A 57,671-nucleotide genomic window follows, 5' to 3' on the forward strand; every position below is an offset into this window, starting at 1 on the left:
CTGGATTAACTACTAAAGAAGGCGTTTATGCTGGTGGAGATGCAGTTACAGGTGCAGCAACAGTAATACTTGCTATGGGAGCTGGAAAGAAAGCTGCTCAAGCTATAGATGAATATTTAACTAAATAATTGTATATATTAACCTAAAATGTATCAATGAAAGTTGATATTATAGTATAAAGCTCATGGACAGAATTGTAATAGGAAACTTGACTCATATACATTTGTCCAGTAAGTTTGAGAAACAAAATATGAAATTTTGACTCTCACTTAAGAACTCTAAAAATAAAGATTAGTCCAATTAATGCATGTTCCCAATCAAAGATTGTTGACAAGCAATTAATTGTAAGACTAAAAGGAAACTCGACTCATGTACATTCACTGAGTAAGTTCAAGCAACAAAATATAAAATTTTGACTTTTACTTAAGAGTTCTAAAAAGCAAATTCCAATGCCAGTTCGCCCTTATACTAAAATATCAACACTATTTTAAAATGTAGCTTAATAAAAAGGACTATCTTAAAAAATATTTATATATTTAAGATAGTTCTTTAATTATTTTTAAAAATTATAATAAAGTCTAATCTATAAATAACTTATATTAAAATGTAATTTAGAAAAGTATATATAATAGTTAGTTTATTTTTTTATATTTAAGTGTTATATTATATAAGTTCTAATAAAGTTTATTCATTAATATAAATCTTAAAATATTTATAAAGGGTATGATTTATAAGTATAGTTAAGAACTTTAGTTAGAAGATATATTAAAAGAACTTCTATAAGATTAAAAATATTGTAAACTAAAATTTAAATAATTATTTTATTATATAATATGATTAGGAGCAGAAATGAAAGATATTACACTAGACCAAATAAAAGATTTAGAAATATTTAAAGATATATCTAAAAACTCTTTAGAGCAACTTGTAGAAATAGGGGAAGTAAAAAAATACAACTCAGGAAGCCACATTTTTAGAGATAAAGAAGATGTAAAAACATTATATATTGTGCTAAGCGGAAATGTATCATTATATAAATTAAATGGATGTGGTCATAAACGAGTAATATTTATATTAGGAAGAGGTAAGATGATTAATGATGTAATTATACATGAGTTACCTGCCTCTATAAATTGTGAGGTATTTGAAGAGGCGTATATTCTTAGTTATAGTAAAGATGATTTTCTAGCTATTATGGAAAAAGACTTTATACTGTCTAAAAACATAATATGTTCTTTATCAATGAAAGTTAGAAGAATGTATAGGCAACTTAAAAATTCAACTGGTGTAATAAAAATGGAAAAAAGGTTGGCAGCAAAGCTATGGAAATTAAGTAAGGATTATGGCCAAGAGTGTGATAAAGGAATACTTATTAATATAAATATAACCATTACGTATCTTTCAGAATTATTAGGATCCAAAAGAGAGACTATATCTAGAGCTTTAAAGATACTTTCTAATAAAAAATTAATAGAATATAAAGATAAAAAAATTTTGGTAATTGATCAAGATAAATTATCGAAATTTTTTAAAGCACTGTGACTTTTATCACGGTGCTTTTATTTTTAATTAATTATACTTTAGTTAAATACTAATTCAATATATAAACGAAGGGAGAATTTATATTTGTTTTGTGAAGAATTTAACAGTGTGGTGAGTGCTGGAAAAGCAAAGATGAATCTATTGAAAACGAATAAATGTGGATATTTCATAAGCTCAATGCTTGCAGGTCTTTATGTTGGAATGGGGATTATGCTTATATTTACTATTGGAGGATTACTAAATAGTGCGGGCTCAGTAGCGACTAAGATAGTTATGGGAATATCATTTGGAGTAGCATTAAGTTTGGTTGTTATGGCTGGTTCAGAACTTTTTACTGGAAATAATTTTGTTATGACTGCGGCTTCTTTAAGTGGAGAAGTAAAGTGGAGTGATACATTTAAAATATGGGTAGTTTGTTTTATTGGAAATTTACTTGGTTCAATAATTGCAGGAACTATGTTTTATTTTACTGGACTTGCAATAGGACCAGTAGGAACTTTTATTGCAAATACGTCAGCAGTAAAGATGAGTGTGCCATTCTTACCATTATTGATGCGTGCTATATTTTGTAATATATTAGTTTGTTTAGCTGTATGGTGCAGTTTTCGTTGTAAAAATGAAGTAGCTAAACTAATAATGATTTTTTGGTGTTTATTTTTATTTATAACAGCTGGATTTGAACACAGTGTAGCAAATATGACACTTTTAACAATAGGGTTACTATCACCAGGAACAGCAGATGTTAGCATAATGGGATATATATATAATATTGGAGTAGTAACACTTGGAAATATTATTGGTGGGGCATTATTTGTAGCCTTTCCATACTATATAATTTCAAAAAGAAAGTAAAGGAGTAGTAATATGGGATATAAATTAAATAAAAAAAGTATAAACGATATATTTGAAAGTTTATCAAAAGAATATCTAATCTATGCACCTAAATTATTTTTGGGAGAAGGAAATTTTTCAGATACTGATAGAATTCGCTATGGTGAAATAAAAAATATAGACGAGATTATCTTTAATCAAAAAGCACAATATTCTGCTAAAGAAGTATTACTACCAATTTCTCAAACACTGTTCTTTTTTACAGAAGATTCTATAAAAGAACCTAATCCACCTAAAAAAGGAGCAATTATATTTTTAAGAAGTTGTGATTTACATGCTATAAAACGTATGGATGATATTTATTTAAAAAATGGACAAGAAGATTATTATTATAAAAAATTAAGAGAAAATGTAAAGTTTATTTTAATGGGATGTGAAAATTCATTTGAAAATTGTTTTTGTGTAAGCATGGGAACAAATGAAACAAATGAATATGATGCTTATTTAAAAGTGATGGATGATTATGTATATGTAGATGTACAAGAAGAAGAACTTAAAAAATTATTTAAACAAGATAAAGAGATAGAAATTAAGCCAGATTTTGTAACACAAAATAATGTAAATGTGTCTATACCAGAAAATCTTTCTTTAGATATTATGAAGTCTAAAATGTGGGAAGAGTATAGTTCACGTTGTATTGCATGTGGTAGATGTAATTTTGCTTGTCCTACTTGTACTTGTTTTACAATGCAAGATATTTTCTATACTGACAATGGTAAAGCTGGTGAAAGACGTAGAGTATGGGCATCTTGCCAAGTAGATGGATTTACTGATATGGCTGGTGGACATAGTTTTAGACTAGATAAAGGACAACGTATGAGATTTAAGGTAATGCACAAAGTTTATGATTATAAGAAAAAATGGGGATATCACATGTGTGTTGGATGTGGTAGATGTGATGATATTTGCCCAGAATATATATCTTTTTCAAATTGTATAAATAAATTGAAAGATGGTATGGAAGAGGTGTTAACAAATGAGTAAAAACGAATATATTCCTTTTTTATCACAAATAAAAGAAGTAATTAAACATACAGATATTGAATATACTTTCAGAATGGAATTTAAAGGTGATGTAAAACCAGGTCAATTTTTTGAGGTATCATTACCTAAGTTTGGTGAAGCACCTATTTCAGTAAGCGGTATTGGTGAAGACACTGTTGATTTAACAATAAGAAGAGTTGGTAAAGTTACTAATGAAATATTTAATAACTATGTTGGTGATAAGCTATATTTAAGAGGTCCTTATGGAAATGGATTTGATATTAATAATTATAAAGGAAAAGAATTAATAGTAGTTGCAGGTGGAACAGGACTTTCACCAGTAAAAGGAGTAGTTGATTATTTTTCAAACAATATAGAAGATGCAAAAAATTTCACATTAATAGCAGGTTTTAAATCTCCTAGTGATGTTTTATTTAAAAGTGATATTGAAGCTTGGAATAAAAATATTAACCTTATTTTAACTGTTGATAATGCTCCAGAAGGATATGAAGGTAATGTAGGTATGGTTACTAAATACATTCCCAATCTTCCAATTAAAGATATTAAAAATGCAGTAGTTATTGTAGTAGGTCCTCCTATTATGATGAAATTTACAGTGGCAGAATTTTTAAAGCTTGGAATAGAAGAAAATAATATTTGGATATCACAAGAACGAAAAATGTGTTGTGGAATTGGTAAATGTGGTCATTGCAAAATAGATGATACATACATTTGCTTAGACGGACCAGTTTTTAACTATTCAAAAGGAAAATCTTTAATAGATTAGGAAGGAGTTAATTATGGATTTAAATACAAAAAAAATTAAAAAGAATGCATTTAGAGTCACAAAAGTAAGAGGATTAACTGCTTCTAGAATCAGAGTTCCAGGTGGACATATGCAAGCAGAACTTTTAGGTAAGATTCAAGAGATTGCACAAAAATATGGTAATGGTACTATTCATATAACAACACGCCAAGGATTCGAGGTACCTGGAATAAAATATGAAGATATGGATAAGGTAAATAAGTTATTACAACCTATAATTGAAGAATTAGATATAAATCAAGAAGTACCAGGTAAAGGATATACAGCTGCTGGAACAAGAAATGTAGCTGCTTGTATCGGAAATCAGGTTTGTCCTTTTGCAAATTACAATACAACTAATTTCGCAAAAAAAATTGATAAAGCTATATTCCCAAATGATTTACATTTTAAAGTGGCGTTAACAGGATGTCCTAATGATTGTATAAAAGCAAGAACTCATGACTTTGGGATAATAGGTATGACAGAACCACAATATGATATAGATAGATGTGTAAGTTGTGGAGCATGTGTAAAAGCTTGCAAGAAAAAATCTGTAGATGCCCTTAAATTTGTTAATTATAAGGTTGTTAGAAATGAAGATAAGTGTATTGGTTGTGGAGAATGTGTTATAAATTGTCCTACTGGTGCATGGACTAGAAGTAAAGAGAAATATTATAAATTAGTTATTATGGGTAGAACAGGAAAGAGAAATCCACGTTTAGCAGAAGATTTTTTAATTTGGGCAGATGAAGAGAGTATAATTAAGATAATTTTAAATACTTATAAATTTGTAGAGAAATATATTGCTAAAGATGCACCAGGAGGAAAGGAACATATAGGATATATTATTGATAGAGTAGGATTTTCAGAATATAAAAAATGGGCTCTAGAAGGAATAGAATTTCCTGAAAAAACAATAATTAAACAATGTGTTTATTGGGGCGGACTACACTTTTAATTAAATAAGACACATGAAATAAAATAATAGATCAACGATATGCCTAAATCAAAAAGCTCTATTACTTTTGTGGTAATAGAGCTTTTTGCAATTTCATATTTTAATGAAATTCAACAAATTTTAAATTATACTATTTTTATGAAGAATGCTATCTTTTACAAAAGTGATCTTGAACATTATTTAAAGCTTCACCAAATCTTTGATAGTGAACTACTTCTCTTTCTCTTAAAAATTTTAGTATATCTTTTATATCTTGTTCATCGGTTAATTGAATTAAATGTTCATAAGTTGCTCTTGCTTTTTGTTCAGCAGCCATATTTTCATGTAAGTCTGCAATGACATCACCTTTAGCTTGTATATAAGTTGCAGTCCATGGGTTTCCAGTAGCATCAGTATAAAATGTTGCTTTTCCATGATCAACATAATGCCCACCAAGTCCAGCTTCTTTTAATTCGTCTAAACTTGCATTTTCCATAAGTTGATGCGCCATAGTAGCAATTATTTCAACATGAGCCATTTCTTCTGTGCCTATATCTGTAAGTAAAGCTCTAGATTTTCCAGTAGGCATTGTATAACGTTGATTTAAATATCTAAGAGCAGCACCTAACTCTCCATCAGGGCCTCCATATTGAGATATAAGAAATTTAGCCATCTGAAGATCTTTACATTTAAGATTTACTGGATATTCGAGTGTTTTTACATAATACCACATAAATTTAAATCCTCCTAATCATAATTTTCCCAAGGCCAAGGTTTTTCAACCCAAGCTTTTGAATCTTCTTTAAAAGAAGTACCAAAGTTGGTAAGTGGGCCATAATTTTTTTCATATTCATTAATTAGACAAATTAGTTTATAAGATAAAGTTTCATAATCTTTTTTTGCATCTTTATCCTCAGGAAAATTATCTAGAAATAAATTTAAGTCTATAGCGGCAAATTGATAAATTCTTATATTATCTAATAACTCTTTTTCAGACATAATATATCACCTCTAACATTTATTTTTTTTCTTTTCATCATAAGGTTGATAAAGGGATTTGAAAATTGTTCCTTTATCAAAGGCTTCTTTGCATGAAAATAAATTCTCATATTTTTGAGGTAATATATATGCGCGAGCATATTCCTTTTGTTTATACATACAGTTATCATCTCTGTACATAAAAAAATTCATCCCTTCAATTTGATTACTCAATAAGTATAATATGCAATCTTAAAGAAGATTGTGATAATTCATGTAAAAATATGCGTTTTAATATTTTTGATTAAAATTCACGTTTTTGAGTTGATAATATAATTGCTTATTTTAATATGAAAATTAACTTTAACATAAGAATAATAGTTTAAATAAATTCTTATAAATAAAAATAGTTATTAATATTTAAAATAATACTATAGATTATAAATTAAAGTTTTTCTTAAGATAAGTCTATTTAATTTACCAGTTTATATTACTATGGTAAAATTGTGTAAAGTAGATTTATATTTAATAAAAAGGAGGATGAGATGAAAAAAAGAATATTATCGATATTAAGTATTTTGGTTTGTTTAATTACCTTACTTCCCACTAAATACTCAACAGTTATGGCATCAGAAACGTCTCAAGAAAGTTTAAATAAGAATAGCGAGATAAGATTACAAGATGATTTTTATAAAGCAATTAATCAAGAGTGGATTAAAGATTCTAAACTTAAAAATGGGGAAAATGAAAAAAGTGAATTTATAAATCTTAAAAATAAAGTTAAAAGTGAAATGAATACTATATTTGATGAATTATTAATCAATCAAAATAAGTATAGTGAAAATAGTGAAGAAAAAAAAGTTATTAATTTATATAATAATTTTATTAATATGGAATCAAGAAACAAACAAGGTACTGAACCAATAAAAAAATATATAGATCAAATAAAAGATGCAAAAAATTTAGATGAACTTACAAGATTATTTTCTAATCCAGAAATAAATATATTTAATAATTTAATTCAATTTAATGTAGAACCAGATAATAAAGATGGAAAAACTAATGTGCTATACATATATTCAACTCCACTTTTTTTAGGAGACTCAGCTCAATATAAAAACCCATCAGAAGAATTTAATAAAAATAAAATCATAATGGGAAAATATTTAAATAATGTTTTAAAGTTAAGCGGTTATAATGCTGAAGAGGCAAAAGAGAAGGTTAATAATTTATTTAAATTTGAAGAAATGTTAGCACCGTCTATGTTAAGTATACAAGAATTTTTTAAACAATATAGTACAAATCAAAGTATAGGTGAAATTTGTAGTGCTAAAGAAGTAGCTCAAAAGGCACCTAACTTAAATCTTTCATATATAATGAATGAATTAGGATATAATAAAGCTGATAAAGTTATTTTGCTTGAACCTAAATGGTTAGATAAGTTAAATGAATTATACACAGAAGGAAATTTACAGATTATAAAAGATTATACTGAAGTATGCTTAATTTCATCTGCATCTCAATATTTAAGTAAAGATTTTAAAGATGCATATTCAGAGTTTGAAAAAGAGTTATATTCATTAAAAGAAGAAAAAACTTTAGAGCAAGAGGGAAGAGAATATGTAGAAAAAAATTTTGGTATGTTGTTTAGCAAATTATATGTTAAAAGATATTTTACAAAGCAAGCTCAAAAAGATATAGAAGAAATTACTAGTGAAATAATAGAAACTTATAAAAAAAGAATTAACTCACTTGATTGGATGAATGATTCAACTAAACAAAGTGCTATAAGAAAGTTAGATTGTTTAAAAGTAAATATAGGATATTCAGGTGAATGGAAAGATTATTCAAAATTAGACTTGAAATCATATAATGAAGGAAGTTCACTTTTTGATAATACAGTAAATTTAGAACTTTTTTCATATAAAGAAAAATTAAATAAACTTAATAAATCAGTTACAGAAGAAAAATTACCTTTTGATTTGGGTAAACCACAAGATGTTAATGCATATTATGAGGCAAATACCAATCAAATTATTATTCCAGCAGCAATATTACAACCGCCATTTTATGATGCTAATGCAAGTAAAGAAGTAAACTTAGGTGCAATAGGTATGATTATTGGACATGAAATTACGCATGCTTTTGATAATACAGGAGCTAAGTTTGATGAAAATGGTAACATTAATAATTGGTGGAATGATGAAGATTATAAAGAGTTTACAGAAAAAATACAAAAAATAATAAATTTTTATGGAGAAATTGAAGTATTTCCAGGGAAAAAAATTGATGGAAAGTTAACAGCAGGTGAAAATATTGCAGATATAGGATCAATGACTTGCATGTTAGATATATTAGATACAATGAAAAATCCAAATTATGATGCTTTTTTTAGAAGTTTTGCTACTACATGGCGTAATATAGCTACTAAAGAATACAAAGAACTTTTATTAAAAACTGATAGTCATTCACCTAATAATATTAGAGTTAATACTGTTCTACAACAATTTGAAAAATTTTATGAAACTTATAACATTACAGAAAAAGATGATATGTATATTAAATTAGAAGATAGATTAGCAATTTGGTAATAAATTATTAAAAGATTTTTAAGAGTAGTTATTTAAATAATAGCTACCTTAAAAATCTTTTTTATTCTTTTAAAAATTCTGAGTTTCAAATATATGTTTCCAATATCGTTTAGGCATCATTCTCATTTGCAGCCTAGAATTTTCTCTTTCTTTTATATTTGTAGATTTAAAATAAGCATTCCAAAGAGTAGAATAATCATCATTAAGAAGTTTAAGTTTTTCATAATCATCAATATTCATACTAATTATTTCATATGAAACAGAATTATAAACTAAGGCTTTTTCTCTAGATATGTCATGAATAATAAAATATTCATTAGGAAATCTTTTTTTAAAATGTTCACCTATAAGTTCTAATATATCATTATCGGGTTCAATTGAAGAATAAAGAAATTTATCTTCAATAGATTTAAATCTAATAAATCCTTTAAATCTATGACTTTCAGAAGTAACTCTTTTATTTATTGTATCAACAAGTCGTACTTCATCAATATTTAAAAATGAATGTATATTATAACTAAGCTTGAAAGCTATTTTTAAATATTTAAATATAAGCATTTCTTTATTTTCATAGTTACTTAAATAGACAATATAAATTTTTTTCAAACAAAGATTATCTATCTTATTTAAAATAGTATCTCTAACTTTTTTAAATTTATCATTTTCAGTATTAATATTAATAATTTCATCAAATAAAAGAGGTATATTAGAAGAAGTTTTACTATAAATAGATGTTGGTGGAGTTTTACTATAAAAACAATAATAAATGGAAGTTAATAAACCTTCAAAACTACCATCATATAAAAATATTTTCATAATTAAAATTCTCCATTTATAGCTGTAATTTTGTCACTTAATCTAAATATATTATTTTGGTCATTAGGTAAAATAATTCCTGATGGAGTTATTTTTTCATCTAACTTAGATTGATCAAAAAAAGATATTTGATCAGGATGTGGAGTATTTGTTTTAATTATATTTTGTTCTAAAAGTTTATTTTTTATCTTGTTATCATCAAATGAAACCTCTCCATAGTATTTACCATTACATGTAATAAAATATTTTGCTCTTTTTAAAGTTACTCTTAATTTCTTTAAATCATCAAATGTTAATTTCTGAAATCTTCTAACTTTTAATATTTTTTTTACAGAAGTAACACCAATACCAGGTATACGCAATAATTTCTCATAGGAAGCGGTATTAATTTCTATAGGAAAATCATTTAAGTTAGATAATGCCCATGAGGTTTTTGGATCAAAATTTAAATCAAAATTATCATTTTCGTTTTTTAATAATTCATTTGCTCTAAATCCATAATATCTAAGTAACCAATCAGCTTGATAAAGTCTGTGTTCCCTCAGGGTTGGAGGATGAGCTATGTTAGGTAATAATTTATTATCTTTCACCACCGGAACATATGCTGAATAATAAACTCTTTTTAATTTATATTTATCATATAGTGATTGAGATAAACCAATTATTTTAGCATCACTTTCAGGTGTGGCTCCTACAATTAATTGTGTACTTTGTCCACCAGGTACGAATAAAGGAGTACTTTTTATTGTTTTTTTCATTTCTGTATAGTTAATTATAGAATTTTTAATTATTCCCATAGGTTTTAATATGGTATCTTTACTTTTTTGAGGTGCCAAAAGTTTTAGACTATCATTTGATGGAAGCTCAATATTAACACTCATTCTATCTGCATATCTGCCAGCTTCTTCTATTAGGCGTCTATCAGCACCAGGTATTGCTTTTAAGTGAATATATCCATTAAATTTTTCTTCTATTCTAAGTTTTTTTACTGTTTTTAGTAAGAGCTCCATAGTATAATTTGGATTATTTATAATAGCAGAACTTAAAAAAAGTCCTTCTATATAATTACGTTTATAAAAATTAATAGTAAGATTACATACTTCTTCAGGCGTAAAACTAACTCTTAAAAAATCTCTAGATATAGCATTTACGCAATATTTACAATTAAAAACACAATTGTTTGAAAATAAAATCTTTAAAAGCGATATACAGCGACCATCAGGGGTAAAGCTATGACAAATACCACTATTAGAGGCATCACCAATTCCTTTATTGAGATTTTTTCTTTTTGAACCAGAGGAGGAGCAGGAAACATCATATTTTGCAGCTGCTGAAAGAATTTTCAATTTATCCATTAAATCCATTTTAATTACACTTCCTTTTTAATAGGGTAAATAGAATATATGTTCTCATGAGATATATTATACTACGAATATATGTTTGGTTACAATGATTTATAAAAATAAAGCAGATGTATAAGTACTCTAAATATAAAGAAGAATAAAAAGTAAATTAGTTACTAATCATAGTAGTAATTAATATATATATTCTAATTAAGTTATTACATTTATAATCTTTTATAAAATTTTTATAGAAAATTATGTTTTGAATTAATAGTATCTAAATTAGAAGCATATATAGCATAAATTTTCTATATAAGTTCCTCACTATACTAGTAAGTCATAAAATTTATAAGTATTATAAGATTTATATTAATGAACAAACTTTATTGGAACTTATATATTATAAATATGTTATATGTAGATATGTTTTAATTTAAAGATTAGAATGTAAACCAATATTACCTGAAAAAGTAAAGTAGTATATAATTAGGATATAAGTAAAAAGGAGGTAAATTTGTGGATAGTCTTATTTTTGATTTAGATGGAACGTTATGGGATGCAACAGAAGCTTTTTATGTATGTTGGAATGAAGCTTTTTTAAAGTATGATGAAACAAAAACTGGTATGACACTTGAACAAATAAAGAGTGTTATGGGAATGACCATGAATGATATAATGGAAAAGTTTTTTCCAGGTTTAGATGAAAATTGTAGAGAAGATATAATAAAAGAATGTGCTGATATTGAACTTAAATATTTAGTAGAGAATGGTGGAAACCTATATCCTAAACTAGAAGAAACACTTAAAGAATTATCTAAAAAATATAAGTTATTTATAGTTAGTAATTGTGTTGAAGGATATATACAATGTTTTTTAAAAGCGCATAATTTAGAAAAATATTTTTTAGATTTTGAAGATCCAAGTAGAACAGAATTACCTAAAGCGGAAAATATTAAAATAGTAAAGAAAAGGAATGATTTACGTAGTCCAGTATATGTTGGAGATACTAAATGGGATGCAGAAGCTAGTAAGAAAGCAGGAGTACCTTTTGTATATGCAAGCTATGGTTTTGGGAATTTACAGGAATATGATTATGTAATAAATAAATTTGAAGATTTATTGGACTTAAAAAGGTAAAGTAAGTATATGTTTTAAAGTTATGTTTATACTATAAAATATCAGCATTTAGTTAAAAAATAACTAAAAATAAACAAATGTAAGTTAACTATTATTAGGAATGATAATAAAAACAAAAGATTAATATGAGAGAAATTGAATCTTATATTAATAATTTTAGAGAGGAAAAATATAATTTAGAGTTAATAAATTTCTTAATAAGTAGAAAAGATTGGTATTTCTAAATCCTTGAAGTATTTAGAAATAAGAGTTAGGTTGTTTTTAAATTTTATATTTTCAGGACAACCTAACATTTATTTATAATACTAATGTGTAGTATGCTAATGGGCTGTACATAATAATTTTTCTACAAATTTTTATAGAAAGAAATTTAGTGATTATTTTTTTTATTCTTTTTAAAGAATTTTTTACCATATTTATAGATAAATGCAATGATAATTGAATATATCAATATAATACCAACTGTAAGTAACATTGCTTTCATACGATCCATAATTAACACCTCTTTTTATAAGGCACATTCAAAAAAATAATAAATTAGTACGCTCGTCTATTTTGTGTCATACTGACGAAGAATATATAACGCCTCTTTAATCTATTATTTTATTTCATGTAGCTAAGATTAAGTATAAGAATATTTTAACATAATATGTTAATTAATAGAAGAGAAAAAGTAATTGTTTACATAAAATATTTAATATTAAAGAAGATTATCTCGAATAGTTAATAATTATTTTGAGATAATCTTTTTTGTTAGTTTTTATATTAAGATATTAAATTTGAACTTTAATATAGTCTTATATTTACAAATATAGAAACAATAATCAAAACCTCTAAAAAATGATCAAATTAAAAAAATAAAAGGTTTACAATTAAGGAATGAATAAAAAATATAAAAGTTACTGAAAATCATTTGCAACTTCTCAGAAAAGTGATATCATATTAGTATGATAATCATTATCAATAGTTAAGAAAAATCGATTGGACATGCTATAAAAATATACTTTTTATTATGTCTAATTGTTATGAATATTTATTTAATAAACTTAGGGGGGAAGATATATGCCATTAATATTAGCGGATAAGGGTAAAAGTGTATTTATCAAAAAAGTTAGTGGAAATGACGAAACAAGAAGATTTTTAGCTAGTTTAGGTTTTATTGTGGGTGAGGCAATTACTATTATTTCTGAAATCGGAGGTAATGTAATAATAAATGTAAAGAATAGTAGAATTGCATTAGACAAGTCTATGGCAAGCCGAATAATCGTTTAGGAGGATTAAAAAATGAGTACATTGAAGGATATAAAATGCGGACAAACTGTTAATGTTGCCAAAGTTGATGGGGTAGGTGCAGTTAGAAGGCGTATTATGGATATGGGAATAACAAGAGGGTGTGAAATTTTTGTTCGTAAAGTTGCACCACTTGGAGATCCAATTGAAATAACAGTTAGAGGATATGAATTATCCCTTCGTAAATCGGATGCAGAAATGATTGTTGTAAAGTAATATCTAAAAAGTGATTTTTACAAGTAAGATATGTGACTTGATTTTTTATGCTTAAGTTATAAAAACAAGTAAACAAGGAGGAATAAAAATGTCAATTAAAATAGGTCTTGCGGGTAACCCCAATTGTGGTAAGACAACAATGTTTAATGAACTTACAGGTTCAACACAATATGTGGGTAACTGGCCAGGAGTAACAGTTGAAAAAAAAGGTGGAAAATTAAAAGGTCATAAGGATGTTGAAATTATAGATTTACCAGGTATTTATTCTTTATCTCCTTACACACTTGAAGAAGTTGTAAGTCGTGATTTTATGATTAATGATAAACCAGATGCAATTATAAATATAGTTGATGCTTCTAATATTGAAAGAAACTTATATTTAACAACTCAAATTTTGGAATTAGGAATTCCTACAGTTGTAGTATTAAATATGATGGATATAGTCAGAAAAAATGGCGATAAAATTGATGTTAACAAACTATCAAAATTATTAAGATGTCCAGTTGTAGAAGCTTCAGCAGTAAAAGGACAAGGTGTTAAAGAGGCAGCAGAAAAAGCTATTGAAATTGTAAATCAAAAAAATGAATTTATTTTACCTTTCAGTGGAGAGGTTAAACAATCTATAGAATCTATAGAAAAAATTGTTGATGACAATATTTCTTATGAAGGTATGAAAAATAGTTGGATTACAATTAAATTATTTGAAAGAGATAAAAATGTTTTAGAAAAATTAAAAATATCTTCTGTAGTTTTAGATGAAATTGAATCAGTTATAAAAAAATGTGAATCTAAACTTGATGATGATAGTGAAAGTATTATTACTGAAGAACGTTATTCATTTATTGGAGACAATATATCAAAGGTTATAAAGAAAAATCGTAAAAGAAGCGAAACAACATCAGATAAAATTGATAAAATTGTTACAAATCGTTTCTTAGCACTTCCAATTTTCGCTTTTATTATGTGGGGAGTATATTACATAGCAATAAGTACAATTGGAACTGCGATGACAGATTGGGTAAATGACACATTATTTGCAGAGATTATTCAAGGAAATGTTTCGGATTGGTTAGTAAGTGCAAATGTTGCTGATTGGCTACAAGGATTAATTATAGATGGGTTAATTGGTGGAGTAGGAGCAGTACTTGGATTTGTACCTCAAATTATGGTTTTATTCTTCCTATTATCTTTACTTGAAGATTGTGGTTATATGGCTCGTGTAGCTTTTATCATGGATAGAATATTCCGTAAGTTTGGTCTGTCAGGTAAATCATTTATTCCTATGCTTATTAGTTCAGGTTGTGGAGTGCCAGGAATAATGGCAACTCGTACAATGGAAAATGATAGAGATAGAAAAATGACAATTATGCTAACTACATTTATTCCATGTAGTGCTAAGTTACCAATTATTGCATTATTTGCAGGAGCAATTTTTGGAGGAGCATCTTGGGTAGCACCTTCAGTATATTTTTTAGGCATTATAATGATAATTATATGTGGTATTATTTTAAAGAAAACTAAATTATTTGCAGGAGATCCTGCTCCTTTCGTTATGGAACTTCCACAATATCATATTCCAAGTTTAAAAGGTGTGTTAATGCATATGTGGGATAGAGGAAAGGCATTTATTATAAAAGCTGGTACAATTATTTTCGTTGCATGTGGAGTAATATGGTTCTTAAAATCATTTAATTGGTCATTAGAAATGGTTGATACTGGTGAAAGTATATTAGCTAGTATAGGTAGTGTAATAGCACCAATATTTGCACCACTTGGATTTGGAGATTGGCAATCAGCTGTTGCGACAATTACTGGTCTTGTTGCAAAAGAAGGGGTTGTTGCTACATTTGGTGTTTTATTTGGTATTGCTGATGCGACAGAAGAAGATCCAACACTTCTTATGAATGTTGCAAGTATGTTTACTGTAGTTAGTGCATTCTCATTTATAGCATTTAATATGCTTTGCGCTCCTTGCTTTGCAGCAATAGGTGCAATAAAGAGAGAAATGGGTTCATGGAAATGGACTTGGATTACATTAGGTTTCCAAACAGGTACTGCTTATATGGTTGCTCTTTTAATTAATCAAGTTGGTAATGCAATCTTATTGGGTGGTAGTATAGTAGGAGCAATAATTTCTATTTTGATAGTTGTTGGAATTGTAAGTTTTGTTATAATAGTTTCTAAAAATTCTATAAAAACTCAAACAACTCCTAAGTTAAGTTATACAAAATAATTCATATTATATACTCATTCATTAAGTTTTATTTGATGAATGGGTATATAATTAAAAATATTTAATTGAAGGAAGTGATATGTTATGATAGCAACAATTTTAATAAGTGTTATTATATTTGCTTTGATGGCTTTAGTAATAGCAAAACAAGTTAAAAAAGCTAAAAATGGTGAAGGTGGTTGTGGATGTGGATGTTCAGGTTGTCCATCAGCTAGTGCTTGTCACGGCATTAAATTTGCAGAAGAAAATAATAACATTAAATAAATGAAAGGCAAGTATTTACGATTAAGTATAATACTTGCCTTTTCATAAAGATTATATAAATAGATTAAATAATGTGAGAACATTTTATTTTTCCACATTATTATTTTATTATTCATATAAAATAAATAGTTTTATTTACGTTTAAAACTTTCACATTGAGTTTCTGTATACATGTTTGGATTAGAACCATCAACAGTTATAGATGAAAGATCACAAAGTTTATTATAATTATGTTTACATGTTTCAACAGAACAAACAAGACAATCACATTCACTAGAACTGTTAGTATTATTAGTTAAGTCACTATAATGTTTTTTATCTAAGAAAGATCCGCAGCATGTATCACAATCTTTTTGTGCGGATTGCCCACCAATATCAACACGATTAGCATAACAAGTACCAGAACAGTTATGAGAGCAATTAGTTACACCACAATTAATTTTTTGCATAAAAAACACTCCTTTTAATATAAATTTTTAGCTATATAAAAATGGTTTAGAAAATATTTTCTGTTGTTAATATTTAATTTATAAGTTTACTTAAAATATCTATCTAATAGACCTTTAAATGCTCTTCCATGTCTAGCTTCATCTTTACACATTTCATGAACAGTATCATGTATGGCATCTAAATTATCTTTTTTTGCTAATGTTGCTAGTTTCTTTTTACCATCACAAGCACCAAATTCAGCTTCTACTCTTGCTTTAAGATTAGCTTTTGTATCTGGTACAACAACTTCACCTAAAATTTCAGCAAATTTAGCAGCATGTTCAGCTTCTTCAAATGCAATTCTCTTATAAGCTTCAGCAACTTCAGGATATCCTTCTCTATCAGCTTGACGAGACATTGCTAAATACATACCAACTTCAGTACATTCACCAGTAAAATTAGCTCTTAAAGCTTCAATAATTTCAGATGATACATCACTTGCAATTCCAATTCTATGCTCATCTGCCCAAGTCATATCTTCTTTCATTTCAATAAATTTATCACTGCCAACTTTACACACAGGACAAATTTCGGGTGGGGTATCACCTTCATGAATATAACCACATACAGTACAAACAAATTTTTTCATTATAAATCCTCCTAAAAAATCCTTATCAATAAATTAGATAATTTATTTTAAATTAAAAGTTTTTTTATTTAAGTAAATATACTAATAACACACAATTTCAAGTATTCCCTAAATTAAATAAAATTATTTAATTTTAATAAGAGTTTATATTTGTAAATAATAAATATAATGATTAGCTTTTGATGCAAATAATATATGGAATTAATTTTAATTTTTTCTATATATTGAACAGAAAAAGTAGAAATGCTATAATTACCTACATAGGTGTATATACACCTGTAAATAAATTATAAAAGTGGTGTAATTATGTGGGGGACATTAAAAGATAAAATATTAAAATTAAAAAAAGAAAAGAATGCAATTATTCTTGCTCATTATTATCAGCCAAGTGAAATACAAGAAATAGCTGATTTTATAGGAGATTCTTATTATTTAAGTGAAATAGCTAAAAAATGTAAAGAAGATGTTATAGTATTTTGTGGAGTAAATTTTATGGCAGAGAGTGCAAAAATACTATCTCCGAATAAGCATATTTTAATTCCGAATAAAAAAGCAGGATGTTCAATGGCTGATATGGCTAGTAGTAAGTCTTTAATAGATTTAAAAGAAAAGTATCCAAAAGCTTATGTAGTTTGTTATATTAATTCAACTTATAATGTAAAAGCATATTGTGATGTTGTTGTAACATCATCAAGTGCATTAAAAATATTAGATAATGTATCTAATAAACAAATAATATTTTTGCCAGATAAAAATTTAGGAGAATATATATCAGAATTTTTTCCAGATAAAGAATTTATATTATGGGATGGTTTTTGTAAATGTCATAATAAAATAAATAAAAATGATATCTTAAAATTAAAAAAACAACATATTGATGCTGAAATATTAGTTCATCCAGAGTGCAAAAAAGAGGTTAGAATGCTTGGAGATTATATAGGAAGTACAAATGGAATAATAGAATATGCAACAAAAAGTAAATGCAATAAATTTATTATAGTAACAGAAGAAGGCATTTTACATGAATTAAATAAAAGAAATCCTAATAAAAAATTTATTTTCCCAGAAAATAGAATTTATTGTGAAGATATGAAGAAAACAACTCTTGAAAATTTATATGATACTTTATTAAATATGAAAAATGAAATAGTGTTAAATGAGGAGATTAGAAAGAAAGCATTAAAATCTTTAGAAAATATGCATAGGTTAGGGGACTAGTATTATGAATAAGTTTGTAGATGTACTAATAATAGGTTCAGGAATATCAGGATTATATTGTGCATTAAACTTAAGAAAAGATTTGAAGATTTTGATTGTTTGTAAAAGTGAAATAACATGTACTAATACTTATTTAGCTCAAGGGGGAATATCTACAGCCATAGATAAAAATGATATACCTTTATTTATATGTGATACTTTAAAAGCTGGTAAGTATGAAAATGATATAGAAGCAATAAAAATTTTGGCGAATGAATCAATGAATAACATAAGAGAGCTAATATCAATAGGAGTAGAATTTGATAAGGATGGTAATGGAAATTTAAACTTTACTAAAGAGGGAGCACATTCTGTAAATAGAATAGTTCACACAAAAGATAATACTGGTGAAAATGTTGCAAAGGCACTTATAAATAAAGTAATGCAATCTGATAATATAGAAATTTATCAGGATACGTATTTTGTTGATATTATAGAAAATCAAAGAAAATGCATTGGTGCAATATTAATTAAAGAAAACAAACAGATAAATGTATATTCAAAATGTGTAGTACTTGCAACTGGTGGTATAGGGGGATTATTTAGCAATTCAACTAATCAGAGAGTATTAAAAGGTGATGGAATAGCTACTGCAATTAAGCATGATATAGAAATTAAAGATATGAATTATATCCAAATTCATCCGACAGCATTTTATCAAGAATGTGAAGATAAAAGAAGATTATTAATATCTGAATCTTTAAGAGGAGAAGGTGGGAAGTTATTAAATATAAATGGAGAAAGATTTGTAGATGAACTTTTGCCAAGAGATATAGTATCAGAGGCTGTATATAAGGAGATGAAAAAAACAGATTCCCATTATGTAAATTTAGATATAAGTTTTTTAGGAAAAGATTATATAATTAGTAGATTTTCATCAATATATAAAGAATGTTTTAAAAGAGGTGTTGATATTACTAAGGAATATATTAAGGTTTCTCCAGCTCAACACTTTTTAATGGGAGGCATAAAAGTAGATTCTAACTCATTAACATCAATGGAAAATTTGTATGCAGTAGGTGAGACAAGCTGTACAGGTATTCATGGAGCAAATAGATTAGCAAGTAATTCTTTACTTGAGGGGCTTGTATTTTCAAGACGATGTGCAATTAATATAAATAAAAATATAAATTATATAGAGACTGATGTAATTGCAGTAAATAAAATAAGTAAATCTATAGAAGAGCTAAGTGAAGAAAACAGTATTTTAGTTAAAGAAGCAATAAAATTAAATGGGGGAATTTTAGATGATGAATTATTTAATTATAGATAAGATAATTAAAGAGGCATTAAAAGAGGATATACCAAATGAAGATATAACTACTAACTCTATAATAGATGATAAATGTATTGCTACAGTAGAGTTATTATGCAAAGAAGAAGGGATAATTGCAGGTTTAGATGTATTTAAAAGAGTATTTGAACTTTTAGGAGATGTTCAAATTGATTTATATAAATGCGATGGTGATAATGTATCTCCTAAAGATAAAGTGGGATTTTTAAAAGGCAATACTAGAAATATATTAAAGGGAGAAAGAGTTGCATTAAATTTATTACAAAGAATGAGTGGTATAGCTACGTTAACAAATAAATTTATAGAGCAAATAAAACATACAAATGTTAAACTTCTGGATACTAGAAAAACAACTCCAAATTTAAGAATTTTAGAGAAATATTCTGTAAAAATTGGAGGGGGAGGTAATCATAGGTTTAATCTATCAGATGGTATTATGATTAAAGATAACCATATAAGTGCAGCAGGTGGAATAAAACAAGCAGTAGAATTAGCTAGAAAGAATTCTTCCTTTGTCAGAAAAATTGAGGTGGAAACTGAAAATATAGAAATGGTTAAAGAGGCATTGAGTGCACAAGCAGATATAATAATGCTGGATAATATCGATTTGAATTTAGCTAAAGAAGCTGTGAATATTATTAATAAAAGAGCAATAATTGAATTCTCAGGTAATGTAAATATAAATAATATTAAAGAGGTTGCAGAAATAGGAGTAGATTATATATCTGTTGGAGCTTTGACTCATTCAGCAAAAATATTAGATTTTAGTATGAAAAATTTAAAAATAATAAATAGATAAAGTTTAAATAAGCTATTACAAGATAAGTTTTAATCATTTTGTAATAGCTTATTCATTTTAGGGCATATTTCAAAACAATGTGAAAATAGAAAATTAACAAGGTTGTTAGCATTTATTAATAAAGAGAATAATTAATTTTTAGGACGTTTAATACACGTTGTTTAAAGTACTGTAAGAAGAATATTCAAGAAAAAAAGAAATAAAATAAATTATTTTTAAATAAAGTATTGACAATTGTATCAATTAATAATATTATTTAATTGTAAATGATAATCGATCTCAAAAAGAAAAGAGATTGTTGAGGAGGAAATGGGATGAAAATAGTTTATTGGTCAGGAACAGGTAATACAGAAAAAATGGCAAATTTAATTAGTGAAGGTATAGTTGCAGCAGGAAAAGAAGCAACAGTAGTTAATGTATCTAATGCCAATTCAGATATATTTAATGATGAAGATGTAGTGATTTTAGGGTGTTCAGCTATGGGTGATGAGGTACTTGAAGAAGGAGAATTTGAACCTTTTGTAGAGGAATTGTCAAGCAAAGTTTCAGGTAAGAAAGTTGCATTGTTTGGTTCTTATGGATGGGGCGATGGACAATGGATGAGAGATTGGGAAGAAAGAATGATTTCTTATGGATGTCAATCAACAATTGATCCATTAACAGTTCAAAATGAACCAGAAGATGAAGATGAGTGTAGAGACTTTGGAAAGAAGATAGCTGCATTATAAAAAACAATTGAGGTAGGGAATTATTATGAAGTATTTAGATTTTTACAATAAATTAAATTCTATGGAAGATAAAGAATATATAGAAAATTTTATAGTTTATAATGTTTCTCAAGTTATTGCAGGTATAAAACCAGCGTCAACGATAGCATTAAAAAAAGATGGAGATAATCTATATGGAAAATGGATTAAATTTGGTAGAAGTTTTGTAAAAAATATAGGTTTAGAATTTATTGAATTAAGAGATAATGATAAAGCTATAATAGTAATGCTTTATAATAAGGAACTACTTGAAGAATATATATTTAAATCAGAAAATAAGCTGTTTCTAAATAAACTAGGATATGATGAAAAAGAAGATATACATATTTATCTAAAAAAATTAAAAGAAAGATATGATTTGTATCATTGTCCTCATGAACTTGGGTTATTCTTAGGAATACCAATTAAAGATGTTAAAGATTTTATGGAATGTACAAAGAAAAAATGTTTACTTTGTGGTTATTGGAAAGTATATAACGATTGCAACAAAGCTAAAAAAATCTTTTGTCAATATGATAAAGTTAAAGAGCACACACTTAACAACATACTAAATGGAAATAATTCGCATGACCTTGCATTTAGTATCAAAAATTTTTTCTGTTCTCCCTAAGATGTACATTTCATTAAATTTATATATATTAATTTACAAGCAAAAACTGCTGATAACCACATATCAGCAGTTTTTTTCTGTTAAATTATGATGTTGAACGTTATAAGGGATATATTAGAGTTATTGAAAATATTTATCAATAGTGATATATTAAATGGGTTAAGGAGGAGGGGAAAATATGAATTTTAATACTTCAAGCAATAGAACAAAAGGCATAATATTTATAATATTATCAGCTTTTGGTTTTGCAATGATGTCAGCATTTGTTAAACTTGCTGGAGACTTACCGTCTTTTGAAAAAGCCTTTTTTAGAAATTTAGTTTCTACAATAGTTGCATTTACATTGATTTTAAAACATAAAGAAAGTTTTTTTGGAAAAAGAGAAAATCAGAAAACGCTAATATTAAGGTCTTTATTTGGAACTTTAGGAATAGTTCTTAATTACTATACAATAGATATATTAGTTTTATCAGATGCGAATATGTTAAATAAATTAAGTCCATTTTTTGTTATTATTTTTTCAGCATTATTTTTAAAAGAAAGAATAAATATGAGACAAATAATTGCTTTAGGAATTGCATTTTTGGGAGCATTATTTATTATAAAGCCATCTTTTAATCTTGAAATATTACCAGCTTTAGCAGGGGTAGGAGGGGCAATCTTTGCAGCGGCAGCATATACTTGTGTAAGAGAACTAGGTGGAAAAGAAAAACCTGATACAATAGTATTTTATTTTTCTCTATTTTCTACAGTAGTATTATTTCCATTTATGATGTTTTCTTATAAGCCAATGGCATTAATACAATTTCTTTATTTGATATTAGCAGGGGTATTTGCAAGTTTAGGGCAATTCGGAATAACATTAGCTTACAAATATGCAGCAGCAAAAGAAATATCAATTTTTGATTATTCAAACATACTTTTCTCAGCAATAATAAGCTTAGTAATGTTTAATCAACTTCCAGATTATTTAAGCTTTATAGGATATATAGTTATCTTTAGTGCATCATTATATATGTTCGTATATAATAAAAAGTTAGATAAATTAGAAGAAGTTAAGTAAGTTCTGAAACATAAATTTAATTAATAAATCAAAAAAGCTAGTAATTTGATAAATAAGATATCAAATACTAGCTTTTTTGATTAGGATATGTTTTAAAATAGTGTTGATATTATAGTATAAAGCTCATAGACAGAGGAACTTACTTGAAATATAGCATTAGATTATTCATTAAGTGTAATATTAACTTTACAAAGAAAGTTTTTCATTTTTAGGTTTTCTATAATATGCTAATGTAGATTCTTTAGGAACTTTAATTAATGTACTTTTACTTGTACCAATTTTTTGAGAAATATATATGCCTGAATGACCAGAAAATAAATAACTTATAGCGCAGGTCATAAACATAAATTCAATTCCTTGAGCACCAAATAGCTCTAATCCTAAAATAAAAGATGTTATAGGGGCATTTGTTGCTCCAGCAAATACTCCTATAAGTCCTAATCCTGATAAAAAGGATGGAGAAATATGAAGTATATTTGATAAGGCATTACCAAATGTTGAACCTATTACAAATAAAGGAGTAACTTCTCCACCTTGAAATCCAGTACCTAAAGTAAATGAAGTAAATATAAGTTTATTAAAAAATGCAAAAGGACTTACTTGTTCAGTAAATGAATTATTTATTAAAGGTAGGCTAAGTCCAAGGTAATCTCTTGTCCCTATTAAATAGGTTAATAAAATTACTATAACTCCACCAACCATACTTTTAATTGCAGCATTTTTAAATTTAGAAGAAAATATATCTTTTAATTTATGTGTTAACTCACTAAATAATTTACTAATTAAGCCAAATAAAATTGCAGCAATTATAATTTTTAACACTACAATATATGTAATAGTAGGAACTTGCAATATAGTATAATGTGAATGATGAACACCAAAAGATGTTGTTACAATATTTCCTACAAAAGCCGATGTAAAGCATGGAATTAAAGCTTGATAGCTCATAGTTCCAAGTGCGGCCACTTCCAATCCGAATATAGTTCCAGCAAGTGGAGTACCAAAGACTGAACTAAATCCACTACTAATTCCACACATTAAAATAATTTTAGTATCTACCTTGTCTAATTTTAATAAACGTCCAACAACTTCAGATATACTTGAACCAATTTGTACACCAGTACCCTCTCTACCTGCAGAACCACCAAATAGATGAGTTATAAAAGTGCCAAGAAATACTAAAAATGCCATACGGGCAGGAATATCTCCATTGCTAGTATTAATTTTATCTATAATTAAATTATTACCTTTTGAAGAAGATTTGCCATATTTAGAATATAGAAAACTAACAAAAGCACCTCCTAGTGGAAGAAGAAATAATAACCAAGAATTATTATTTCTTAAAGTTGTAGCAAGTTCTAAACTGTTTAAAAATAAAGCACCAGCTACTCCTGTTAAACAGCCAACGATTGTACCTATAAAAATCCACTTTAAAAATGATATTCCAAGAAGTGTGCTTAAGTTTGGATTTTTAAGAAATACAATTGTCTTCTTTTTTTTAGAATTATCTTTATCCATATAAATTCTTTTCTCCTTTTTTATATTTTTAATAAATAATTGTTAAGGCGATTGTGGAGTCGTCAATTTTTTTATGTATCTAGGTATTTGAATATATTCTTTATTAACTTTTAAATAAAGAATATATTCTGAGTTATTTATAATTTCTTTAATAATATAATTTCGAAAGAATAAAAAGACTCCTACAAAAAACAGTATACCCGTTTTTTGTAGGAGTCATTAGCATTACGCAGTTAAAGGCGAACTCCATCACCTAAATATATAGTAATGATAATATGATTAAAATATTTTAACAATAGTTGTTATAAGCCGAAAATTTAAAATAAATGTAACATATTACTGAATTAAACGATATCATTTGATAATGCTTTGAAATACATATGTTTGTTATTAAATTTATGATAAGTACAGAAAATAAACATAATTTAATATAATTTTTTATTTAAATTATGTTTTTAGGGTATACATAATAATATGAAGGAGGCTATATATGAAAAATAAAATTAATAATAAAATTTTTAATCCATTTTTAGCTTTTTTAAAAAGTGAATCGTCTAGTGGTTTAATACTTTTAATTTGTGCTGTTATTGCGATAATAATTGCAAATTCTAGTTTTGCTACAACTTATGATAATATACTTCATACATATGTAACTATTGGATATAAAGAAATTTCTTTATCTATGTCAGTTCTTCATTGGATCAATGATGGATTAATGGCTATATTTTTCTTTGTAGTTGGGATGGAGATAAAGAGGGAGTTAGTAATTGGAGAGCTTAAGTCTTTAAAAAGGACAATATTACCTGTTTCTGCAGCATTGGGAGGTATGATAGTACCTGCAATTATTTATGTATTATTTAATTATAAAGGAGCAACGATTACAGGATGGGGAATTCCAATGGCAACAGATATTGCATTTGCTTTAGGAATACTTGCTTTAGTAGGAAAAAAAGCACCTAAGGGAATAGTAGTTTTTCTTACAGCTTTAGCTATAGTTGATGATTTGGGCGCTATTATTGTAATTGCTATATTTTATACTAGTCAAATTTATTGGAGTGCTTTTTTTATAGGGTTAGCTATTTTTTGTATACTTATATTAGCTAATAAATTTAAAATTAAATTTACATCTATTTTTATTATTGGAGGCATTTTACTTTGGATTTGTTTTTTAAAATCAGGTATACATGCAACAATTGCTGGTGTTTTACTTGGAATGGTGTTACCTGTTGGAAAAAATATGAATGAATTTAAAGAATCAATTTTATATAAACTTGAACATACTTTAACACCATGGTCGTCTTTTGTAATTATGCCAATATTCGCTTTAGCAAATTCAGGTATAAAGATTGATATTAATAGTTTTTCAACACTGATATTTACTCCTGTCAGTTTAGGTATTATATTTGGTCTTTTTGTTGGTAAACAAGTGGGAATATTTGGAGTTTCATATATACTAATAAAATTGAATATTGCAAAGCTTCCATCTCAGGTGACCAAAAACCATTTATATGGTGCAAGTGTTCTTGGAGGAATCGGATTTACTATGTCACTATTTGTTTCATCTTTATCATTTTCAGATGAAACTATATTGTCTACAGCAAAGATAAGTATTATGGTTGCTTCAATTTTATCTGCAATATTAGGTATAATAATATTTAAATTTATAAATCCTCAAATTGAAAAATAAAGTACATAAACAATTTGTTAAGTAATATAAATATATTTTTTATAAGTATAATTTTTTATAAAAAGCCTCCTATAAAAAATAGTAAATTATTTTTTTGTAGGAGCTATTATTATATATTTTAAAGGTTGAATTTTATAGGTTTTAGGGATAAATTACCAAATAAAATTACTTGGAATGACTTTTAAAATTGCTTATAATAAGACTAATTATATAATAGATAATTTATATTATTTATAGAATAAATTAATGTTAAAGAAATGGACTGTTTATTAATATTATAATTTAATTATTATATTAAATTGTTATATAAATAAAATAATTAGAGGGGGATAGAGTTTATGGAAAAGAAGCAATTTGTGTGTCCTAAATGCGGAAATCAACATTATGAATCAGATCAATTTCAAGCAACAGGTGGAAACTTTGCAAAGATATTTGATGTACAAAATAAAAAATTTATAACTGTTAGTTGTACAAGATGTGGTTATACAGAATTATATAAGGCGCAATCAGGTTCTGGTTGGAATATCTTAGATTTTTTAATGGGATAGAATAAATTATAATAAAGTGTTAAGAATAAAATTTTATAATTTCAATGAAGAAGAAATGTTCCAAATTTTTTGGAGCATTTTTATTTTTATGGAGTAGATAATGAAAATTGATATCAATTACAATCAATTAAAAGGAGTGATTTATTAATGAGTAAAAACAGAGAAGAATTGCTGCAAAAAGATCCTAAAAAATTGATGTTTAAGTTATGTACTCCAGCAATTTTAGGAATGGTTGTAATAGGACTATATTCATTTATGGATGGAGTATTTGCAGGACAATTGATTGGTAAAAATGCTATGGCAGCTGTATCTATTGCATATCCAATTACATTTTTTAATAGTGCTATATCTACTTTAATAGGAATTGGATCAGCATCTATTTTATCGAGATCTATAGGTAAAAATGATCAAAAAACTATAGATAAGATTATGGGAAACTTATTAAGTTTAGTATTAATTTTTTCAACTATTCTTATGGTTTTAGGGATTGTATTTACAAAAGAAATTTTAATCTTAACTGGTGCAGAGGGAGAAATTTTAGAATTAGCAGTAAAATATCTTCGGATTATTTTTACAGGTTCAATTTTTGTAAATTTTGCGCAAAGTGCTAATATGGTAATGCGTGGAGAAGGAATTATGAAAAAAGCTATGCTTTTTATGACAATAGGTGCCGTTTTAAATATAATATTAGATCCAATTTTAATAATATCTTTTGGTGAATATGGCATTGAAGGTGCAGCAGTAGCTACAGTAATCTCTCAAATTATACAATCTATTATTACAATGATTTATTTTATAAGAACAAGTAAAAATGTAAGATTTCATAAAATTAAAATTGAAAGAACACTTTTACCAGAAATATTTTCAGTAGGATTATCTGCTATGATGATGCAAGTTATGAGTATGGTACAACAGACATTGATGTATAGAATGGCAGCAAAGTATGGAGGAAGTAATCAATTAATATTAATGGGAGCAACATTAAGAATACAAGCATTATCTTTTATTCCTCTTTGGGGAATGAGTCAAGGATTACAACCAGTAGTTGGAACTAACTATGGAGCAAAACTATTTTCAAGAGTAAAGAAATGCACAAATACATTTATATTAGGTGCAACTATTCTTGCATGTGTATTTTGGATTCCAATTGAATTATTTCCTAGACAAGTATTATCTCTAATGATAACGGATATATCAATAGTTAGTGAAGGAATAAGTAATTTCAGAATAATGTATAGTGCATTTCCAGTACTAGGAGCATTTATTATGGGAGTAACATTTTTTCAGTCAATAGGAAATGCAAAAAATGCTGGTATACTAGTTTGCTTAAGACAGGTAATATTATTTGTGCCAGCAATTATATTATTTCCTGTTTTTTTAGGAATTAAAGCAGTTTGGTTTGTTACTCCAATGATAGATACAATAGTATTTCTGATATTATTGTACCTAATTAGTAGAGAATACAAAATTGTGAAACAACAATTAAAAGTAGTTAGATAGTTAAATTCTAATTTTTTAAATAGATTTTATATAATAGATAAAGGTGAATTTTATAATAACTATATTTTCATAAATGTTAATATAATACTTTTCAACCTTCAGATAAATTAAATTTTATCTGAAGGTTGAAAATTTGTTTATAATAAATATTAATTTTAAACTTTATATTTCAAAATAGTGTTTATATTAAAATATTAACGTTAACTTATAACTGGTAATAAAAAATTTAGTATATTTATTTTTAGATAGTAAGTTCAATTAAATAGGCTAGGATTAAAAATTATTTATTTTCACCTTTTAAAATATTATAAACTGAACTAAACATACCAAATAATATTCCTGTTATAGGAAAAACAATCCAGTTTATATGCCATATATGAAAAATAAAACCTGTGATTAAGAATATACAAACTGCTAAAGGCCAGATTATACTTGCAACTACATTTACAACTTTATTTTGTTCCTTTGGAAAATCTTTAATTTTTAGTAATATGGTAAAGCTTTCCTTGATATTTCCAAAGTATATAAAAATGAAAACTGCAATAGCAACAATCGTTAGTAAAAGAACTACTCCATAATCAGATGCATTACTATTTAAGCTATCTGTTATTAAAACTGCAATCGGTGATAATACACATAAACATACTCCAACTATTAGAGATATCATATAAGTTGATGAAAAAGCGTTAAACTTTTGTTCTAAATCTGATTTAACATGAATAGGTAACTCAAACTGTTTTTTTAGATAACTATATTTTTTTAATTCCATTCCAGAATAAATAAATAAAGCTACAGCAGGTAGAATCATAATAAATAAAGCTATAACCCCAGGTAAATCTGGGTTATTTTTTGATAGGTTAGTAAAAATAATATTATTTTCTATAAGACTAGTGATTAATATTAACATAGCTGCCGATAGAATACATAAAAATACTCCAATACCTACTAATAATCCTGCTCTTTTTTTAGCATTTATAAAACCATATGCTTCTTCTGAAGTAATAGTTGGAAGTTGAGACTCTATTTTATTAGTATCAATTTCAAGTTCATTAATTAGTTCATCAATATTTCCAAACTCTGAAATTACAATACCTATAGCTTCATTTTCAGATTTTCCTTCGTCTTTAAGCTCATTATATTTTTCTTCCATGTTTTCTAATAAGTCATTTTTTAATTTAAGAATTTGGCTTGTTTTTGGTAAACTGCTAAACATATTATCTAAATAATTTTTTATGGTTTCCATTTTAATCACTCCTTAATAAATTTATTAATAACTTCTTTTGTTAATTTCCATTCTTCACATTTTTCTTTATAGTACTTTAGACCTTCAGGAGTAATTTTATAATAAGTACGTTTTTTACCAGACGTTTGATCTTTATAAAAAGACTCTATATACCCATTTTTTTCAAGACGTGTAAACGCTGAATAAAGAGTCGTTTCTTTTATTATATATTTTTCTTCTGAAAGTTTTCTGATATTTTTTGATATTTCATATCCATAGGATTCACCAGCTTGTAGCATATAAAGAATAATAGTATCGTTATATCCTCGGATAATATCACTACTAATCAAAGTACCCCCTCCTTTACGATTACTACGATTATAATACTATATCTGTCGTAGTAATTTTAATATATCATATTTACTACGACAGGTACAGTACTTTTTAAAAATTAATTGTAAAAAAATAAATATAAAAATAATTTATAAAGGAAGTTTATAAGTTACTTTTAATAAAAAGAGAAGATGACGAAAATAAAGAGTAAAAATTGAGTTTAAATATAATTGAATTAATTAAGAATAGTAATTAAATTTTATAACTAAAAAATAATGTTATTTATATAAAAATATAGTATTTTATGTCGATAAATAATAGTGTAGATTAGATTCGTATTATAGATTTGTAATTTTAAGAATACACTTTTAATTTGATATATATTTATAAATATTGGAGGTAACATGTTAAATAAAATAAAAAATTTAATTAATGAAATAGAAATTAATAATAAGATGATTAATGAAAAAAGTTCTGTACTATTAAAATCTAAAGTAACAGAAATAATGGAGATAATTAATATTTCAAGAAAACATTTAGTTTATGAAAAAATAGATAACATAGAACGTTTTAGTCTTAATAGTAAATTTAGTGATTTGATATCATTTAATGATTTATGTAAACATGCTATGAAAGTAGATGAGTATAAGAGTGGAAGTAAAGATGTTAAGTGTTATATGAATGAGAAATATGGATTATATGAATTATGGTTATTATGGAATAATGAATTTTGCGTAACTCGTTTAAACTATGTAAATGATAAGAAAGGTATATATGAAAGAGAAGTTACAGATTATGGGAAATGTGCTTTTGAAATGTATGATAATCAATTTATATGGGATATGGATAATATAATAAAAAATATAATGGAGAACTTGGAGAGAAATTCAAACAGGAAAAAAAGTATAATGGATTCATTAGAATCACAGTTAAAGCAATTAAACAAAGTGTAAAATTCAATAAGGATATAATAAAAAAATAAAATTAGGGTATTACATCAATGAAAAAATTTATGCTATACTATGGAAGTCAATGCGTTGTACCGACGGTCATACCACTTGTCGTCGATACAGCGTATTTTTCAATTTAACTAAAAATAAGGAGGATATTATGGAAAAATGTATGCCTAGAAATGGAAAAGAGGGATTGATTTATGGGTGTGTTATATGTGCATTGACTTGCATTTTTATGGCAACTATGAATATTTGTATTAATATGGGGGGAGTTTCAGGAGCGTCTATAGTTACAGCATTAAAAGCATTTCCATTAGTTTTTATAATTGCGATGATACTTGAAATGTTTATTGTAGGGAAGGTAGCTGATAAATTAGTTTCTATTTTTATTTTACCAACAGATAGTTTAAATGCTCATATTATGTTTAGGACATTTTTTACTGTTATTGGTATGTCTATTATTATGACAAATGTGGGAGGAATTTTAGCAAGTGGGCTTAGTCTAGAAGTCATTAAAGAATTTCCAATTTGTTGGCCACGTAACTTTTGTGTAGTTATGTTTTTAGAGTTACTTATTGTACAACCTATTGCAAGAAATATAATGAGAATAATGCATGAAATCAACGGATAAAACTGAGTTAATGAACTAAGTGTTTAGAAATAAAAAGTTTTGAAAAATTAATTAGTAAGCATTATAATCTCATAACATATAATAAGTTACTTTCTAAAGTATGGAAAGAAAATAATAATACTATGAAAAATATTGGTATTGATAATTTCTATAAAGCTCAGAAATAAAAAACAAGATATTAATTAGTGATAACTATAATTTGTAAAAATAAGAAGTATCTAAAAAGGTACTTCTTATTTTTCTATATTTTGAGAAAAGTTTACAACTATTTTACAATGTTTTTGAAGAGTTTGTTATATAATGGATGTATAAATTAGCATTCATTATATGCTATGTTTTAAGTAAATGTTGGATATTTTAGAGTTCTTAAGTGAGAGTCAAAAGTGAAAATCCAAAAGTGAAAATTCAAATTTTATATTTGGTTATTTGAACTTTCACAGAGTGAAATTTTATATTTTGTTTCTCTAACTTATTGGACGAATGTATATGAGTCAAGTTTCCTATGTTAATCCTGTCCGTAGACTTTATCCGATAGCTAGTATCTGTAATTTTATAACAGCTACACGCTCATGGATAACGACTTCTAACCATCAGCCAAAGACAAGCTTTATCTGATGATAAGAATTCTGTTTATACTATAATATCAATACTGTTTTAAAATATAATTTTACTAAAAATATTGACATAATTGTACTAGGGGGAAGAAATTTGAAAATAAATGTTTTAATTATAGAAGATGATGAGGCTATTTCTAATTTAATAAAAATAAACTTAAGTATGGCTGGTTATGAAAGCAGGCAGATATTTGATGGATTAGAAGCTTTTAATTTATTAAAAGAAGAATCTTTCGATTTAATACTCATGGATATTATGCTACCAGGTATGGATGGCTTTGAATTAATGAAGAGAATAAAAGATTTAAATATACCAGTAATATTTCTGACAGCTAAAAATGGACTTGCTGATAAGGTGACTGGATTAACATCAGGTGCAGAGGATTATATTGTCAAACCATTTGAAACAGTTGAATTACTAGCAAGAATTGAAATAGTTTTAAGAAGATATTCTAAAAATAAAGATTGTATAGAATTTAAGAATTTAAAGATATATGAAGATGAAAGAATTATAAAAAAAGAAGATGAAAGAATTGATCTTACTTTAAAAGAATTTGAACTTATGCTTATGCTTGTAAAAAATAAAAATATGGCTTTATCAAGGGAATATTTATTAGAAAAGATATGGGGATATGAATATATGGGTGAAACAAGAACAATAGATACTCATATTCAAAAAATAAGGAAAAAGTTAGACATTATGGATGACATAAAAACTGTATATAAAATTGGATACAGATTAGAGGAGTAGAATATATGAAGTTATGGCAAAAAATATACTTTTTTTCTTTATTATTGCTTATATTTACTTTAAATATAGCTGGATTTATACTGATACAAAAATTCCATAATGATGTATTAAAAAAAGAAGTTGAGAAATGTCTTGTAGAACAAAAATTTGTTTCTTCAGAATTCAGAATTAATTCTTTAGCTTTGCAAAAAAGTTATTATTTAGATAGTTCTCCTGATATTAATATGTCAATCAGCGCTTTAATGAGTGAGTATAACAATTTGATTAATCATGAAATTGGACAACATGGAGATATAGAAATTTTAGATACCCAAAATAAAATATTATATTCAGATGTAAAATTTCCTGTTTCAGATGAAAAACAGGAATTAGAAAACCTTCCTTTAGGAAAAACAAACTATATTATTCGAACATTAGATGGAAAGCAGTATTTATATGTATCCAGTTTAGTTAATGTGTATAATGTCCCAATAAAAATACATTATGCTAAAGATATTTCAAGCATATACACCGAAAAAATGAGTCATTATGCTCTTTTTATCAAATTGGATATTTTAATCTGTTCTCTTTTTGCTGTTTTTATGTTTTTTGTAAGCAGATTAATAACAAAACCAATAAATACGTTAATAGAGTCTACTCAGAAAATATCTTTGGGACAATATTCTGAAAGGGTAAGCATAAAATCAAAGGATGAATTTAATGTTCTTTCAAATCATTTTAATCTAATGGCTCAGACAATAGAAGATAAAATAAATGAGCTGGAAATGTCTAATATTGAAAAGGAAACTTTCATAAATAATCTTACTCATGAACTTAAGACTCCTTTGACTTCTATAATTGGATATGCAAATTTAATAAGAACATCAAAATATAATGAAGAGTTATTTTTTGAATCTGCAAATTATATTTATAAAGAGGGAAAAAGACTTGAGAAGATGGCTTTTAAAATGATGGATTTAATTTATGCTAAGACTCAAGAATTTAAATTAACACCTGAAAAAATTATGCCAATAATATATGAAGTAGAAAAATCTCTCTCTGCTAAGCTTAGAGATAAAAATATAAATTTAATTATTGAAGGGGAAGAGTGCATATTAGATGTGGACAAAGATTTAATTAAGATGGCATTATGCAATTTAGTAGAAAATGCTATAAAAGCATCTAATAATGATTCTAAAATATATTTAAAAGTATCTGTTTTACAAGATAAGACTTATATATCTATAGTGGACTTTGGTTTTGGAATGGCAAAAGAACATTTGGATAAAATATGGCAGCCTTTTTATGTTGTTGATAAAGCAAGGTGTAGAAAGAATAATGGAGCAGGAATTGGACTTTCTATTTGCAAAAAAATAGTGGAAGTTCATAATGCAGATATTAAAATAAGTAGTGAATTAGGTAAGGGTACAGAAGTAAATTTAATTTTCAGGAATTCTGTTATTACTATATAGTAATTAAATTTATAAGTTAAAAGTAAAATAAAAAAATGGCTATGTTTTAAAACATAGCAAAAAATAAATGAAAGTTTACAACTATTTTACAATTGGAATAAACTTCTGGGACATTTAAATTTTATAATTAAAGTGTGGTAAGTATTACACACAATTAAGACTGAATGAAAAATAAAAATATGTTGTATGTGGAGGAATTATTATGTTTTCAAAAAAGTTAACAGCAGTATTAGTTGCATTAGGAGTAGTAGCATCTACTAGTGCTTTATTTAATGAAATTAACATAAAAGGAGCTTTTGCAGATAGTGTAAAACAAAATGTTGTTTATACTAAAGATGATGCATCAGTAGCTTCTAAAGATGATTTTGATGTAACTGGTTCTGAAGAGGAAGCTTATAGGGATAAGTCTTTAGATGTTTTAAAAAATTACTTTAACATATCAGTTAAAGAAAATGAAAACTTTAAGTTTAGTGCATGTGTATTAAATGAAAAAACTTTAGATGAACTAAAGGTAAAAGAAAAAGAAGCAATACAGGAGTCATATGATCACAAGGAGATTTCTAAGGAAGAGTATGATAAACAAATAGCTTACGCTGAAAAAAATGATGATGGACTTAAAAACAGAGTAGAAAAATTAAAACATGGAATGGTTCAAACAGGATGGGTTGGCGTTGACACGGATGAATGTTATATGCTTGACTTCAATGAAAATACAAAGGAAGTAGATTTTGTATTGGTTAGTGAAGATATTCCTAAGGAATCAGATGTTCCATTAAAAATTAGTGAAGAAGAATTAAAAAATACAGCAGAGAATTTTATTAAAGAACATAAATTAGAAGATATAGAAAACCCTAAATGTATACTTGTAAAAGGAAAGCGTCTTTTTTATCAAGATGAAAATGATTCATCTAGAAAGGTAGAAGTAAGGATCAATTTATTTACAGGTAAAGTAAATAGTTTTTCAGTAAATGAATATGCAGATTTTGAGTATAATAGAGTAATTAATGAAAAATAAATAGATTAAAAATAGGTAATTATGTATATAAACAGGTTAAGAATGACTTAAAAAGATCTTAGCCTGTATTTTATTTACATAAGAACATTATAAATATTAATAGTTCAAAATTATTTTAGAAAACTTTAAGACTTTTGTAAGAAAATTAGAAAGAGTTTCTTATAAAATGTTATGTACTATAAAAGTAGATTAAAAACTTAAATTAATAAAGTATTATTGATAAAGTATTACCATTATTATCATAAAACTTAGAAAAAGTCTTAATATTAAGAAGTATTAAAAGATTAAAAAAGTACTTTTTTTATATTGGATATTTAAAGAAAGGATAAAAAAACATTATGAATATTTCGATTAAAAATTTAAATATGATTTATCCAAAAGGGAAAAAAGCATTACAGGACATTTCATTAGAAATGGAAAGTCCAAGCCTTATTGGTCTTTTAGGGCCTAATGGAGCTGGAAAATCAACACTTATGAAACTCCTTGTAGCAGGATTACTACCAACTAATGGAGAGATTATTATAGATGGTGTACCTTTGCTTAAAAATGAAAAAAAGTTAAAAGGAAGATTAGGATATTTGCCACAATCATTTGGACTTTATGACGAACTTACAGTATGGCAGTTTCTTGATTATATAGCAGCACTGAAAGGAATAAACAATAGAAAAAGAATTATTAATGATGTCATTAAGAAGACTAATCTAATGGAAAAAAGGAAAGCACGTATTTCCACTTTATCAGGTGGTCAAAGACAACGTGTAGGTATTGCTCAAGCACTTATGGGAAATCCAGAACTCCTTATTTTTGATGAACCAACCGTTGGCCTTGATCCTGAGGAACGTATTAATTTTCGTAACTTATTTTCTAGAACAGCACAAGACAAAATTGTCTTATTATCTACCCATATAATTGAGGATGTACAATCAGTGTGCGATAAACTGATTGTTATTAATCATGGTCAAATTTTGTTTACAGGTACACCAGAGCAACTGATTGTTTTAGCTCATAATCATGTTGGGGTATTTGAGGAGAAAAAAGCAGAAAGTACTAATTTTAAAGAGGAAGTGAAAAAAAATAGTAATCAAGAATATAAGATAACAGCTAGAGTTAATACATCACGAGGAATTGTTTGTCGTATTGTAGCAGAAACACTGCCAGATTTTGCACAAGTTGTAGAGCCTACCTTAGAAGATGCTTATATGTATCTTATTATGGAAAAAGAGGTGATCTAAGAATGAAACTCTTTTTATATTTAAGAGTAGAATTAAATCGTATTTTTCATTTAAAAATAGTTTATTTAGTTATGATATTAACAATGATTTCTCCAATGGCAGGATATAAGTTATATAAAACTTCATGGTTTTCAACTTTATCTGGTGATTTGATTGCAAATCCATCTATGGCTGGAGCGCTAGGAGGGGGGATTTTATTTGCAATTTTAACATTGTTAGAATTTGATAGGGTGCGTAAACATGAAACAGAGGCATTAACTAATAGTATTGTTTCTCCATTAATACTTAATATAGTAAGATTGATATCAATAGGAATAGTAGCTATTATTTCTGTTTCTATTACATCAGTACTTTATTTTCCATATACATTTATAAAAATGGGAAATATTTTTGATCCTTATACTTATTGGAATAGTTTTTTTCTTTTAATGCTTCCATCTGTATTATTTTCAATCTTAGTGATTTCTGCATTTTACCAGATTTTTGGTCGCGTAGATATCAGTATGGTTACATTTATTGCATTTATGTTAGTTGGCTTTAGTAAATGGTTTGAGAATGTTAATATTTTACATTGGATAAATCCAATTATTAATGCACTTTCCGATTATTTTGGTAATGATATAGTATTTCGTTTGATGCAACATAATCGTTTATTTTGGTTCTTAGCATTTGGTGGGTTATGGTTAATAGGATTGTTATGTGTACGTCGTTATGAAAAAGGGTTATTTAAGTCAATTTTCTACAATTCAAGGAAAGTATATATTCCTTTATTTGTTGTGTTATTAATCAGTAGTGCAGTTTATGCTTATATAAATCAACCTAATATTTCCTTAGAATCTAAATTCAATACTTCAACTGAACGCAATAAACAACTTGAATTATATAATACTGATTTAGATATAGTATTTGATACTAACAGAGATAGAGTTTCAGGAAAGGTAACTTATTTTATTAAAAATTTGAGTAATAGTGAACAAGAATGTAACCTTGTAATGAACTCTGGATATACTGTTCACAAGATAATAGTAAATGGAAAAGAAATTACATTTAAGAATTTAAACAATAAAAAGAACAATATTATATTTAATGTACCAGATGATAAAGAAATTAATATTAATTTAGAATATGATGGTACGCCAAAAATTTTTGAAGAGGATGGAGATCTTTTTGTTGTATCATGTAACCTTAATAACAAAGGCATAGATTTTTTTAATGCAAGTTTTATTTATCCACAACTTAGGGTATCAATTAATAAGGATGGAGCACCAGTTGAAGGAAATTTCACTATGCCGACAGAGTTTACACCAATGGTATATGGAGAACAGATACGAGAAGATGATGAAGAGCATAAAGTTGTAAGGAGTGTTGATGGAAACACAGTAAAAATGGTTTCTCAAAATGGAAAAAATAAAATTTGGTCTTTCCATGTTAAAGGTGAAAGTTTCTTCACTATTATGGGAGGAGATTATGTTATAAAGAAGCTTGGTGATAGAAGTATGCCAATGGAGTTTTATTATAGTCGTAAAATTGAAGAACAAATGAAAGATATGAATGCCGAAAAGGTTATGGATGACACTATTAAATATTGTACCTCTCACTATGGTAAGTTGCATAATATTTCCGAGGATAACCCATTAAAAATAGTACAAAGAACCATATTTATTTGTGGTGGATTAGGATTACCCAATTTTAGTACTATTCCAGAAAGTAGTTTTAGTGATAAAAATCTAAATGATAAATTAAATGGAGCAACAAAAGCTGAAGTACTAGGGCATGAGCTTGCACATCAATGGTGGGGATTAACAAGTATAGGTGAAGGTGAAAATAATGAAAACTGGTCAGCAGAAGGTTTTGCCGTATATACTACGTATCTAGTTGCGAAGGAAGCATATGGTGAAGAATATGCAAAAAATAATTATATAGATATATGGAAGCAAAGTGTAAAAGAACAAGATAATAATTTTTATAATAGGCATCCAGAATATTTAGATATACTACCAGAAAAATATGCTGATGAAGTTAGTGACTACAATAGAGTCACACGTTTATATGCAAAAATGCCTCTTCAAATTTTGAAAGCTGCTGATTTAGTTGGCGGTGAAGATAAAATGAATAAAATCCTAGCTAAACTATATGAGAATAGTGCAAATTCAAAAATTACATGGCAGGACTTTTTAGATACCTGTGGATTAAAAGAGGAGGACTTAAACATTGAGTAGCTTATTTAAATATGAACTAAAAAGATTGCTTATAAATAAATTTTTCTTAGGATTACTTATTATTTCTGCTTTTTATAGCCATCAGATTATGTGTGGGGATATTATTCTTGGGATTTCAAATACTGCTCCATTTTCTAGCTGGAGTTATGGAGTATATCTTGGTAAAATGCTACCGATTTTACTTGTTGCTTTGCTATTTTTTATCTCTTTTCTTTATTCAAAACAAGAAAAGAAGGTACAGGATTTAACAAAAGCAACCCCTATCGATCCATTTAAGTTTAAAATGTTACGTTATGTATCTATTATTATAGCTTTTGTTTTAATTTCTCTTGTACCTATTGGATATAGTCTTTGGTTTTATAAAGTGAATTTTCATTTCACTAACTTTGGAAGTCTTGTATTGCCAACTCTTGTTACACTAATACCATCAATGTTGTTTATATTTGGTCTAGGAGTTTTTGGCGGACAATATAATCAAGTAATAGTTTTTGTTTTAATGGTAATTGTAATACTTGTGAATTATCTTCCATTACCTTATGCTGTTGATTTATTTGGGGGTAATTTCTATTCAAACTACCCACTATCTTTGGACATAGTAGAACCAGCTTTTTCAATACCTGGAAATGTATTAATTGGGAAACTTATATATGTATTAGTTGGAATTGTAATGATTTTAGCGACTAGTGTTTCAAAGAAGCAAAACAATTGTTAGATTCTCTATTATTATAATTAAATAAATTATATTATAATTAATATATTGTAAAAAAATTCATTAAAAGAAATATAGGAGAATAACAATATGAGAATTGGAATTATAGGTATAGGGAAAATTTGCAAAAAAGCATATCTTCCATTTATAACAAGTAAGGAAGATATAGAGCTTGTATTATGTACAAGGAATACAAGTACCTTAAATGAAATTAGTAAAAAATATAGAATTAAAGAATCTGTAACAAACATAGATGATTTAATAAAAAGTAACGTTTGTGGAGTTTTTATACACTCATCTACAGAATCACATTATGAAATATGCAAAAAGCTTTTAGAAAATAAGATAAATGTTTATGTTGATAAACCAATAAGTTATTGTTATGAGGAAGGAGTAGAACTTTATAATATAGCAAAGAAGAATAATGCATTACTAATGGTTGGTTTTAATAGAAGATTTTCTCCAAGAATAAAAGAATTAAAAGAATTAGGAACGGCAAATATTATCATTATGCAAAAAAATAGGTTTAAAGAACCAGAAGAAAAGAGATTTTTTGTATTTGATGATTTTATTCATGTTATTGATACAATAAGATTTTTAATGAATGGTGAAGTAGATGATATTACTGTTGATTATAAGAAAAAAGGAGAGAAAGTTTCTTCAGTGCTAGTAAAATTATCAAATAAAAATACAACTTCTATAGCTATTATGAATAGAGAAAATGGAATAAATGAAGAAACATTAGAGTATATGACAACTTCTAAAAAGGTTGTTTTAAAGGAGCTTGCCTCTAAAAAATCTTTTGAAGAAAATAAAACTTCTATGGAAGAGTTCGGGGCATGGGAGACTACTCTATATAAAAAAGGATTTGAGGGTATAATAGATGAATTTTTAAATTGTATTCAAAATAATAATAAGCCATCAATTACAATAGAGGATGCCTTAGAGACTCATAAACTTTGTGAAGAAATAGTTCGAAAAATTAATTGATATTAAAGAAAGAAAAATAATATTACGATATGTTTTGGAATAATGATTAAAATATATCAATTTTTAAGGGAAGTCTATTGGCTTCCCTTATTTGACTATGATTTTATTACGTTTAAATTTAATTCTAGCTTTTATTCCTACACATAAAAATAAACTTGGCAAAAAAATATGGTATATATTTAAAATATCTGAATTTGAAGCCTCTGTTGAAATATCATTAAAGTTATTATTTATTAATGATGTAATAATTTCTATTGGAAAAGTAATGTACTTAAGTAGTGAGAAAGAGCTAAAATACTGCCATTTATAATCATGATCAAACCACCATTGACATAGAAAATTATCATCGCCTGAATAATGATTTAAAAATTTATAATCTGTATTATGAAAACAAATTCCCCATACAACTGCACCAATAATAACAAAAGTAATAACTGATAAATAATTTTTCTTAAACGAACCAAGATTATCAAGAAAACAAAAACCATATAAAATATATAAAATAATTAAAAGGATGATTATAAGCAGAATTAATGGACTGTTAAAATATGTAATATTCGGGATATCAATAATTTTTAATATTAATGTTACAACAATAAAACAGATTATTGATTTTAAATTATTCAAAATCATACCAATTGTATTCCTCCTTAATTGATTAAATAGTAATTAGATTTTTATATTAAATCAACATAATATTCGTCAAGCAAATTAACTATAGATTTATTAGGTAGAGATTCAGTAATAATACCATGAAAATCTACTGCATTTGAAAAAATAAAATTACCATTTGTTTTAAATTTCTCATTTAACATCACTAAAAATAATTCTTTAGATATGCTTATCATAGCTTGTTTGGTAGAGGCATCTTCTGAGAGCGTGGTACTTATACTACCATCGCTAAGATCAATTCCAGTACAACCTAAAAATACTTTATTACAACGATATTTTTTGATTTGTTCAATAGAGTATGACCCAATACTGCCTCCTACAAGTGAATTATAGTCTCCACCAATGAAAATAAAATGCGTTTTTGAATTTTCAGGAATTAATGATGATATTTCAAACATATTTGTGATTAAAGTGATAGGCTTATCATTTTTTACTATTAATTTTGCAATTATATATGAAATAGTTGATGCATCTAAAAAAATAGTATCATTTTCATTTATTTGATTAAAGGCTTTTTGAGCAACAATTTCTTTTAAATCCATGTTTTCAACTACACGCTTACTAAAACTTTGACAATTAACAATTGTATGTCTTACATTTATAGCTCCACCATAAGTACGTTGTAATAGATTTTTTTTCTCTAAAGCCTGAAGGTCTTTTCTTATCATACTCTCGCTTACATTAAATTCTTTACTTAAATCTTTAACTAATACTTTTCCATTTTTGTCTAATAAGTCTAAAATATATTTATAACGCTCTTCAATAAACATTTTTAAATCTCCTAAAATTACTATTTATTATCATTGTAATATAAATTTATAATGAATTCAATTGACAAATGGGAATAAACGATATAAAATCAGAACAAATAGGAAATAAGGGGATGGATTTATGAAGAAAGTTATATTTTTAGATATAGATGGTACATTATTAGATTGTTTTAATGGGTTAGTAGAGATTACACCGAAAGTTAAAAAGGTAATTCGTTCATTACAAAAAAATGGAGATTACGTTTTTATTGCTTCAGGTAGACCTTATGCATTTTTGAGCCAAGCTATATTGGATTTTGGATTTGATGGATTTATTTTAGCAAATGGAGCCCAAGTAATAATCAATAATAAGACTATATATAATGATCCTATAAATAAAGAGTTTGTAAAAAAATTAATATCTGAGTTTGAAAAACATAATATTCAATATATATTAGAGGGTGAATTGTATTCATATATGAAAGAATATTTTAAAGAGTTTTATAATTTTTATGATGGTTTAGGCATTTCAAGAAGATATATAACTAGTAATTATGATATTGAAGAAATTAATGTTCATAAAGTAGAAATGTTATGTAGTGATAAAGAAACTTCAAAAGTATGTTTATCATTAATAAAAAGTAATTCTGATTATGATTATTTTAGTAGTATAGATGAAAAATCTTTTGAATTATATGCAAAGAAAAATACTAAAGCAACTGGAATACTAAAAGCTTTAGATTATTTAAATATTCCAATTGAAAATAGCTATGCATTTGGAGATGGGAAAAATGATATAGAAATGTTATCAATAGTTGGATGTGGAATAGCAATGGGAAATGCATGTGATGAGGTTAAAAAATATGCAAACAAAGTTACAGATACTGTGTATAATGATGGTGTGGCGTTAGGAATAGAAAAATATGTGGTTTGTTGTTAAACTTCTAATATAAGAGCTAAAATTGAATATAATTTTGCAAAAGAGGAATGGATTATTAATCAAGTGTGATTTCAGAATTATACACTATTTTGGGTAGGCTACCTAGGATTGGACTAAGAATGTTTTAATATTCTAATTTCTATATAATAATGAAGTCAGAACACTACTTAAGTTTGTGTCTGGCTTTTTTTATTATATTAAGCTAGTTTATGAATTGAGAAAAATCTTTTAGAGCATTTTAATAATGAATGGGAACTAGTTAATAAGAAAATTCATAGACTTAATATTATAAGATAGTTATTAGAAAATATTAAAGTGCAAATACTATTCACATATTGGTTTTTGATAATTAGATTTAATTTTAGTATTATTAATATATAAATATAAAAAGTATTATAAAAAGTTAGAATTTATATAAGAATATAGATTTTAAGCTAAAGGTATATTTTTTATTAAAGTATATCTTAAATTGAAACATATAATGTATGATATTAATAATATAGGAGGAATTATGAATATTTTAATTACTAACGATGATGGAATAAGCGCTAGAGGAATAAGAGTTTTAGCTGAAAAAATATCAAAGAAGCATAATGTAATAGTTGTTGCACCAAGGGAACAAAAAAGTGCATCCAGTCATTCAATATCCATCCATACACCAATTAAAATCAGGGAAGAAAAGATTTCAGGATTAAATTGTAAGGCATATAGTGTCGTTGGAACTCCAGCGGATTGTACTCAGGTAGGCTTATCTTTATTAGCAGATGATATCGATGTTGTTATTTCAGGAATAAATAGAGGAGTTAATAGTGGAATTGATATTCTTTATTCAGGTACTGTTTCTGCTGCAATAGAAGGAGCAATTTATAATGTACCATCAATTGCAATATCTATGGAAGTAGATTGGGATAGAGATGATGAAGATTATTCTAAAGCTGCTAATTGGGTAAGCAAAGTTCTTGACTTGGCAGAAGAAAAATATTTAAAAAACAATGTGGTTTTAAATATTAATGTTCCTAATATAGATGAACAGGATATAAAAGGATTAAAAGTATGTAAGATTGGAAAATCTACTTATAAAACAGAATACATTCTTTTAGATGAAGATGATGATAAAATTTATCAAACAAAAGGTGTTAGAAATGAAATAGAAAAAGATGAAACTGATTTATATTTTTTGTCTCAAGGATATGTTACATTAACACCACTACATTTTGATTTTACTAATTTTAAAATATTAGATGAAGTAAAGGAAATTTTTGAATAAAAAATATTATATAAAATAATAGGGTATAGCTTAAAATAAACATATTCATAGAAATTTTAAGCTATACCTTTATTTTTTTAATCAAAAGCAATATATAGGTTATAATATTTTTAAGAAAAATAAGGCTATGTTTTAAATGTCATAGCCTTAAATGAACTCTATAAATAAGGTGCAACAAAGAAATGCTGTATAATAACTAAAAATAAATTTATTATTATAAATGCAGAAATAATAATTGCATGTCTTTTTTTATACATTACTACAAAAGCAATATATTCTCTAATCATAGCATTGGGTAAGAAATAAAGAGCTGTTTTAGAACCAATTCCTTGACTTTTTAAACCAGCTTTTCTTGCATAAATTCCAGCACGGAATAAATGGAAATTATTTGTTACAAATATACTAGAAGAATTTTTTGGAACTATGTTCTCTATTATTTGTTTAGAAAACGTCATATTTTGTAATGTATTAACTGATTTATCTTCTAAAATAGTATCTTTAATAGGAATACCATTTTCAACGGCATATCTTTGCATAGCTAAGGCTTCTGAAATTTTCTCGTCAGGTCCTTGCCCACCAGAAAAAATAATTTTGGGTGGAGTAGTAACAAGACTTTGTTTATTATAGAACTCAATAGCTTTCTTAATACGACTAGCTAATAAAGGAGGAACTCTCTCTCCAATCAATCCACTACCTAAAACAACAATAAAATCTTGATTTAATTTTGGTCTATTAAATTGATAAAGAAAAGATATCATTAAAAAATTAAAAACGTCAAATAAATAATAGAATACAATAGTACTAAAACCACCTAAAAACATATTTACTTCATCAGGAAAAATGTTTTTACTTATAATAGCAGAGAAGATTAAATATAAAATTAATCCTATTGCTAAAAAGAAAGTTAACATATTAGCACGGGTTCTACTTTCGCGTTTTAGAACAATTTTAGCATTTATAAATAATGCTAAAATTAATGCATAAATGCCAAATATAAGCACTAAAAAAACTATTATACCAAAAGCAAGAACTAAAAACATTAAAAAACTATTTTGTGTTTCAAATGCTATATCAACAGTTGTTATCATTGCAGAAAATAAGAAAATATTAAACAAAAGTCCATTAATTAATTTTCTTGAATCCATTAAATAGGAAGTTAAAAAAATTATAAATGTGATTAATGTTAATGTTAATAAAAAAACCATTATGCACCTCCATATAAGTTTAATTAATAAAAAGTAGAGTTTTTAAGATTATTTTATTTAAAATCTTAAATATGTAAATTAATTAAGTAAATTTAAAAAAATAAATATTCTTATTACTGATATTAAGTAGGCTTAAAGTAAAAGTCAATGTCAAAAAATGTGTTTTATTTAAAAATATCATAGAACCTATATTAAATAATAAAATTAAAAGAAGATGATTTCTATATTTTATAAAAATCATCTTCTTTTAATTTAATGCTTTTTTAGAATATCGTTTATATGGCATTAATTTTTTATATTTTTAAGGAGTGAAATTTTTTAGTGCTAATAGAGAATTAATGTAATAGAAGGTGTACAGTATTCTGGCAAAACACTGTTAGGTTAATTATGATTAAATTCTCTATTAAGTTACTAAAATAATATTGGTATATTTATATTTAATATATCAATAAATCTTTTATTTAATAAAGGTTCATTGAGTACATTATCACAAGTAAATTTAAGATCACTTAAACTCATAGAAAGTTCTTCTTCAACAAATTCTTCAAAATCCCATCCTATAGATTGAGTTATAAATTCATATGTATCTGAAGGTGAATTAAAAATTTTAATGAACAATTTTTTTTCAGGGTCATTATCCCATCTAGAATTAAAGTCATTACAAAATGAATTTAATTCTAATAATAGCTTGTCTTCATTACTTTCCCAAAGTGAATTTAAAAAATTATAAGATTGTATCATTGAATTAAAATCATTTATATTAATAGAATTATTTTTAATTACCTCTTGAGTTACAATATCAAAGGTAGATACTGGAATAAAGAATCCTTCACATGTACGATCAAAATAAGTTAAAAATGAAGTAGGTAAGAATACATGTTGTAAAAAACCTAAAAGAGAATTTAGTGAAGGATAAACTACCCATCCGCATTTTAAAATACTTTTTTTTGAGTCTAGTATTCCAGTATAAGCAATTTTAGATTCTGTAGTTATAGAGTTTTTATTAAAAGAACCTTCCCATAATGGATAATCATTTAAGATTTTATTTTCCCAAAATAAGTAGTCTTTATAATTATTTTTTATATTTAGGTTTTTATCTGTATTGCCTTTCATGTAATATACCTCTTTTCAATGATGCAATTAATTAAAGAACAAAAGTAATTTTTTATTTACTATTGTTTTTAATGGCCTATATTTAAAAGCAAACCTTATATAAAAAAATATAGGTCATTAATTATTAAAGTTTTGAGTAGTATTCTACTACTAGTGAATCATTAATTTGTATTGGAATCTCATGTCTTTCAGGGTGTCTTATAAGAGTACCTGAAAAATTAGATTCATTTTTATTTAGATATGGATATACATTGGTAAGTTGTGATAAAAAGTTTTCTTTAAAAAGTTCATTTTTTTGTGACTTTTCTTTTAAATTAATCACATCTCCAATTTTTACATTGAAAGAAGGAATATTTACTTTATTATCATTAACTAAAATATGTCCATGAACAACCATTTGACGTGCTTGAGCAACTGAAGTTGAAAAGCCCAATCTGTAAACTAAATTATCTAATCTACATTCTAGTCTTTTTATTAAAGCAGAGCCAGTTTGTTCTTTATCTTTAAGTGCTTTCTTTACATAAGTTGCAAATTGCTTTTCCATTACCCCATAGTATGCTCTTAATCTTTGTTTTTCAAGAAGTTGAGTACCATAAGATGAAAGCTTCTTCGCGTTTCTAGCACTTCCATTATTTTCTCTTTTCATAGCTTTTGGATGTCCGATAACATTTAATCCTAATCTTCTACATAATTTAAATCTTGGTTGCCTCATTTTTGCCATAATAATATCATCTCCTGTAAAGATTTGCCGCGATAAAATTAAGCCTGAAAATAATATAACATATAAAAGTTGAATTGTAAATGAAAATCATTATCAATTTTAAAATATTTTTATAACCTAATTTTTATTACATTTAAACTGTTTAATATATAAATTCCAATAAAGTTTATTTAAATTATTAAATTAAGTATTTGTAAAATATTTAATAATTTTAAGAATAAGTTTTATAGAGTAATTTAGGATAATCATATAATAAAAAAATTATAAGATATAAATAATTAGTAGTAGTAGAATAAAATTATGAATTTCAAATTCAATTGACAATCATTTTTAATATGTGATATTATAATTTTTGTAAAAATATAATTTAAAATGTAGAAATATAAAAATATAGAATGAAGAGGTAGCTATGGAAAAAATATTTAAAAATGAAAAACTTATGATATTTGCAGGTGGAGTTGTTGCTGGTACTTTAGGAGTTAAAGCTTTGAAGAGTAAAACAGCTAAAAAATTATATGTTAGCACATTAGCTAATGGAATGAAACTTCAACAAGACGCACAAAATTTATTTGAAACAATGAAAGAAGATGCACAAGATATGTGTTATGAAGCAAGAAAAAGTGCTTTAGAAAATGATCTATCTTCTGAAAAATAAGATTTAATTAAAAATTATTTTATATTAGGTTTCATTAGCTTTATAGACAAGCTGATGAAACCTAATATTTAATTAAGGCACATAAAAATAAATAATAAGTCCAAAGTTGCAATGAATATTTTTCATAAGGCAAGGAGAGAAATTGTCCTCATTGTCTGTCTATTAGGTCAATTTGAAAAGGCAGTATGATGGAAAATAGGCTGGCAAATAGACTTGTTATTTTTTTGATTGTGCCTAAGGAATAATGCAAAAGGACGTGATTTATAGATGAAATATAAAATAGTCCATGATATGCCAGGCCGTTTAAGAGTGAGATGTGGAGAATTTGCTTTTTCATTAGAACAAAGCTATAGCATAGAATATGTTTTAAAAAAAAGTGACTATATTGAAGATGTAGATGCCTGTCATGTTACTGGAAGTATTCTGATTTTTTATAATGAAAATTTTAAAGAAAAAGTATTTGAGATAATTTCTAATATTAATGTATCAGAATTACCAGAATTGGATGATGACAATAAAGAAAATTCAAAGGAAATAGATAGAGAATTTCAAAATACACTTTTACATATGTTTGGAAAAAGATTATTTATAAAATTATTTATGCCAACACCCATACGTAAAACATTAGCTATTTGGAATTCTTTTAAATTTATGAATAAAGGTGTAACTAGCTTATTACAAGGAGAGATAAATGTTGATGTATTAGATGCAGCATCAATTGGAGCAGCTTTATCTCAAAAAGCTTATAAAACAGCAGGTTCTATAATGTTCCTACTTAATATTTCAGAATTACTTGAAGATTATACAAGAAAGAAAACTAAAAATGAACTTACTAAAAGTTTAGCTATAAATGTAGAAAGTGTATGGTTAGCAAATGATGATAAAGAAATATTAATACCTATAGGAAATCTTCAAGTTGGTGATAAAATAGTTATTCATACTGGAAATGTCATACCTGTTGATGGTGTCGTTTGTGATGGTGAAGCTATGGTGAATCAATCTTCAATGACAGGGGAACCTCTTGCTATTGAAAAAGGGAAAGATGATGTAGTATATGCAGGGACTGTTGTTGAAGAAGGCGACATAAAAGTAGAGGTAAAAGCTTTATGCTCAGAAAGTAGAATTAGCAAGATTATTGAGTTAATAGATAATTCAGAGGAATTAAAAGCTAATATACAAGGTAAAGCTGAAAAATTAGCAGATAATATTGTTCCATTTAGTTTATTTGGAGCAGCAGCAACATATTTAATTACAAGAAATATCACAAAAGCATTAGCAATACTGTTAGTAGACTATTCATGTGCAATAAAATTATCTACACCAATTTCAGTGATATCTGCAATGAGAGAGGCATCAACTCATAAAGTTATGGTTAAAGGTGGAAAATATTTAGAAGCATTAGCAGAAGCAGATACAATTGTATTTGATAAAACTGGAACATTAACTGTAGCATCTCCAACAGTAGCTAAAGTTGTAGCTTTTGATGGATTTGAAAGAAATTATGTATTAAAGACATCAGCATGTTTAGAAGAACATTTTCCACATAGTGTAGCAAGAGCTATTGTTAAAAAAGCAGCAGAAGAAGAACTTCATCATAAAGAAGAACATGCAAAAGTAGAATATGTTGTAGCACATGGAATAGCTTCATCTATTAATGAAGAAAAAGCAATAATAGGAAGTTATCATTTTGTATTTGAAGATGAAGGAATTTCATTGTCTGATAAACAAAAAGAACTTATAGAAAAAGAAAGTAATGGTTATTCTCTTATTTATTTAGCAGTTGGAAATAAACCAGCAGGATTCATTTGTATAAGTGATCCAGTAAGGGAGGAAGCAAAACAAATAATTTCAAATTTAAAATATACTGGAATAAATCAAGTAATAATGTTAACTGGTGATGGAGAAAAAAACGCTAGAATTGTAAGTGAAAAGTTAGGAATAGATAAATTTTATGCGCAAGTATTACCAGAAGAAAAAGCTAATATTATAGAAGAACTAAAAGAAGCTGGACATAAAGTAATAATGGTAGGTGATGGGATTAATGACTCACCAGCACTTGCAGCAGCAGATATATCTATTTCTATGAAAGATGGTTCAGATATAGCAAAGGAAGTTGCTGATGCAACATTAATGTCATCTAATTTAGAATCACTTGTCACAGTTAGAAAGATAAGTCAAAATTTAATGGTAAAGATAAATAAAAATTATAGAAATATACTTTGGTTTAATACATCACTTCTTGTACTTGGTTTATTTGGATATATAAGACCAACAACATCAGCTGTATTACATAACTTATCTACCATGGGAATAAGTGCAGATAGTATGCGTCCTTGTTTATAATTTATTATATTAAAATATATCTTCTCATAAACTTAATAAGTTTTTATGAGAAGATATTTTAATATTCCTCAATATAAAAAACAATTATGATATTAGGCACATTCAAAAAAATAATAGACCAGTATGCTCGTCTATTATTTTATTTCATGTGCCTTATTGTATTAAAACTAAAAAGATAAAAATATAGAAAAAATAATATTTAAGGTGGATAATATATGTTTAAAAGTAGTAAGAAAGATATTAGTAATTTTATAATTAATAAACAGTTTAATAAGTTAGAGAATACAATAAAAGATGTAAATTTTTTAGTTGAAGATATTAAAGAAAGTCAAAAAAATTATAGATATTCTAATATAATGTCAGCATTAGATGATTTTGAACAATCATTATTAGAAAATAACGAAGAAAGAAAAATTTTTATTCAACTTATGGCTCAAAGCAAATTAAATATAGGATTAGATAATGTATTAAGAGAATTTATAAATTTAGTGAGTTTTTTTGCACAATGGGAAGAATTAAATATTTTTGAAAAGAATTTTGGGTCTATTAAGTATTCAGAAAAAAATGTGGAAAAAAAGTTAAATCAATTATGTGAGAATTATGTTTATTTAAAAAAAGGAATAAAAACATTAATAGATCTAAAAATATCTCAAGGTATAGAAGAAGAAAAATTACAATATTTATTTATAAAGCTAGAGAATTTAGATGAAATAATAGAAGAAAATAAAATATATAATTGGTTACCTCCTGAAAATGAAGAGAATTCTTGGCAGCATCAATTATTATATGGAAGAAATTATGTGAATCATAAATTTAAAGAAGATAATACTATAAATAAAAGCTTAAATGCAACGAAAATAGTAAATATAAACCAAATATTACATAACTCAAAAAAAGTTATAAAAAACATATTAAAAAAATAGGCTATATTTTATGAGGAAGTTAATTTACTTGAACATAGCTTAAAATAGAAGGAGGAGTATTTATGAAGTGTAAAATTAAAGAATGTTATAATACTGTGAAAGAGGATGAGAAATATTGTAAATATCATTTAATAAAGAGAAATTCTAAAAATAGAAAAATTATCGCATTAGTTGGTATTGCTACTAGCTTATCAGTTATTGGTATTACTGGAATAAAAAAATTAATAAAAGAAAAATTTTAAAGTAAAAATTCTTTCAATTTTAATATTTGTACATAAATAAATCTATGTTTACTATGAGTGACATAGATTTATTAATTTAAATGATATTAATATAAGTAGGCTATTATTAAATGATAAAAAATGCCAAATATAAAGTTAATAAAATAATTTTTATTTTTATTATTTTATGATATATTGTTAATATAAAAATTTCCCCTTAATATGTTATGCTTCGTACTTGTTTCTATTTATTCCATAGTGTATTTAAGCGGAAATTACTTTATAAATTTTTAAAATCACATAATTATTAATTATTTTATTTACATTTTTATTCTAGAAATTTAAGTTGCTAAAAAAGTTTTACTATGATAACCAATATTTATTAAATAATAAAATTTATAAAAATAAACATCGATTGTAAAAAAAATTAACATATTACTTAAGGGGGCAAGTGAATAATGCAGAATAAGAAACTTATGAAAAAAAACAATAAAAGTGTAAGTATAAAAAAGAAATTGGTCATGTCTACAATAATTATCAATTCTATAGCTTTTCTATCAATAGCCGTATTTTTATTTTTTATGATAACTTCTTATAATACTAAAAATTTTAATGAAAAAATTTTACAAAATCAAAACAATTTAGATGAATATTTAAAAGAATATTTTGATGGAATTGAAGGCAGCATAAATACAATTGAAGGATCTATGGATATAAAAACTTTAAAAGATAATAATATCACTACATATGTTGATAAGGCTTCTGAAAGTGGGAGCTTAAAAATGACTCCTTTAGAAAATGGTCAGATTGAATCAAATTTATATAATTATTTTAAAGCATTTACAGAGGGTAATAGTAAAGTATCAAGTATAGCATTTGGTGGGGATAATAATGGTGGATATTTGCAATATCCAGCAGTAGATAGAAAAAATAATTATGATCCTAGAGAAAGACAATGGTATAAAAGTGCAATAGCTACAGATAAAATTAGTTACACGGATGCAAATGTAAATACTAATGGGGAGTTTAATCTAGCAGCTATAAAGAATATTAAAGTAGATAATAAATTAATAGGAGTATTAAATATAGAAATTTCATTAGATAATCTAGCTGACTTGAGCCAAAAATATAAAAATGGAGATAATGGATTTGTAATAATATTAGATAAGCAAGGTACAGTTATTTCTAATGGGAAAGATTCAAATTTAATAGCTAAAAATATAAAAGAATTAGGTATAGATGGTCTTGAAGAAAAAGATTTAACTTCTAATACAAAAAAAGAATTAACTATATCAGGAAATAAATATATTATGTATACAGAAAAAAGCTCTAAAGATAATTTACCATTAACATATTTATCATTTGTAGAGAAAAGTGAAATAACTAAAGCTGCAAATCATATGATGCTTTTAATTGGGATTATAGCAATTGCATTTATAGGTATAATAAGTCTAGTTTTCATAAAGATTATGGAAAAGTTAGTAAAACGCATTAATAATATATCTAATAATTTAGAAGTAATAGGATCTGGAGATTTAACAGTACAATTAGATAATGAAGTATTAGATCTAAATGATGAAATTGGGGTAATAGCTAGGGCTTCTAATAATATGCAAAATTCAATAAAGGATATGTTATCTGTAGTAGGACTTAGTTCTGACGAAGTTCAAGTCAAAGGAAATGAAATTAGTAATGTTTCAGAAGAAATAAAAAATTCTGCAAATCAAGTATCTTTAGCAATTAATGATGTTTCTAAAGGAGCTTTAAATCAAGCAGAAGATTTAATAAATATAAATAATAAATTAAATTTATTTTCTGATCAAATAGATAATATAGTTATTCATATAAATAATCTAGAAGAGAATTCAAAAGCAGTAAAAGATATAAATGATAACAATAAAAATGTAATGACAGAACTGCTAAATACATCGGATAAAGTTAATAATAATGTTAAAACATTCAATGATATGATGATAAATCTTAATAATAGCATAGCTAAAATTGCAGATATAACGAGCATTATTAATGGTATAGCTGAACAAACTAATTTATTAGCTTTAAATGCAGCTATAGAAGCATCTAGAGTTGGAGAAGCTGGAAAAGGTTTTGCAGTTGTTGCAGATGAAATTAGAAAACTTGCTGAAGGTAGTAAACATTCAGTAGATGAAATAAATAATTTGGTTACTGATAATATGAAATCTATGAAGGAATTGATGAATGCTTCAGATGAAGTTGGAGTTAACGTGTCAAATCAAATTAATATAGCGAATCTTGGTGTACAAGCCTTCTATAGTATGAATGAAAAATTAGAGGAAATAATCCCTAAAATATTTACTATTAGTAAAGAAGCTATTAATATTAATAATAACAAAAATTCAATATTTAAAAATGTTGAGGATGTAGCTTCTGTAGCACAAGAGGTTTCAGCATCTAGTGAAGAAATAGTAGCCTTTTCTCATGGACTTGAGGATATAACAATTAGAATGAATGATTTATCAACAGAGTTAAATGATATAGCTATTGAAGTAAAGAATGGATTAGATGAATTTAAATATAAATAAAAAGTATTTAAGATTAATTAATAGCTTGCTATTAACTTAAACTTACTTCCTTGTCTGGCACAGAAGATACAACGCTTCTTTTGTATATTATTTTATGTGCCTAAAGGCAGAATTTTATATAAAAATTTTATAAAAGATTATAAATGTAATAACTTAATTAGAATATATAATTAAGTAGAGAATTATAAATATGGGATATATAGTTTAATATAACTATATATCCTATATTTTTTTATTCTTTAGGAAATTATATATTTTAAAATTTGTGGATAACTTTTAGAATATCTTGTTTTAGAGGTATTATAAGTACCACCTAAAGAATAAAAAGAAAATATACTAGTTTACTAAAGTTTTTTTACATATATATGGGGAATTAGAAGCATGAAATCTACTAGGTTATTAATAAAAGAATCATTATAGTTATAATTTGTACAAAAAAATGAAATATGATAGAATGAGTGATATTTGAAGAAAGTTGAAGCAATGAGACTAGTTATAAAGAAAGATGGGTTGCACTATGGAAAATAAAAAAATATTAATTGAGAATTCTCATAAAAGAAGTGAAAGCTATGGTGTTAAAAAGAAATCAAATTATTCAAAAAAAATTCTTTCAGGAGAAAGACTAGAAAAGATATTGATTAAAAATAAAGAATTAATAGAAGTATCTAAAGTATATATTGATATGGTTTTTTCTGCTGTAATGGATAATGAATTTATTATAGTACTTACAGATAATAATGGATGTATCTTATATATAAAAGGAATAGAAGAGAACATTAGTAAGTTAGATTGTATTAATATTAGTATTGGAGCTTATATGGATGAACAAAATATAGGTACTAATGCGATGGGAACTGCGATTAAAGAAGATAAATGTGTTCAAATAACTGCTAATGAACATTATATACATGGTCTTCAAGGATTAACTTGTTCAGCTGCACCTATTCATAATTCTAAAGGAGATATTATTGGAACTTTAAATTTAACTGGAAGAAGTAATATGAAACATCCACATACATTAGGATTAGTAGTTTTTGGTGTAAAGGCAATTGAAAACGAATTAGATAAGAAAAAAATAAGTAATATCTTGACTCAAATGTATAACTATATGGAAAGTGTTATAGAAAATTTAGATAAAGGTATTATGATTGTAGATAAAGAAGGGAAAATAACTAATATTAATAAATTTGCAGCAGAAATTTTTAATAAAGATAAAGAATTATTGTTAAAAGAAAAAATACAATATATTTTGCCTAATTTAGAAAATATATTAGAAAAATTAGATACAGATGAAAAAACTATTATTAAAGAATTAAAGTTTAGTCATACAAGTAGATATAAGACAAAGTTAGTTTTTAAAGGAATTAGGCATAATAAAAAAATAGTTGGAATGGTTGTAACTATGAGTAATGAAAAGGAAGAAAAAGGGGTAAAAGATTCAACTGGAGCATTTTTTAGCTTTAATGATATTATAGGAGAAAGCGCAGCTATTAATAATGTAATAACAAATTGTAAGATTATATCTAACAGTCCCTCGACGGTTTTAATTCAAGGGGAGAGTGGAACAGGAAAAGAAATTTTAGCACAAGCTATGCATAATTATAGTTTGAGAAGAAACAATAAGTTTGTTGCAATAAATTGTGGAGCTATACCTATTAATATAATAGAAAGTGAATTATTTGGATATGAGGATGGTACATTTACTGGAGGGAAAAAAGGTGGAAAAGCAGGTAAATTTGAAACTGCAAATGGAGGTACTTTATTTTTAGATGAGGTTGGTGAAATGCCATTAGATATGCAAGTTAAATTGCTAAGAGTACTTCAGGAAGGTAGGGTTACAAGACTAGGAGGAAGTAAAGAAATTCAGATAGATGTTAGAGTAATTGCAGCTACAAATAAAAACCTAAAAAAAGAAGTTAAGAAAGGGACTTTCAGAGAAGACCTATATTATAGATTATGCATTATTCCAATAACTTTACCACCTTTAAGAGAGAGAAAAGGTGATATAGAAAAGCTTATAGAATATTTTTTAAGAATAAAATCTTTTAAGCTAAATAAGCATATTCCTGAGATTAAAGGAGAATTATATAATAAGTTATTATCATATAATTGGCCAGGTAACATTAGACAGTTAGAAAATTATATAGAAAATATAGTTAATTTAGATGGAATTCTATCATTCGATTTATGGGAAGATAATGATGAGAGGATAAATCAGGTGATTTTTAAGGAAGATAAGGGTAATTCCAAAAATTTACAAGTTAAAGAAGAAGATTTTAATTTAGAAGAATTAGAAAGAAAAACTATTATAGAAGCTATAAAATCATATAATAATAATATAACTAAGGTGGCAAAAGTTTTAGGGATAAGTAGAAATACATTATATTTAAAAATTAAAAAGTATAACATAGAAGTGTAATAAAATTGAACAGTGTCCTAAAATAGTACAATAAATAATAAACGAATTGTACTATTTTAGGACATTTTTATTTTTGTAGAATGTATATATCGCAAATAACCAGAGTATGTTAAAAAAATAATAAAAAAGCATGTTTTAATATTTTATAAAACATTTATTTAATGAAAATTAGTTTATAGCTCATTATTAAATGAGTTTCTTTCATTCTATGAAATAAAATATATGGTTAAATGTTTTAGATATTGTCTTTTTTCATATAGAAAAAATAAAAAATTTTAATATTATAAAAAGTTGGCACAGCTTTTGCTTATATATAGTATTGATTGTACATGTTTGTGAATTTAATAACAAACATATATACATAAGGTATATAAATAAAGGATAAAACTTTAGGAGGAATTAATTATGGCACGTTTTACATTACCAAGAGATTTATATCATGGAGAAGGATCCTTAGAAGCACTTAAAACTTTAAAGGGTAAGAGAGCTTTTGTAGTAGTTGGTGGAGGATCAATGAAAAGATTTGGTTTTCTTAAGCAAGTTGAAGATTATTTAAAAGAAGCAGGAATGGAAGTTGAGTTATTCGAAGGTGTAGAACCAGATCCATCTGTAGAAACAGTAATGAAGGGTGCAGAAGCAATGAGAAACTTCAAGCCTGATTGGATAGTTGCAATGGGTGGAGGTTCACCAATAGATGCAGCAAAAGCTATGTGGATATTCTACGAATACCCAGATTTTACTTTTGAACAAGCAGTTGTTCCATTTGGATTACCAGATCTTAGACAAAAGGCTAAATTTGTAGCTATTCCATCAACAAGTGGTACTGCTACAGAAGTTACAGCTTTCTCAGTAATAACAAATTATACAGAAAAAATAAAGTATCCTTTAGCTGACTTTAACTTAACTCCAGATGTAGCTATAGTTGATCCAGCATTAGCTCAAACTATGCCAGCTAAATTAGTGGCTCATACTGGAATGGATGCATTAACTCATGCTATAGAAGCATATACAGCATCATTAAGATCAAATTTTTCAGATCCATTAGCTATTAAAGCAATTGAAATGGTTAAAGAAAATTTAATTAAATCATATGAAGGAGATAAAGAAGCTAGAAACTTAATGCATGAAGCTCAATGTTTAGCTGGAATGTCATTCTCAAATGCATTACTTGGAATAGTTCACTCAATGGCTCATAAAGTAGGGGCTGTATTCCACATACCTCATGGATGTGCTAATGCAATATTCTTACCATACGTAATTGAATATAATAGAACAAAATGTGAAGATAGATATGCTGATATTGCTAGAGCATTAAAATTAGAAGGAAATACAGATGCAGAATTAACAGATGCATTAATAAAAGTAATTAATGAGTTAAATGATCAATTAAGTATTCCACATTCAATGAAAGAATATGGAATTGAAGAAGCAGAATTTAAAGCTAACCTTAAATTTATTGCACACAATGCAGTATTAGATGCATGTACAGGATCAAATCCTAGAGAAATAGATGATGCAACAATGGAAAAATTATTTGAATGCACATACTATGGAACTAAAGTTAATTTATAAGATTATTTAGATAATAAATTAATTAATAATGAGGTAAACTTA

Annotated in this window: 54 protein-coding genes and 1 riboswitch; of the genes, 38 read left to right on the top strand and 16 right to left on the bottom strand. The window is 26.1% G+C overall.

The window, feature by feature from the left end:
* Positions 1-849: 849 nt before the first annotated feature.
* The 5 genes from ACYUET_RS14640 to asrC all read left to right on the top strand — a co-directional run bounded on the left by ACYUET_RS14640 (position 850) and on the right by asrC (position 5,180).
* A complete protein-coding gene (locus ACYUET_RS14640; RefSeq protein ID WP_460280811.1) occupies positions 850-1,542 on the top strand; it encodes a Crp/Fnr family transcriptional regulator in 693 nt (230 codons plus the stop codon).
* Positions 1,543-1,626: 84 nt separating this feature from the next.
* Positions 1,627-2,394, top strand: a complete 768-nt coding sequence (locus ACYUET_RS14645) for a formate/nitrite transporter family protein (RefSeq protein ID WP_460280813.1) — start codon at positions 1,627-1,629, stop codon at positions 2,392-2,394.
* Between the two features lie 12 nt (positions 2,395-2,406).
* A complete protein-coding gene (gene asrA / locus ACYUET_RS14650) occupies positions 2,407-3,417 on the top strand; it encodes an anaerobic sulfite reductase subunit AsrA (RefSeq protein WP_460280815.1) in 1,011 nt (336 codons plus the stop codon).
* Positions 3,410-4,204, top strand: coding sequence for an anaerobic sulfite reductase subunit AsrB (gene asrB / locus ACYUET_RS14655; RefSeq protein ID WP_460280817.1), 795 nt, complete (start codon positions 3,410-3,412; stop codon positions 4,202-4,204). Before asrA ends, asrB begins: the two co-directional genes overlap by 8 nt.
* Before the next feature lie 13 nt (positions 4,205-4,217).
* Positions 4,218-5,180 carry a sulfite reductase subunit C gene (gene asrC, locus ACYUET_RS14660; RefSeq protein WP_460280819.1) on the top strand — a complete coding sequence of 321 codons (963 nt, stop codon included), beginning with the start codon at positions 4,218-4,220 and terminating at the stop codon, positions 5,178-5,180.
* 148 nt (positions 5,181-5,328) lie between these two features.
* Here asrC and ACYUET_RS14665 read toward each other — a convergent pair whose 3' ends face one another.
* From ACYUET_RS14665 to ACYUET_RS14675, 3 genes are read right to left on the bottom strand one after another with little or no spacing between them, the layout of a single operon-like run.
* Positions 5,329-5,892, bottom strand: a complete 564-nt coding sequence (locus tag ACYUET_RS14665) for a manganese catalase family protein (protein WP_460280821.1) — start codon at positions 5,890-5,892, stop codon at positions 5,329-5,331.
* A 14-nt stretch (positions 5,893-5,906) separates the two neighbouring features.
* Entirely contained in the window at positions 5,907-6,158 is a 252-nt protein-coding gene (locus ACYUET_RS14670) for a spore coat protein CotJB (RefSeq protein WP_460280823.1), read from the bottom strand.
* A gap of 12 nt (positions 6,159-6,170) precedes the next feature.
* The gene (locus tag ACYUET_RS14675) at positions 6,171-6,338 is read right to left on the bottom strand and encodes a spore coat associated protein CotJA (protein WP_219781181.1); all 168 of its coding nucleotides are present in this window, start codon (positions 6,336-6,338) and stop codon (positions 6,171-6,173) included.
* Between the two features lie 344 nt (positions 6,339-6,682).
* On the opposite strand from ACYUET_RS14675, the gene ACYUET_RS14680 reads away from it, so the two are divergent.
* Positions 6,683-8,728, top strand: a complete 2,046-nt coding sequence (locus ACYUET_RS14680; RefSeq protein WP_460280825.1) for a M13-type metalloendopeptidase — start codon at positions 6,683-6,685, stop codon at positions 8,726-8,728.
* A gap of 69 nt (positions 8,729-8,797) precedes the next feature.
* Here the strand turns inward: ACYUET_RS14680 and ACYUET_RS14685 are convergent, their stop codons facing one another.
* Both ACYUET_RS14685 and ACYUET_RS14690 read right to left on the bottom strand, forming a co-directional pair.
* Positions 8,798-9,544 (bottom strand): TIGR03915 family putative DNA repair protein, encoded by a 747-nt coding sequence (locus tag ACYUET_RS14685; protein WP_460280827.1) that lies wholly within the window; start codon positions 9,542-9,544, stop codon positions 8,798-8,800.
* A gap of 2 nt (positions 9,545-9,546) precedes the next feature.
* On the bottom strand, positions 9,547-10,908 hold the full coding sequence (locus ACYUET_RS14690) for a putative DNA modification/repair radical SAM protein (RefSeq protein WP_460280828.1): 1,362 nt from the start codon (positions 10,906-10,908) through the stop codon (positions 9,547-9,549).
* 495 nt (positions 10,909-11,403) lie between these two features.
* Here ACYUET_RS14690 and ACYUET_RS14695 point away from each other — a divergent pair, with 495 nt between their 5' ends.
* Positions 11,404-12,024 carry an HAD family hydrolase gene (locus ACYUET_RS14695; protein WP_460280829.1) on the top strand — a complete coding sequence of 207 codons (621 nt, stop codon included), beginning with the start codon at positions 11,404-11,406 and terminating at the stop codon, positions 12,022-12,024.
* Between the two features lie 370 nt (positions 12,025-12,394).
* On the opposite strand, the gene ACYUET_RS14700 is transcribed toward ACYUET_RS14695, so the two are convergent.
* Entirely contained in the window at positions 12,395-12,517 is a 123-nt protein-coding gene (locus ACYUET_RS14700) for a hypothetical protein (RefSeq protein WP_460280830.1), read from the bottom strand.
* A 569-nt stretch (positions 12,518-13,086) separates the two neighbouring features.
* Here ACYUET_RS14700 and ACYUET_RS14705 point away from each other — a divergent pair.
* From ACYUET_RS14705 to ACYUET_RS14720, 4 genes are all read left to right on the top strand, one after another.
* Positions 13,087-13,296, top strand: coding sequence for a FeoA family protein (locus ACYUET_RS14705; RefSeq protein ID WP_460280831.1), 210 nt, complete (start codon positions 13,087-13,089; stop codon positions 13,294-13,296).
* A 12-nt stretch (positions 13,297-13,308) separates the two neighbouring features.
* Complete coding sequence (locus ACYUET_RS14710) at positions 13,309-13,530, top strand: FeoA family protein (RefSeq protein ID WP_219781187.1); 222 nt, start codon at positions 13,309-13,311, stop codon at positions 13,528-13,530.
* Between the two features lie 88 nt (positions 13,531-13,618).
* Positions 13,619-15,763, top strand: a complete 2,145-nt coding sequence (gene feoB / locus ACYUET_RS14715) for a ferrous iron transport protein B (protein ID WP_460280833.1) — start codon at positions 13,619-13,621, stop codon at positions 15,761-15,763.
* An 84-nt stretch (positions 15,764-15,847) separates the two neighbouring features.
* On the top strand, positions 15,848-16,027 hold the full coding sequence (locus ACYUET_RS14720; RefSeq protein ID WP_460280835.1) for a FeoB-associated Cys-rich membrane protein: 180 nt from the start codon (positions 15,848-15,850) through the stop codon (positions 16,025-16,027).
* Positions 16,028-16,158: 131 nt separating this feature from the next.
* Here the strand turns inward: ACYUET_RS14720 and ACYUET_RS14725 are convergent, their stop codons facing one another.
* Entirely contained in the window at positions 16,159-16,476 is a 318-nt protein-coding gene (locus ACYUET_RS14725) for a DUF1540 domain-containing protein (protein WP_460280837.1), read from the bottom strand.
* A gap of 86 nt (positions 16,477-16,562) precedes the next feature.
* Positions 16,563-17,105, bottom strand: a complete 543-nt coding sequence (locus tag ACYUET_RS14730) for an NADH peroxidase (protein ID WP_460280839.1) — start codon at positions 17,103-17,105, stop codon at positions 16,563-16,565.
* 306 nt (positions 17,106-17,411) lie between these two features.
* On the opposite strand from ACYUET_RS14730, the gene nadA reads away from it, so the two are divergent.
* From nadA to ACYUET_RS14760, 6 genes are all read left to right on the top strand, one after another.
* A complete protein-coding gene (nadA, locus tag ACYUET_RS14735) occupies positions 17,412-18,323 on the top strand; it encodes a quinolinate synthase NadA (protein ID WP_460280841.1) in 912 nt (303 codons plus the stop codon).
* A gap of 4 nt (positions 18,324-18,327) precedes the next feature.
* Positions 18,328-19,635: an L-aspartate oxidase gene (locus ACYUET_RS14740; protein WP_460280843.1), complete on the top strand. Its 1,308-nt coding sequence runs from the start codon at positions 18,328-18,330 to the stop codon at positions 19,633-19,635.
* Positions 19,613-20,455 carry a carboxylating nicotinate-nucleotide diphosphorylase gene (nadC, locus tag ACYUET_RS14745; protein ID WP_460281036.1) on the top strand — a complete coding sequence of 281 codons (843 nt, stop codon included), beginning with the start codon at positions 19,613-19,615 and terminating at the stop codon, positions 20,453-20,455. Before ACYUET_RS14740 ends, nadC begins: the two co-directional genes overlap by 23 nt.
* A gap of 314 nt (positions 20,456-20,769) precedes the next feature.
* Entirely contained in the window at positions 20,770-21,183 is a 414-nt protein-coding gene (locus ACYUET_RS14750; RefSeq protein ID WP_460280845.1) for a flavodoxin, read from the top strand.
* 25 nt (positions 21,184-21,208) lie between these two features.
* Positions 21,209-21,832, top strand: coding sequence for a DUF3793 family protein (locus ACYUET_RS14755; protein ID WP_460280847.1), 624 nt, complete (start codon positions 21,209-21,211; stop codon positions 21,830-21,832).
* A 178-nt stretch (positions 21,833-22,010) separates the two neighbouring features.
* Positions 22,011-22,895 (top strand): DMT family transporter, encoded by an 885-nt coding sequence (locus ACYUET_RS14760; RefSeq protein ID WP_460280849.1) that lies wholly within the window; start codon positions 22,011-22,013, stop codon positions 22,893-22,895.
* Between the two features lie 186 nt (positions 22,896-23,081).
* Here the strand turns inward: ACYUET_RS14760 and ACYUET_RS14765 are convergent, their stop codons facing one another.
* Complete coding sequence (locus ACYUET_RS14765; protein ID WP_460280851.1) at positions 23,082-24,413, bottom strand: voltage-gated chloride channel family protein; 1,332 nt, start codon at positions 24,411-24,413, stop codon at positions 23,082-23,084.
* 203 nt (positions 24,414-24,616) lie between these two features.
* Positions 24,617-24,676, bottom strand: a riboswitch (Fluoride riboswitch).
* Between the two features lie 227 nt (positions 24,677-24,903).
* Between ACYUET_RS14765 and nhaA the strand changes: the two genes are divergently transcribed.
* The 3 genes from nhaA (at position 24,904) to ACYUET_RS14780 (ending at position 28,148) form a co-directional block, all read left to right on the top strand.
* Positions 24,904-26,100, top strand: coding sequence for a Na+/H+ antiporter NhaA (nhaA, locus tag ACYUET_RS14770; RefSeq protein WP_460280853.1), 1,197 nt, complete (start codon positions 24,904-24,906; stop codon positions 26,098-26,100).
* Positions 26,101-26,438: 338 nt separating this feature from the next.
* Complete coding sequence (locus ACYUET_RS14775) at positions 26,439-26,648, top strand: zinc ribbon domain-containing protein (RefSeq protein WP_460280855.1); 210 nt, start codon at positions 26,439-26,441, stop codon at positions 26,646-26,648.
* Positions 26,649-26,795: 147 nt separating this feature from the next.
* Entirely contained in the window at positions 26,796-28,148 is a 1,353-nt protein-coding gene (locus ACYUET_RS14780; RefSeq protein WP_460280857.1) for an MATE family efflux transporter, read from the top strand.
* Positions 28,149-28,428: 280 nt separating this feature from the next.
* On the opposite strand, the gene ACYUET_RS14785 is transcribed toward ACYUET_RS14780, so the two are convergent.
* Both ACYUET_RS14785 and ACYUET_RS14790 read right to left on the bottom strand, forming a co-directional pair.
* Positions 28,429-29,391 (bottom strand): permease prefix domain 1-containing protein, encoded by a 963-nt coding sequence (locus ACYUET_RS14785; RefSeq protein ID WP_460280859.1) that lies wholly within the window; start codon positions 29,389-29,391, stop codon positions 28,429-28,431.
* A gap of 5 nt (positions 29,392-29,396) precedes the next feature.
* Positions 29,397-29,720 carry a PadR family transcriptional regulator gene (locus tag ACYUET_RS14790; RefSeq protein ID WP_460280861.1) on the bottom strand — a complete coding sequence of 108 codons (324 nt, stop codon included), beginning with the start codon at positions 29,718-29,720 and terminating at the stop codon, positions 29,397-29,399.
* A 387-nt stretch (positions 29,721-30,107) separates the two neighbouring features.
* Here ACYUET_RS14790 and ACYUET_RS14795 point away from each other — a divergent pair, with 387 nt between their 5' ends.
* The 9 genes from ACYUET_RS14795 to ACYUET_RS14835 all read left to right on the top strand — a co-directional run bounded on the left by ACYUET_RS14795 (position 30,108) and on the right by ACYUET_RS14835 (position 40,268).
* A complete protein-coding gene (locus tag ACYUET_RS14795; RefSeq protein ID WP_460280863.1) occupies positions 30,108-30,656 on the top strand; it encodes a hypothetical protein in 549 nt (182 codons plus the stop codon).
* 157 nt (positions 30,657-30,813) lie between these two features.
* Positions 30,814-31,287, top strand: a complete 474-nt coding sequence (locus ACYUET_RS14800) for a DUF2798 domain-containing protein (protein ID WP_460280865.1) — start codon at positions 30,814-30,816, stop codon at positions 31,285-31,287.
* A 708-nt stretch (positions 31,288-31,995) separates the two neighbouring features.
* Positions 31,996-32,652, top strand: a complete 657-nt coding sequence (locus tag ACYUET_RS14805) for a response regulator transcription factor (RefSeq protein WP_460280867.1) — start codon at positions 31,996-31,998, stop codon at positions 32,650-32,652.
* 5 nt (positions 32,653-32,657) lie between these two features.
* Complete coding sequence (locus ACYUET_RS14810) at positions 32,658-34,103, top strand: sensor histidine kinase (protein ID WP_460280869.1); 1,446 nt, start codon at positions 32,658-32,660, stop codon at positions 34,101-34,103.
* A 202-nt stretch (positions 34,104-34,305) separates the two neighbouring features.
* Complete coding sequence (locus ACYUET_RS14815) at positions 34,306-35,118, top strand: hypothetical protein (RefSeq protein WP_460280871.1); 813 nt, start codon at positions 34,306-34,308, stop codon at positions 35,116-35,118.
* 338 nt (positions 35,119-35,456) lie between these two features.
* On the top strand, positions 35,457-36,350 hold the full coding sequence (locus ACYUET_RS14820) for an ABC transporter ATP-binding protein (protein ID WP_460280873.1): 894 nt from the start codon (positions 35,457-35,459) through the stop codon (positions 36,348-36,350).
* Between the two features lie 2 nt (positions 36,351-36,352).
* Positions 36,353-38,569: a M1 family aminopeptidase gene (locus ACYUET_RS14825; protein WP_460280875.1), complete on the top strand. Its 2,217-nt coding sequence runs from the start codon at positions 36,353-36,355 to the stop codon at positions 38,567-38,569.
* The gene (locus ACYUET_RS14830; protein WP_460280877.1) at positions 38,562-39,281 is read left to right on the top strand and encodes a hypothetical protein; all 720 of its coding nucleotides are present in this window, start codon (positions 38,562-38,564) and stop codon (positions 39,279-39,281) included. Before ACYUET_RS14825 ends, ACYUET_RS14830 begins: the two co-directional genes overlap by 8 nt.
* 87 nt (positions 39,282-39,368) lie before the next feature.
* On the top strand, positions 39,369-40,268 hold the full coding sequence (locus tag ACYUET_RS14835; protein WP_460280879.1) for a Gfo/Idh/MocA family protein: 900 nt from the start codon (positions 39,369-39,371) through the stop codon (positions 40,266-40,268).
* Between the two features lie 87 nt (positions 40,269-40,355).
* On the opposite strand, the gene ACYUET_RS14840 is transcribed toward ACYUET_RS14835, so the two are convergent.
* Positions 40,356-40,901 (bottom strand): hypothetical protein, encoded by a 546-nt coding sequence (locus ACYUET_RS14840; RefSeq protein WP_460280880.1) that lies wholly within the window; start codon positions 40,899-40,901, stop codon positions 40,356-40,358.
* A gap of 44 nt (positions 40,902-40,945) precedes the next feature.
* On the bottom strand, positions 40,946-41,710 hold the full coding sequence (locus ACYUET_RS14845; RefSeq protein ID WP_460280881.1) for a DeoR/GlpR family DNA-binding transcription regulator: 765 nt from the start codon (positions 41,708-41,710) through the stop codon (positions 40,946-40,948).
* 121 nt (positions 41,711-41,831) lie between these two features.
* Here ACYUET_RS14845 and ACYUET_RS14850 point away from each other — a divergent pair, with 121 nt between their 5' ends.
* Both ACYUET_RS14850 and surE read left to right on the top strand, forming a co-directional pair.
* Positions 41,832-42,629 carry an HAD family hydrolase gene (locus ACYUET_RS14850; protein WP_460280883.1) on the top strand — a complete coding sequence of 266 codons (798 nt, stop codon included), beginning with the start codon at positions 41,832-41,834 and terminating at the stop codon, positions 42,627-42,629.
* A gap of 511 nt (positions 42,630-43,140) precedes the next feature.
* Positions 43,141-43,896 carry a 5'/3'-nucleotidase SurE gene (gene surE / locus ACYUET_RS14855; RefSeq protein ID WP_460280885.1) on the top strand — a complete coding sequence of 252 codons (756 nt, stop codon included), beginning with the start codon at positions 43,141-43,143 and terminating at the stop codon, positions 43,894-43,896.
* A gap of 158 nt (positions 43,897-44,054) precedes the next feature.
* Here the strand turns inward: surE and ACYUET_RS14860 are convergent, their stop codons facing one another.
* The 3 genes from ACYUET_RS14860 to rpsD all read right to left on the bottom strand — a co-directional run bounded on the left by ACYUET_RS14860 (position 44,055) and on the right by rpsD (position 46,935).
* Entirely contained in the window at positions 44,055-45,101 is a 1,047-nt protein-coding gene (locus ACYUET_RS14860; RefSeq protein WP_460280887.1) for a YdcF family protein, read from the bottom strand.
* 411 nt (positions 45,102-45,512) lie between these two features.
* On the bottom strand, positions 45,513-46,214 hold the full coding sequence (locus tag ACYUET_RS14865) for a hypothetical protein (RefSeq protein ID WP_460280889.1): 702 nt from the start codon (positions 46,212-46,214) through the stop codon (positions 45,513-45,515).
* Positions 46,215-46,338: 124 nt separating this feature from the next.
* Positions 46,339-46,935: a 30S ribosomal protein S4 gene (rpsD, locus tag ACYUET_RS14870; protein WP_460280891.1), complete on the bottom strand. Its 597-nt coding sequence runs from the start codon at positions 46,933-46,935 to the stop codon at positions 46,339-46,341.
* A 409-nt stretch (positions 46,936-47,344) separates the two neighbouring features.
* On the opposite strand from rpsD, the gene ACYUET_RS14875 reads away from it, so the two are divergent.
* The 7 genes from ACYUET_RS14875 (at position 47,345) to ACYUET_RS14905 (ending at position 57,629) form a co-directional block, all read left to right on the top strand.
* Positions 47,345-47,590, top strand: a complete 246-nt coding sequence (locus ACYUET_RS14875; protein WP_460280892.1) for a DUF6110 family protein — start codon at positions 47,345-47,347, stop codon at positions 47,588-47,590.
* Between the two features lie 267 nt (positions 47,591-47,857).
* Positions 47,858-49,933 (top strand): heavy metal translocating P-type ATPase, encoded by a 2,076-nt coding sequence (locus tag ACYUET_RS14880; protein WP_460280894.1) that lies wholly within the window; start codon positions 47,858-47,860, stop codon positions 49,931-49,933.
* Positions 49,934-50,148: 215 nt separating this feature from the next.
* A complete protein-coding gene (locus ACYUET_RS14885; protein WP_460280896.1) occupies positions 50,149-50,856 on the top strand; it encodes a hypothetical protein in 708 nt (235 codons plus the stop codon).
* A gap of 62 nt (positions 50,857-50,918) precedes the next feature.
* Complete coding sequence (locus ACYUET_RS14890) at positions 50,919-51,098, top strand: hypothetical protein (protein WP_460280898.1); 180 nt, start codon at positions 50,919-50,921, stop codon at positions 51,096-51,098.
* A 437-nt stretch (positions 51,099-51,535) separates the two neighbouring features.
* Positions 51,536-53,638 (top strand): methyl-accepting chemotaxis protein, encoded by a 2,103-nt coding sequence (locus ACYUET_RS14895; protein ID WP_460280900.1) that lies wholly within the window; start codon positions 51,536-51,538, stop codon positions 53,636-53,638.
* Positions 53,639-54,155: 517 nt separating this feature from the next.
* On the top strand, positions 54,156-56,057 hold the full coding sequence (locus tag ACYUET_RS14900) for a sigma-54-dependent Fis family transcriptional regulator (RefSeq protein ID WP_460280902.1): 1,902 nt from the start codon (positions 54,156-54,158) through the stop codon (positions 56,055-56,057).
* Positions 56,058-56,462: 405 nt separating this feature from the next.
* Positions 56,463-57,629, top strand: coding sequence for an iron-containing alcohol dehydrogenase (locus tag ACYUET_RS14905; protein ID WP_460280903.1), 1,167 nt, complete (start codon positions 56,463-56,465; stop codon positions 57,627-57,629).
* Positions 57,630-57,671: the final 42 nt, after the last annotated feature.

The sequence above is a fragment of the Clostridium sp. CTA-5 genome, from assembly GCF_054768135.1.

What these genes read in the sequence shown, in the direction of transcription:
- surE (WP_460280885.1), top strand. Translation starts at nt 43,141, where the DNA reads ATGAATATTTTAATTACTAACGATGATGGAATAAGCGCTAGAGGAATA.
- ACYUET_RS14890 (WP_460280898.1), top strand. Translation starts at nt 50,919, where the DNA reads ATGAAGTGTAAAATTAAAGAATGTTATAATACTGTGAAAGAGGATGAG.
- asrA (WP_460280815.1), top strand. Translation starts at nt 2,407, where the DNA reads ATGGGATATAAATTAAATAAAAAAAGTATAAACGATATATTTGAAAGT.
- ACYUET_RS14730 (WP_460280839.1), bottom strand. Translation starts at nt 17,105, where the DNA reads ATGAAAAAATTTGTTTGTACTGTATGTGGTTATATTCATGAAGGTGAT.
- ACYUET_RS14815 (WP_460280871.1), top strand. Translation starts at nt 34,306, where the DNA reads ATGTTTTCAAAAAAGTTAACAGCAGTATTAGTTGCATTAGGAGTAGTA.
- ACYUET_RS14665 (WP_460280821.1), bottom strand. Translation starts at nt 5,892, where the DNA reads ATGTGGTATTATGTAAAAACACTCGAATATCCAGTAAATCTTAAATGT.
- ACYUET_RS14670 (WP_460280823.1), bottom strand. Translation starts at nt 6,158, where the DNA reads ATGTCTGAAAAAGAGTTATTAGATAATATAAGAATTTATCAATTTGCC.
- ACYUET_RS14885 (WP_460280896.1), top strand. Translation starts at nt 50,149, where the DNA reads ATGTTTAAAAGTAGTAAGAAAGATATTAGTAATTTTATAATTAATAAA.
- rpsD (WP_460280891.1), bottom strand. Translation starts at nt 46,935, where the DNA reads ATGGCAAAAATGAGGCAACCAAGATTTAAATTATGTAGAAGATTAGGA.
- ACYUET_RS14700 (WP_460280830.1), bottom strand. Translation starts at nt 12,517, where the DNA reads ATGGATCGTATGAAAGCAATGTTACTTACAGTTGGTATTATATTGATA.
- ACYUET_RS14710 (WP_219781187.1), top strand. Translation starts at nt 13,309, where the DNA reads ATGAGTACATTGAAGGATATAAAATGCGGACAAACTGTTAATGTTGCC.
- ACYUET_RS14865 (WP_460280889.1), bottom strand. Translation starts at nt 46,214, where the DNA reads ATGAAAGGCAATACAGATAAAAACCTAAATATAAAAAATAATTATAAA.
- ACYUET_RS14725 (WP_460280837.1), bottom strand. Translation starts at nt 16,476, where the DNA reads ATGCAAAAAATTAATTGTGGTGTAACTAATTGCTCTCATAACTGTTCT.
- ACYUET_RS14640 (WP_460280811.1), top strand. Translation starts at nt 850, where the DNA reads ATGAAAGATATTACACTAGACCAAATAAAAGATTTAGAAATATTTAAA.
- asrB (WP_460280817.1), top strand. Translation starts at nt 3,410, where the DNA reads ATGAGTAAAAACGAATATATTCCTTTTTTATCACAAATAAAAGAAGTA.
- ACYUET_RS14675 (WP_219781181.1), bottom strand. Translation starts at nt 6,338, where the DNA reads ATGTACAGAGATGATAACTGTATGTATAAACAAAAGGAATATGCTCGC.
- nhaA (WP_460280853.1), top strand. Translation starts at nt 24,904, where the DNA reads ATGAAAAATAAAATTAATAATAAAATTTTTAATCCATTTTTAGCTTTT.
- ACYUET_RS14800 (WP_460280865.1), top strand. Translation starts at nt 30,814, where the DNA reads ATGGAAAAATGTATGCCTAGAAATGGAAAAGAGGGATTGATTTATGGG.
- ACYUET_RS14740 (WP_460280843.1), top strand. Translation starts at nt 18,328, where the DNA reads ATGAATAAGTTTGTAGATGTACTAATAATAGGTTCAGGAATATCAGGA.
- nadA (WP_460280841.1), top strand. Translation starts at nt 17,412, where the DNA reads ATGTGGGGGACATTAAAAGATAAAATATTAAAATTAAAAAAAGAAAAG.
- asrC (WP_460280819.1), top strand. Translation starts at nt 4,218, where the DNA reads ATGGATTTAAATACAAAAAAAATTAAAAAGAATGCATTTAGAGTCACA.
- ACYUET_RS14810 (WP_460280869.1), top strand. Translation starts at nt 32,658, where the DNA reads ATGAAGTTATGGCAAAAAATATACTTTTTTTCTTTATTATTGCTTATA.
- ACYUET_RS14705 (WP_460280831.1), top strand. Translation starts at nt 13,087, where the DNA reads ATGCCATTAATATTAGCGGATAAGGGTAAAAGTGTATTTATCAAAAAA.
- ACYUET_RS14820 (WP_460280873.1), top strand. Translation starts at nt 35,457, where the DNA reads ATGAATATTTCGATTAAAAATTTAAATATGATTTATCCAAAAGGGAAA.
- ACYUET_RS14825 (WP_460280875.1), top strand. Translation starts at nt 36,353, where the DNA reads ATGAAACTCTTTTTATATTTAAGAGTAGAATTAAATCGTATTTTTCAT.
- ACYUET_RS14905 (WP_460280903.1), top strand. Translation starts at nt 56,463, where the DNA reads ATGGCACGTTTTACATTACCAAGAGATTTATATCATGGAGAAGGATCC.
- ACYUET_RS14720 (WP_460280835.1), top strand. Translation starts at nt 15,848, where the DNA reads ATGATAGCAACAATTTTAATAAGTGTTATTATATTTGCTTTGATGGCT.
- ACYUET_RS14840 (WP_460280880.1), bottom strand. Translation starts at nt 40,901, where the DNA reads ATGATTTTGAATAATTTAAAATCAATAATCTGTTTTATTGTTGTAACA.
- ACYUET_RS14860 (WP_460280887.1), bottom strand. Translation starts at nt 45,101, where the DNA reads ATGGTTTTTTTATTAACATTAACATTAATCACATTTATAATTTTTTTA.
- ACYUET_RS14900 (WP_460280902.1), top strand. Translation starts at nt 54,156, where the DNA reads ATGGAAAATAAAAAAATATTAATTGAGAATTCTCATAAAAGAAGTGAA.
- ACYUET_RS14760 (WP_460280849.1), top strand. Translation starts at nt 22,011, where the DNA reads ATGAATTTTAATACTTCAAGCAATAGAACAAAAGGCATAATATTTATA.
- ACYUET_RS14795 (WP_460280863.1), top strand. Translation starts at nt 30,108, where the DNA reads ATGTTAAATAAAATAAAAAATTTAATTAATGAAATAGAAATTAATAAT.
- ACYUET_RS14785 (WP_460280859.1), bottom strand. Translation starts at nt 29,391, where the DNA reads ATGGAAACCATAAAAAATTATTTAGATAATATGTTTAGCAGTTTACCA.
- ACYUET_RS14775 (WP_460280855.1), top strand. Translation starts at nt 26,439, where the DNA reads ATGGAAAAGAAGCAATTTGTGTGTCCTAAATGCGGAAATCAACATTAT.
- feoB (WP_460280833.1), top strand. Translation starts at nt 13,619, where the DNA reads ATGTCAATTAAAATAGGTCTTGCGGGTAACCCCAATTGTGGTAAGACA.
- ACYUET_RS14690 (WP_460280828.1), bottom strand. Translation starts at nt 10,908, where the DNA reads ATGGATTTAATGGATAAATTGAAAATTCTTTCAGCAGCTGCAAAATAT.
- ACYUET_RS14750 (WP_460280845.1), top strand. Translation starts at nt 20,770, where the DNA reads ATGAAAATAGTTTATTGGTCAGGAACAGGTAATACAGAAAAAATGGCA.
- nadC (WP_460281036.1), top strand. Translation starts at nt 19,613, where the DNA reads ATGAATTATTTAATTATAGATAAGATAATTAAAGAGGCATTAAAAGAG.
- ACYUET_RS14685 (WP_460280827.1), bottom strand. Translation starts at nt 9,544, where the DNA reads ATGAAAATATTTTTATATGATGGTAGTTTTGAAGGTTTATTAACTTCC.
- ACYUET_RS14680 (WP_460280825.1), top strand. Translation starts at nt 6,683, where the DNA reads ATGAAAAAAAGAATATTATCGATATTAAGTATTTTGGTTTGTTTAATT.
- ACYUET_RS14845 (WP_460280881.1), bottom strand. Translation starts at nt 41,710, where the DNA reads ATGTTTATTGAAGAGCGTTATAAATATATTTTAGACTTATTAGACAAA.
- ACYUET_RS14880 (WP_460280894.1), top strand. Translation starts at nt 47,858, where the DNA reads ATGAAATATAAAATAGTCCATGATATGCCAGGCCGTTTAAGAGTGAGA.
- ACYUET_RS14875 (WP_460280892.1), top strand. Translation starts at nt 47,345, where the DNA reads ATGGAAAAAATATTTAAAAATGAAAAACTTATGATATTTGCAGGTGGA.
- ACYUET_RS14765 (WP_460280851.1), bottom strand. Translation starts at nt 24,413, where the DNA reads ATGGATAAAGATAATTCTAAAAAAAAGAAGACAATTGTATTTCTTAAA.
- ACYUET_RS14850 (WP_460280883.1), top strand. Translation starts at nt 41,832, where the DNA reads ATGAAGAAAGTTATATTTTTAGATATAGATGGTACATTATTAGATTGT.
- ACYUET_RS14780 (WP_460280857.1), top strand. Translation starts at nt 26,796, where the DNA reads ATGAGTAAAAACAGAGAAGAATTGCTGCAAAAAGATCCTAAAAAATTG.
- ACYUET_RS14895 (WP_460280900.1), top strand. Translation starts at nt 51,536, where the DNA reads ATGCAGAATAAGAAACTTATGAAAAAAAACAATAAAAGTGTAAGTATA.
- ACYUET_RS14755 (WP_460280847.1), top strand. Translation starts at nt 21,209, where the DNA reads ATGAAGTATTTAGATTTTTACAATAAATTAAATTCTATGGAAGATAAA.
- ACYUET_RS14835 (WP_460280879.1), top strand. Translation starts at nt 39,369, where the DNA reads ATGAGAATTGGAATTATAGGTATAGGGAAAATTTGCAAAAAAGCATAT.